The sequence below is a fragment of the Streptomyces sp. NPDC037410 genome (genome assembly GCF_055602235.1).
The window spans coordinates 56,839-112,488 of record NZ_JBVJWR010000003.1; the positions used below are offsets into that span (position 1 = coordinate 56,839).

The 55,650-nt window shown below is 71.0% G+C and carries 49 protein-coding genes and 2 pseudogenes (2 of these 51 cut by a window edge); 25 read left to right on the top strand and 26 right to left on the bottom strand.

What is annotated here, in order from left to right:
* Window positions 1–508 carry the 5' portion of an ABC transporter ATP-binding protein gene (locus ACZ7HT_RS05625; protein WP_246532743.1) on the bottom strand. 239 nt of this gene lie to the left of the window's left edge, so only the first 508 of its 747 coding nucleotides appear in the window; it begins with the start codon at window positions 506–508; its stop codon lies beyond the left edge, outside the window.
* 151 nt (window positions 509–659) lie between these two features.
* The gene (locus ACZ7HT_RS05630) at window positions 660–1,820 is read right to left on the bottom strand and encodes an MFS transporter (RefSeq protein ID WP_221518488.1); all 1,161 of its coding nucleotides are present in this window, start codon (window positions 1,818–1,820) and stop codon (window positions 660–662) included.
* A gap of 292 nt (window positions 1,821–2,112) precedes the next feature.
* Between ACZ7HT_RS05630 and ACZ7HT_RS05635 the strand changes: the two genes are divergently transcribed.
* From ACZ7HT_RS05635 to fdhF, 3 genes are read left to right on the top strand one after another with little or no spacing between them, the layout of a single operon-like run.
* Entirely contained in the window at window positions 2,113–2,370 is a 258-nt protein-coding gene (locus ACZ7HT_RS05635; RefSeq protein WP_184931966.1) for an SHOCT domain-containing protein, read from the top strand.
* A 44-nt stretch (window positions 2,371–2,414) separates the two neighbouring features.
* Complete coding sequence (locus tag ACZ7HT_RS05640) at window positions 2,415–4,100, top strand: NADH-ubiquinone oxidoreductase-F iron-sulfur binding region domain-containing protein (RefSeq protein WP_471160206.1); 1,686 nt, start codon at window positions 2,415–2,417, stop codon at window positions 4,098–4,100.
* Window positions 4,097–6,832, top strand: a complete 2,736-nt coding sequence (gene fdhF, locus ACZ7HT_RS05645) for a formate dehydrogenase subunit alpha (protein WP_471160209.1) — start codon at window positions 4,097–4,099, stop codon at window positions 6,830–6,832. Before ACZ7HT_RS05640 ends, fdhF begins: the two co-directional genes overlap by 4 nt.
* Here the strand turns inward: fdhF and ACZ7HT_RS05650 are convergent.
* The 8 genes from ACZ7HT_RS05650 to ACZ7HT_RS05685 form a co-directional block, all read right to left on the bottom strand.
* On the bottom strand, window positions 6,803–7,657 hold the full coding sequence (locus ACZ7HT_RS05650; RefSeq protein ID WP_471160212.1) for a universal stress protein: 855 nt from the start codon (window positions 7,655–7,657) through the stop codon (window positions 6,803–6,805). The two genes, fdhF and ACZ7HT_RS05650, sit on opposite strands and share 30 nt — an antisense overlap.
* Window positions 7,654–8,334: a CBS domain-containing protein gene (locus ACZ7HT_RS05655; RefSeq protein ID WP_471160214.1), complete on the bottom strand. Its 681-nt coding sequence runs from the start codon at window positions 8,332–8,334 to the stop codon at window positions 7,654–7,656. Before ACZ7HT_RS05655 ends, ACZ7HT_RS05650 begins: the two co-directional genes overlap by 4 nt.
* Window positions 8,334–8,603, bottom strand: a complete 270-nt coding sequence (locus ACZ7HT_RS05660) for a phosphopantetheine-binding protein (protein ID WP_132916194.1) — start codon at window positions 8,601–8,603, stop codon at window positions 8,334–8,336. The genes ACZ7HT_RS05655 and ACZ7HT_RS05660 overlap by 1 nt, the downstream gene beginning before the upstream one ends.
* A 71-nt stretch (window positions 8,604–8,674) precedes the next feature.
* Window positions 8,675–9,928: a 2-oxo acid dehydrogenase subunit E2 gene (locus tag ACZ7HT_RS05665; RefSeq protein ID WP_471160218.1), complete on the bottom strand. Its 1,254-nt coding sequence runs from the start codon at window positions 9,926–9,928 to the stop codon at window positions 8,675–8,677.
* Window position 9,929: 1 nt separating this feature from the next.
* Window positions 9,930–10,940: an alpha-ketoacid dehydrogenase subunit beta gene (locus tag ACZ7HT_RS05670; protein WP_471160221.1), complete on the bottom strand. Its 1,011-nt coding sequence runs from the start codon at window positions 10,938–10,940 to the stop codon at window positions 9,930–9,932.
* Complete coding sequence (gene pdhA, locus ACZ7HT_RS05675; RefSeq protein ID WP_471160223.1) at window positions 10,937–12,001, bottom strand: pyruvate dehydrogenase (acetyl-transferring) E1 component subunit alpha; 1,065 nt, start codon at window positions 11,999–12,001, stop codon at window positions 10,937–10,939. The genes ACZ7HT_RS05670 and pdhA overlap by 4 nt, the downstream gene beginning before the upstream one ends.
* The gene (gene acsA / locus ACZ7HT_RS05680; protein ID WP_471160225.1) at window positions 12,001–13,803 is read right to left on the bottom strand and encodes an acetate--CoA ligase; all 1,803 of its coding nucleotides are present in this window, start codon (window positions 13,801–13,803) and stop codon (window positions 12,001–12,003) included. Before acsA ends, pdhA begins: the two co-directional genes overlap by 1 nt.
* Window positions 13,800–14,477, bottom strand: a complete 678-nt coding sequence (locus ACZ7HT_RS05685; RefSeq protein WP_132916198.1) for a CBS domain-containing protein — start codon at window positions 14,475–14,477, stop codon at window positions 13,800–13,802. The genes acsA and ACZ7HT_RS05685 overlap by 4 nt, the downstream gene beginning before the upstream one ends.
* 248 nt (window positions 14,478–14,725) lie before the next feature.
* Here ACZ7HT_RS05685 and ACZ7HT_RS05690 point away from each other — a divergent pair.
* Window positions 14,726–14,905 (top strand): annotated as a pseudogene (locus ACZ7HT_RS05690) (DUF1918 domain-containing protein); the annotation flags it as partial.
* Between the two features lie 25 nt (window positions 14,906–14,930).
* Here ACZ7HT_RS05690 and ACZ7HT_RS05695 read toward each other — a convergent pair.
* Complete coding sequence (locus ACZ7HT_RS05695) at window positions 14,931–15,530, bottom strand: CBS domain-containing protein (RefSeq protein ID WP_184931893.1); 600 nt, start codon at window positions 15,528–15,530, stop codon at window positions 14,931–14,933.
* 388 nt (window positions 15,531–15,918) lie between these two features.
* Between ACZ7HT_RS05695 and ACZ7HT_RS05700 the strand changes: the two genes are divergently transcribed.
* The 3 genes from ACZ7HT_RS05700 (at window position 15,919) to ACZ7HT_RS05710 (ending at window position 18,356) form a co-directional block, all read left to right on the top strand.
* Window positions 15,919–16,818, top strand: coding sequence for a universal stress protein (locus ACZ7HT_RS05700; protein ID WP_184931892.1), 900 nt, complete (start codon window positions 15,919–15,921; stop codon window positions 16,816–16,818).
* A complete protein-coding gene (locus ACZ7HT_RS05705; RefSeq protein ID WP_184931891.1) occupies window positions 16,818–17,549 on the top strand; it encodes a helix-turn-helix domain-containing protein in 732 nt (243 codons plus the stop codon). Before ACZ7HT_RS05700 ends, ACZ7HT_RS05705 begins: the two co-directional genes overlap by 1 nt.
* Window positions 17,550–17,630: 81 nt before the next feature.
* Entirely contained in the window at window positions 17,631–18,356 is a 726-nt protein-coding gene (locus ACZ7HT_RS05710; protein WP_471160230.1) for a hypothetical protein, read from the top strand.
* A gap of 170 nt (window positions 18,357–18,526) precedes the next feature.
* On the opposite strand, the gene ACZ7HT_RS05715 is transcribed toward ACZ7HT_RS05710, so the two are convergent.
* Window positions 18,527–19,384: a universal stress protein gene (locus ACZ7HT_RS05715; RefSeq protein ID WP_184931890.1), complete on the bottom strand. Its 858-nt coding sequence runs from the start codon at window positions 19,382–19,384 to the stop codon at window positions 18,527–18,529.
* 325 nt (window positions 19,385–19,709) lie between these two features.
* On the opposite strand from ACZ7HT_RS05715, the pseudogene ACZ7HT_RS05720 reads away from it, so the two are divergent.
* The 8 genes and pseudogenes from ACZ7HT_RS05720 to ACZ7HT_RS05755 all read left to right on the top strand — a co-directional run.
* Window positions 19,710–20,513, top strand: a pseudogene (locus ACZ7HT_RS05720) (universal stress protein); the annotation flags it as partial.
* On the top strand, window positions 20,510–21,520 hold the full coding sequence (locus ACZ7HT_RS05725) for a universal stress protein (protein WP_471160234.1): 1,011 nt from the start codon (window positions 20,510–20,512) through the stop codon (window positions 21,518–21,520). The pseudogene ACZ7HT_RS05720 and the gene ACZ7HT_RS05725, both read left to right, overlap by 4 nt.
* Window positions 21,521–21,649: 129 nt before the next feature.
* Window positions 21,650–24,052: a phosphoenolpyruvate synthase gene (gene ppsA / locus ACZ7HT_RS05730; RefSeq protein ID WP_471160237.1), complete on the top strand. Its 2,403-nt coding sequence runs from the start codon at window positions 21,650–21,652 to the stop codon at window positions 24,050–24,052.
* A 240-nt stretch (window positions 24,053–24,292) separates the two neighbouring features.
* Window positions 24,293–24,706, top strand: coding sequence for a CBS domain-containing protein (locus ACZ7HT_RS05735; RefSeq protein ID WP_132916206.1), 414 nt, complete (start codon window positions 24,293–24,295; stop codon window positions 24,704–24,706).
* 213 nt (window positions 24,707–24,919) lie between these two features.
* The gene (locus ACZ7HT_RS05740) at window positions 24,920–25,375 is read left to right on the top strand and encodes an Hsp20/alpha crystallin family protein (RefSeq protein WP_184931886.1); all 456 of its coding nucleotides are present in this window, start codon (window positions 24,920–24,922) and stop codon (window positions 25,373–25,375) included.
* Complete coding sequence (locus tag ACZ7HT_RS05745) at window positions 25,372–25,860, top strand: flavodoxin domain-containing protein (RefSeq protein ID WP_467458094.1); 489 nt, start codon at window positions 25,372–25,374, stop codon at window positions 25,858–25,860. Before ACZ7HT_RS05740 ends, ACZ7HT_RS05745 begins: the two co-directional genes overlap by 4 nt.
* Before the next feature lie 48 nt (window positions 25,861–25,908).
* Window positions 25,909–26,502 carry an Rv1733c family protein gene (locus tag ACZ7HT_RS05750; protein ID WP_467458095.1) on the top strand — a complete coding sequence of 198 codons (594 nt, stop codon included), beginning with the start codon at window positions 25,909–25,911 and terminating at the stop codon, window positions 26,500–26,502.
* Window positions 26,495–29,194 (top strand): cation-translocating P-type ATPase, encoded by a 2,700-nt coding sequence (locus ACZ7HT_RS05755; protein ID WP_471160241.1) that lies wholly within the window; start codon window positions 26,495–26,497, stop codon window positions 29,192–29,194. Before ACZ7HT_RS05750 ends, ACZ7HT_RS05755 begins: the two co-directional genes overlap by 8 nt.
* Here the strand turns inward: ACZ7HT_RS05755 and ACZ7HT_RS05760 are convergent.
* From ACZ7HT_RS05760 to ACZ7HT_RS05780, 5 genes are all read right to left on the bottom strand, one after another.
* Entirely contained in the window at window positions 29,164–29,826 is a 663-nt protein-coding gene (locus tag ACZ7HT_RS05760) for a DUF4389 domain-containing protein (protein ID WP_184931883.1), read from the bottom strand. The two genes, ACZ7HT_RS05755 and ACZ7HT_RS05760, sit on opposite strands and share 31 nt — an antisense overlap.
* Window positions 29,823–30,437: a CBS domain-containing protein gene (locus ACZ7HT_RS05765; RefSeq protein WP_184931882.1), complete on the bottom strand. Its 615-nt coding sequence runs from the start codon at window positions 30,435–30,437 to the stop codon at window positions 29,823–29,825. Before ACZ7HT_RS05765 ends, ACZ7HT_RS05760 begins: the two co-directional genes overlap by 4 nt.
* Window positions 30,434–31,090, bottom strand: a complete 657-nt coding sequence (locus tag ACZ7HT_RS05770) for a CBS domain-containing protein (protein WP_471160246.1) — start codon at window positions 31,088–31,090, stop codon at window positions 30,434–30,436. The genes ACZ7HT_RS05765 and ACZ7HT_RS05770 overlap by 4 nt, the downstream gene beginning before the upstream one ends.
* Window positions 31,091–31,102: 12 nt before the next feature.
* Window positions 31,103–31,573, bottom strand: coding sequence for a cyclic nucleotide-binding domain-containing protein (locus tag ACZ7HT_RS05775; RefSeq protein WP_184931880.1), 471 nt, complete (start codon window positions 31,571–31,573; stop codon window positions 31,103–31,105).
* Window positions 31,574–31,664: 91 nt separating this feature from the next.
* Window positions 31,665–33,092 carry an MBL fold metallo-hydrolase RNA specificity domain-containing protein gene (locus tag ACZ7HT_RS05780; protein ID WP_471160249.1) on the bottom strand — a complete coding sequence of 476 codons (1,428 nt, stop codon included), beginning with the start codon at window positions 33,090–33,092 and terminating at the stop codon, window positions 31,665–31,667.
* 174 nt (window positions 33,093–33,266) lie between these two features.
* Between ACZ7HT_RS05780 and ACZ7HT_RS05785 the strand changes: the two genes are divergently transcribed.
* Genes ACZ7HT_RS05785 through ACZ7HT_RS05795 form a run of 3 tightly spaced genes read left to right on the top strand, consistent with a single transcriptional unit; the run spans window position 33,267 to window position 37,506 of the window.
* Window positions 33,267–34,346: an alcohol dehydrogenase catalytic domain-containing protein gene (locus ACZ7HT_RS05785; protein ID WP_467458099.1), complete on the top strand. Its 1,080-nt coding sequence runs from the start codon at window positions 33,267–33,269 to the stop codon at window positions 34,344–34,346.
* Window positions 34,346–35,119 carry an HAD family hydrolase gene (locus ACZ7HT_RS05790; RefSeq protein WP_471160252.1) on the top strand — a complete coding sequence of 258 codons (774 nt, stop codon included), beginning with the start codon at window positions 34,346–34,348 and terminating at the stop codon, window positions 35,117–35,119. Before ACZ7HT_RS05785 ends, ACZ7HT_RS05790 begins: the two co-directional genes overlap by 1 nt.
* Window positions 35,116–37,506: a glycoside hydrolase family 65 protein gene (locus ACZ7HT_RS05795; RefSeq protein WP_184931877.1), complete on the top strand. Its 2,391-nt coding sequence runs from the start codon at window positions 35,116–35,118 to the stop codon at window positions 37,504–37,506. The genes ACZ7HT_RS05790 and ACZ7HT_RS05795 overlap by 4 nt, the downstream gene beginning before the upstream one ends.
* A 53-nt stretch (window positions 37,507–37,559) precedes the next feature.
* On the opposite strand, the gene ACZ7HT_RS05800 is transcribed toward ACZ7HT_RS05795, so the two are convergent.
* Together ACZ7HT_RS05800 and ACZ7HT_RS05805 are read right to left on the bottom strand one after the other, a co-directional pair.
* On the bottom strand, window positions 37,560–38,561 hold the full coding sequence (locus tag ACZ7HT_RS05800) for an Acg family FMN-binding oxidoreductase (protein ID WP_471160255.1): 1,002 nt from the start codon (window positions 38,559–38,561) through the stop codon (window positions 37,560–37,562).
* A 22-nt stretch (window positions 38,562–38,583) separates the two neighbouring features.
* Window positions 38,584–39,207 (bottom strand): CBS domain-containing protein, encoded by a 624-nt coding sequence (locus ACZ7HT_RS05805; RefSeq protein ID WP_471160257.1) that lies wholly within the window; start codon window positions 39,205–39,207, stop codon window positions 38,584–38,586.
* A gap of 248 nt (window positions 39,208–39,455) precedes the next feature.
* Here ACZ7HT_RS05805 and ACZ7HT_RS05810 point away from each other — a divergent pair, with 248 nt between their 5' ends.
* Genes ACZ7HT_RS05810 through ACZ7HT_RS05825 form a run of 4 tightly spaced genes read left to right on the top strand, consistent with a single transcriptional unit; the run spans window position 39,456 to window position 45,629 of the window.
* Entirely contained in the window at window positions 39,456–40,358 is a 903-nt protein-coding gene (locus ACZ7HT_RS05810) for a universal stress protein (protein ID WP_471161097.1), read from the top strand.
* A complete protein-coding gene (locus ACZ7HT_RS05815) occupies window positions 40,355–41,215 on the top strand; it encodes a universal stress protein (protein WP_471160259.1) in 861 nt (286 codons plus the stop codon). The genes ACZ7HT_RS05810 and ACZ7HT_RS05815 overlap by 4 nt, the downstream gene beginning before the upstream one ends.
* A gap of 7 nt (window positions 41,216–41,222) precedes the next feature.
* A complete protein-coding gene (locus ACZ7HT_RS05820; RefSeq protein WP_184931874.1) occupies window positions 41,223–43,844 on the top strand; it encodes a cation-translocating P-type ATPase in 2,622 nt (873 codons plus the stop codon).
* Between the two features lie 24 nt (window positions 43,845–43,868).
* A complete protein-coding gene (locus ACZ7HT_RS05825; RefSeq protein ID WP_471160263.1) occupies window positions 43,869–45,629 on the top strand; it encodes a sensor histidine kinase in 1,761 nt (586 codons plus the stop codon).
* Window position 45,630: 1 nt separating this feature from the next.
* On the opposite strand, the gene ACZ7HT_RS05830 is transcribed toward ACZ7HT_RS05825, so the two are convergent.
* From ACZ7HT_RS05830 to ACZ7HT_RS05845, 4 genes are all read right to left on the bottom strand, one after another.
* The gene (locus ACZ7HT_RS05830; protein ID WP_467458103.1) at window positions 45,631–46,320 is read right to left on the bottom strand and encodes a response regulator; all 690 of its coding nucleotides are present in this window, start codon (window positions 46,318–46,320) and stop codon (window positions 45,631–45,633) included.
* A gap of 63 nt (window positions 46,321–46,383) precedes the next feature.
* A complete protein-coding gene (locus ACZ7HT_RS05835) occupies window positions 46,384–47,010 on the bottom strand; it encodes a CBS domain-containing protein (RefSeq protein WP_184931872.1) in 627 nt (208 codons plus the stop codon).
* Between the two features lie 436 nt (window positions 47,011–47,446).
* Window positions 47,447–47,983: a flavodoxin domain-containing protein gene (locus tag ACZ7HT_RS05840; protein WP_221518487.1), complete on the bottom strand. Its 537-nt coding sequence runs from the start codon at window positions 47,981–47,983 to the stop codon at window positions 47,447–47,449.
* 23 nt (window positions 47,984–48,006) lie between these two features.
* Complete coding sequence (locus ACZ7HT_RS05845; RefSeq protein ID WP_471160267.1) at window positions 48,007–48,651, bottom strand: hypothetical protein; 645 nt, start codon at window positions 48,649–48,651, stop codon at window positions 48,007–48,009.
* A 369-nt stretch (window positions 48,652–49,020) separates the two neighbouring features.
* On the opposite strand from ACZ7HT_RS05845, the gene ACZ7HT_RS05850 reads away from it, so the two are divergent.
* Window positions 49,021–49,434, top strand: a complete 414-nt coding sequence (locus ACZ7HT_RS05850; protein ID WP_184931761.1) for a hypothetical protein — start codon at window positions 49,021–49,023, stop codon at window positions 49,432–49,434.
* Between the two features lie 17 nt (window positions 49,435–49,451).
* Here ACZ7HT_RS05850 and ACZ7HT_RS05855 read toward each other — a convergent pair.
* Window positions 49,452–50,515, bottom strand: a protein-coding gene (locus ACZ7HT_RS05855) for an IS630 family transposase (RefSeq protein WP_471160270.1) whose coding sequence is annotated in 2 segments (ribosomal slippage) — window positions 49,452–50,068 and window positions 50,068–50,515 — 1,065 coding nt in all. Because the reading frame shifts where the segments join, the coding sequence is not laid out codon by codon here.
* Between the two features lie 340 nt (window positions 50,516–50,855).
* Between ACZ7HT_RS05855 and ACZ7HT_RS05860 the strand changes: the two genes are divergently transcribed.
* Window positions 50,856–51,053, top strand: a complete 198-nt coding sequence (locus ACZ7HT_RS05860) for a helix-turn-helix transcriptional regulator (RefSeq protein ID WP_246532729.1) — start codon at window positions 50,856–50,858, stop codon at window positions 51,051–51,053.
* 671 nt (window positions 51,054–51,724) lie between these two features.
* The gene (locus ACZ7HT_RS05865; protein ID WP_471160274.1) at window positions 51,725–52,438 is read left to right on the top strand and encodes a hypothetical protein; all 714 of its coding nucleotides are present in this window, start codon (window positions 51,725–51,727) and stop codon (window positions 52,436–52,438) included.
* A gap of 172 nt (window positions 52,439–52,610) precedes the next feature.
* On the opposite strand, the gene exaC is transcribed toward ACZ7HT_RS05865, so the two are convergent.
* Complete coding sequence (gene exaC / locus ACZ7HT_RS05870) at window positions 52,611–54,134, bottom strand: acetaldehyde dehydrogenase ExaC (RefSeq protein ID WP_471160277.1); 1,524 nt, start codon at window positions 54,132–54,134, stop codon at window positions 52,611–52,613.
* A 43-nt stretch (window positions 54,135–54,177) separates the two neighbouring features.
* Window positions 54,178–55,650: the 3' portion of a GAF domain-containing protein gene (locus ACZ7HT_RS05875; RefSeq protein WP_471160280.1), read on the bottom strand. 57 nt of this gene lie beyond the right edge of the window; only the last 1,473 of its 1,530 coding nucleotides appear in the window; its start codon lies beyond the right edge, outside the window — the gene reads right to left on this strand; its stop codon occupies window positions 54,178–54,180.

Consider the following 55,650-nt stretch of genomic DNA (forward strand, 5'->3'; position numbering starts at 1 on the left):
CCGGACGTCCGGCGAGGGCGCGGGCGATGGTCACCCGCTGCTGTTCACCGCCGGACATCTCGCTCGGCCGGTGCTCGACCCGGTGGCCGAGGCCCACCCGGTCGAGCATCTCCAGGGCTCTGCGGCGCGCCTCGCGCGGCCGGGTGCCCACGAGCAGCAGGGGCAGTTCGACGTTCTCCACGGCGGAGAAGACGGGGATGAGGTTGAACGCTTGGAAGACGAAGCCCATGGTGTGGGCCCGGTGCTCCGTGCGCGCGGCGTCCGACATGGCGAACAGGTCGTGACCGTCGACCTCCACCCGACCGCCGTCGATGTCGTCGAGTCCCGAGAGACAGTTCAGCAGCGTGGTCTTTCCGGAACCGGACGGACCCATGACCCCGACCATCTCGCCGTGGCGTACGAGGAGGTCCAGGTCGAGCAGGGCGGTGACCGCGACGGAGCCCGTCCGGTAGATCTTGCGTACCCCGGTGGCGACGAGGAGTGCCCGGTCGGTGTTCATGGTCTCCATCCCAACCTCCGGAGGAAGCGCTGCGCTACGGCCACCCAGGCCCGACAAGGGGCCGAAGGGCCCAATCGCCGAGGCGCCGGGAGGGCCGCTTCGAGCGGTCTGCCGACGCTGTCCATCGGCGCTGTCCGTTGGCGCGGGCAGGCATCCGCCGTCAGACGTCTGCGGCGGCTCGGGCGCGTCTACGGACAGCGGTGGCGGCCAGGCTGCCCGCGGCCGTCGCGGTGACGGCGAGGAGGACGAACCCCCACGTGTAGTCGTGGGCGACGCTGTCGACCGCTCCCATCACGAGGGGCGGGAAGAAGCCTCCGAGACCACCCGCCGCACCGACCACTCCGGTCACCGAGCCGACCCGCTCGGCCGGAACCAGACGTGCGACGAGCGCGAAGACGGCCCCGGACCCGGCTCCCAGGCCGGCGGCCATGCCGAAGAAGGCCGCCGTTCCCACCGGGACCAGGCCCGCCTCGAACGCCGCGACCAAGGCGCACGCCGAAACGACACCGTACGAAACAGTCAGTACGGGGACGGGGTGAGTACGGTCCGAGAGCCAGCCGCCCACCGGCCGCATCGCCACGGCGAGGACGACGAATCCCGCCGTCCGCAGTGCCGCGTCGGAGCGGCCGAGCTCGTAGGCCCGGGTGAGGTAGGTCGGGAGGTAGACGCTGAACGCGACGAACCCTCCGAAGGACACGGCGTACAGGAACGCCAGCTGCCAGGTGGCCGGCGTCCGCATGGCCAGCGCCGTGCGTGACACCATCGACCCCGTTGCGGTCGCGCGTCCCGGACGGTCGCGGAGCAGGAACCGGGCCACCACGGCGTACACGGCGAGGCAGCCGGCCACGAGATCGAAGGGGAAGGCGCGCCCGACGGCGTCGGCGAGCTGGACGGTGGTGAACGCCGACAGGGCCGTACCACCAGTGCCGATGCCGAAGATTCCGAGGGCGACACCCCGCCGTGCGGGTGGGTACCAGGCGTTGACAAACGGTACGCCGACGGCGAAGGCCGTACCCCCGAGCCCGAGGAGGAAGCCGCCTACGAGCACCTCGGCCAGCGAGTCGGCCAGGTGGCCCAGATACAGCACGGGCAGGATCGTCAGGGCCGCGACGAGGGGGAAGACCCGGCGTGCCCCCCACCGGTCCGTCAGCGCCCCCGCCGGGATCCGGCCGAGCGCGCCGACCACCACGGGCACGGCGACCACCAGCGACTGCTCGAACGAACTGAGGGCGAGGTCGTCCCGGAGCCGCGGGCCGAGAGGGGCCAGCAGGGCCCACGCCCAGAAGCAGAGCGCGAACCCGGTGGTGGCGAGGATCAGCATCTGCCACGGTTGCGGCGCGTCCGCAACCGGTCGGCTCCCCGTGTTCCGGACCATCGTGACCTCCCGGCAGTGATCCGCGTGGGCGGCGTGTGCCCTGCCGCTTCCCACACTCCGGCCGCCAGGATCTCGGTCCCAGGGGCCACTCGTTCCCTTCCGTGACCGTGCGGCCCCACGACATGGGCCGGTCGGCCCTGTGCGGGGAGTCCTGGGCCGGGCACGGTGGGAGTGACGGACAGGCCGCAGGCAGGAGTGTCCAGCTCCTGCCGGTCCGCCATCGGGAGTGTGAGTGGCGATGATGTTCTGGTACGGCGACGGCATGAATGGATGGGGATGGTTCGCCATGTCGGCCGGGATGGTTCTCTTCTGGGGGCTGCTCATCACCGCCGCGGTGATGCTCTTCCGCTCACTGGACCGCGCCGCGGAACGGCCTCGGGGTTTCGGCCCAGCGGCGTCGGCCGAGCAGATCCTGGGCGAGCGACTGGCGCGCGGTGAGATCGACGAGGAGGAGTACCGCCGGCGCCTGACCGCTTTGCGCAGCGGCGGACAGTGACCGGTCGGGATGCGGGCGCGGGCGCGGCCGGTCACCCTGGGACCATGGCCGGTCGGATGCCCGGGGAGCCGGGCCGACGCCCCGACGCGCTCCGTGAGCTGACCGCTCGGCACGCAGGGCTGCTGCCGGCCGCGCTGGAGCGCGCCAGAACGGGCACCCCGGAGGAGCCCGGGGCATGGGCGCCCCAGGTTGCGGAGGCAGCCGGACTCCCGGCCGCCGCGGGGCTCGGCCCCGCCACCTTCTTCGCCGATCTCGCCACCCCGCGCGGCGAGCGGCATGTGCGGGTGTGCACTGCGACGGCGTGCTTCGCCGCGCGGCGCGGGGAGCATCTGGCGGAGGTGGAGCGCGCTCTCGGCGTGGTGGCGGGCACGGTCGACGAGGCGGGTTCGACCTCGCTGCAGACCGTGCACTGTCTCGGCTACTGCTACGCGGGCCCCGCTGCTCTCGACGGCACCCTGCCTCGCACGGGCCCGGACCTGGCCGACCAACTCGGCGGGCGGACGGAACCGCGCGCGCCGGGCATCCCCGTGGCCGACACCACCGGGGCGCCCGTCCTGCTCGCCGGGATCGTGGGAGGGCAGGACGCCTGGGACGTGTGGCGCCGGGCGGTGGCCGGACTGCGGCCCGACGACGTACGGCAGGAGACCGCCGCCTCGGGACTCCGCGGGCGCGGCGGCGCCGGATTCCCGGTGGCCGACAAGTGGGCCGCGGCGGCGGGGAAGCCGGGCACGGTCGTCATCGCCAACGGGGACGAGGGCGACCCCGGCTCGTACGCCGACCGGCTGCTCATGGAGGAGGACCCCGAGCGCGCCCTCGCGGGACTCGCGCTGGCCTGCTTCGCCTGCGGCGCCGGGCGCGGGATCGTCCTGGTGCGCTCCGAGTATCCGAGGGCCATGGCCCGGCTGCGCCGGGCGGTGGAACGCGCGACGGAGGCGGGCGACCTGGCTCCTTCGGTCGGGGCGGCCGGCCCGCGGCCGTTCGTCGAGGTCGTCGAAGGAGCGGGTTCCTACGTCTCCGGTGAGGAGACCGCCCTCATCGCCCGCCTCGAAGGCGCTCGCGGCTGTGCGCGCCCCCGGCCCCCCTACCCCACGGACCACGGCCTGTGGGACAGACCGACCGTGGTCAACAACGTGGAGACGCTGGCAGCCGTGCCCTGGATCGTCGCCCACGGCGGAGCGTCCTATGCCCGACGCGGCGTACCGGACGAGACCGGCACGAAACTGGTGTGCCTGTCCGAACGCTTCGCCCGGCCCGGGGCCTACGAGGTCGAACTCGGCACTTCCGTGGGCGAGATCGTCACCCGGTTCGGCGGTGGTCTCAAGGACGGGCGTCAGCTCGTGGCCCTCCAGATCGGCGGCCCGCTCGGCGGCTTCCTCGCCGGGACCGCCCTCGACGTCCCGCTCACCACGGCCGAACTCGCCGCGCACGGCGCCGCCCTCGGCCACGGCGGCATGGTCGCCTTCGACGCAGACACCGATCCGCGCGAACTCCTCAGGCACATCTGGGAGTTCGCCGCCGGCGAGAGCTGCGGTGCCTGCTCGCCCTGCCGGATCGGCACCGGGCGAGGACGTGAACTCGCGCAGGGCACGGGCGGGCCGGGGGAGACCTACGAGCGATTGGCACGGCTGATGAGGGAGGCGAGCCTCTGTGCCTTCGGCCGACGTGTCCCCGCCGCCGTCGGCAGCCTCGCCCGCGCCTTCGGGCCGGTCCTGGAAGGATGGGACCGATGACCCGGCTCCAGATCGACGGTGTTCCGGTCGAACTGCCCGCCGGGGCCTCACTGCTCGACGCCGTGCGTGCCACCGGAACCGACCTGCCTGCCCTCTGCCACGACGACCGCCTCCGGCCGGCCGGCTCCTGTCGGACCTGCCTGGTCCGCACCGACGGCCGGACCGTCGCCGCCTGCGTCACACCCGCGACTGCGGACCTCACCGTCGACACTGCCGACGAGGGCCTGCGGAACCTGCGCCGGGACGCGGTCGCCCTGATCGCCTCGGCGCTCCCGCCGCGCGCGCTCGCCGACAGCGCGCACAGTGAACTGGCCGAGGCGTGCCGGGCCTTGGGAATCCCGGCGGACACGGCGGCGGGTGACCCCGCGCGCGGGCGGGACGAGAGCCACCCGTACGTTCATCTCGACCGGGACCTGTGCATCGCGTGCGGGCGCTGCGTACGGATGTGCTCCGACGTCCAGGGCACGTTCGCGCTCACCCTCACCGGGCGCGGTGCCGACACGGTCGTCGCCCCGGGAACCGGCGGCCCCTGGGCCGCCTCCGACTGCGTGGCCTGCGGTGGCTGCGTCGACACCTGCCCGACGGGGGCGATCACCCAGCCCGGGCCCGGTCAGGGCCTCACCTCGCGACAGACACCCACAGACCGCGTGCGCACCACCTGCGGCTACTGCGGAGTCGGCTGCACCCTCGACGTCGTCGTCCGCGAGGACCGCGTCGCCGCCGTGCTTCCCGCCGGGGACGGCCCCGTCAACCGGGGCCATGCCTGCGTCAAGGGCCGCTTCGCGTACGGATACCTCGGCTCCGCCGAGCGCCTCACCGAGCCCCTGCTCCGTGAGAACGGGGTCCTGCGGCCCGCGAGCTGGGCGGAGGCCGTGGACCGGATCGCCGACGGCCTGCGCGCGGCCGTCCGTGACGGCGGCCCCGACGCGGTCGCCGCGATCTCCTCCGCCCGTGCCACCAACGAGGAGAACTACCTCGTCCAGAAGTTCCTGCGGACCGTCATCGGCACCAACAACGTCGACAACTGCTCACGCCTCTGCCACGCCCCTTCCGCCGCGGGACTCACCGCGTCTTTCGGACGCGCCGGCGGCACCGACCCCTTCGACGACGTCGAGACCGCCGACTGCCTCCTGGTCGTCGGCGCCAACCCCGTCGAAGCCCACCCCGTCGTCGGCGCCCGCCTCCTCCAGCGGGCACTCTCAGGCGCCTCCCTGATCGTGGCCGACCCCCGCGCCGTGGGTCTCGCCCGCCATGCCGACCTGCACCTGCGTCCGCGCCCCGGTACGAACGTCGCGCTCTTCCACGGCCTGGCCCACGTCCTCGTCGACGAAGGCATGACCGACCCGGGTTTCCTCCGCGAACGCGCCACCGGACTGGACGAACTCACCGACCTGCTGGCCGACTACCCGCCCGAGCGGGTCGCCGAGATCACCGGCGTCCCCGCCGACGACATCAGGAAGGCCGCTCGGCTCTACGGCCGCGCGGAGCGGCCGGCGGTCCTGTATGGCCTCGGGGTCACCGAGCACCTGCACGGCACCGACGGCGTCCGGACCCTGGCCAACCTCCCCATCCTGCGCGGCGCCGTCGGAGGCACCGGCCGCGGGTTCGGCATCAGCCCCCTGCGCGGCCAGAACAACGTGCAAGGCGCGTCCGACATGGGCGCCCTGCCCGACCTGCTGCCGGGCTATGGCCCTGTCACCGCCCCGGAGGCCCGCGCCCGTGCCGAGGCGGTGTGGGGTCGACCGGTCCCCGAACGGCCGGGTATGCGCATTCCCGAGATGTTCGTGGCGGCCCGGGAGGGCCGGCTGCGGGCGCTGTGGGTCATAGGCGAGGACGTGTGTGCGACCGATCCCGACAGCCGACGGGTCGCGGAGGCCCTCGACGCCTGCCCGCTCGTCGTCGTCAGCGAGCTCTTCCTCAGCGAGACCGCCCGGCACGCGGACGTCGTCCTGCCCGTGGCCTCGTGGCTGGAGAAGGACGGGACCTTCGTCAACTTCGACCGCCGCTTCCAGCGCGTACGGCAGGCGGTGAACCCGCCTGGAACAGCGCGCCCCGACTTCCGGGTCGTGCACGCCGTCGCCGAGGCCCTCGGTGCCGACCTGGGGTGCCCCACCCCGGCGGCGGCTCTCGCCGAGTGCGGACGTGTGACGCCTCTCTTCGCCGGTCTCTCGCACGAGCGGATCGACCGGGAGGGGGCCGTGCCCTGGCCCTGCCCCGCACCGGACCAGCCGGGCGAACGCACCTTGTACGGCACGGAGTTCGCTACCCCCGACGGGCGCGCGCACCTGTCGGCGGCCCCCTACCTGCCGCCCGGCGAGGAGCCGGACCAGGACTATCCGCTGGTGCTCGTCACGGGGCGCCGCTGGGCCCACTACAACTCCGGAAGCATGACCCGGCGCGGCGGCAACCTTCTTCTCGACGCGTACGACCGCCTGGACCTGCATCCCGAGGACGCCGCACGCTACGGACTGCGGGACGGCACCCCTGTCACCGTCGAGAGCCGCCACGGACAGGCGCGACTCGTCGCCCGCGTCGGCACGGAACTCGCTCCGGGGCAGGTCTTCTGCGCCTTCCACTTCCCGGCCAGCGGCGTCAACTCCCTCACCTCGGAGCACGTCGACACCGTGACCTCGTGTCCGGAGTACAAGGTCACGGCGGTCCGGCTGCGGCCGGCTTCGTCCCGCGACTCGGCGGCCCCGAGGTCAGCCGTGGGGGACGAGGGCGACCGGTGACCGACTGTGGTGCAGCACCGCGTGGGCCACACTGCCGATGCGTGCACCCAGCGTCGAACCCCGGGTGCGTCTACCGACCACCACAAGAGCCGCGTCCGAGGCGGTGTGCACCAGCTCCTGGCCGGCCGAGCCGGTCGTCACTCGCCCGGTCGCCATCACGTCGGGGAACTTCGTTCGCCAGGGTTCGAGGAGATCGTCGAGCGAACGCTGGATCTCGGGGGCGACGGTGAGCCGGACGTCCGGGACCATGGCGGGGCCGAGCGTCGCGTACACAGGCAACTGCTGCGCGTAGACGACCTGCACGCGGGCGAGACGCCGTGCCGCCTCCTCGAAGGCGAATCCCAGAACGGTGTCCACGGGTTGCCGGAGGTCGACGCCGACCACGACGGTTCCTTGCGGAGGTGACGTGTCGAGGGCCCGTACGAGGACGACGGGCCGTTCGACGAGACCGGCGACCGACATCCCGACCGAGCCGATCAGGTATCCGGTCGTACCGCCCAGGGCGCGGGAGCCGAGGACGAGCAGGTCGCTCTCCTCGGCCACGGCGACCAGTCTCGCCACAGGCTCCGACGGCAACAGCCGGGTGGTCACCGACAGATCCGGATGACGTTCGCGCAGGCCGGCCGCCGTGCGGGCGAGCAGATCCTCCGCCCACGGCTCGTCGGGCTCTCGCGCCGCGAACGGGAGGAGGACATCCGGCGACGTCTCCTTCACATGCACCAGGTCCACCCCGGTGCCGCGCAGCACCGCCTCCTCCGCCGCCCACTGCGCGGCGGCGTTCGCCTGATCCGTACCGTCCAGACCGACCACGATCCCCTGCGTCATGATCGTCCACCTCCTTGTGCGGTGTCGTCGATGTCGTAGGCGAGACGGGTCGCGGAGACCGAGACCACTCCGTCGACCGTCGCGCACATGCGCACGACGGCCGGGATCATGCCGCGGAAGCGCAGCTTCCCGGTGAGGTCGACACGCCCCTCTCGCACGTCGACCGCGATCAAGGTCGGGTCGAGACGCAGAGTGGCACCGAGCACGTCCTCGACGATCTCCTGGCGGATGTCGTCGTCCTGGCGGAGGAAGATGCTCAGGAGGTCGCGGCGGCTCACGATGCCTACCAGGCGGTCCTCGTCGTCGACGACGACGAGCCGCTTGATCCCTTGGACCTCCATGAGCCGGGCCGCCTCAGCCACGGTCCAGTCGGGGCGGGCGCACACGGCGGGTGCGGACATCAGCTCCTCCGCGCGCGTTCCCTCGGCCTTCGCCCGCTCCCACGCCTCGAGACCCGGCACGCCCGGCATGTCTCCCGGGGTGGTGGCCTGGTCGGCCGTCTTCCGCATCAGATCGCCCTCCGACACGACTCCGATCACCCGGTTCTCTCCGTCCACCACCGGCAGCGCGGTGACTCGGTGCTGCGACAGCACCCGCACGATCTCCTTGAACGGCGCGTCGCCGCGGATGCTCACCACCTCACGGGTCATCAGCTTGTCGATCCTGCGGTGTCGCATCACCCGCTCCTTCCCTGCGCGGACGCACCCGCTCCGGCCACCAGGCGAGCGGCGCAGCCGTCCCAGGTGACGAGGGCCGCATAGTCGTCCTCGGTGAGTTCCCTCCCACTGAGTTCGGCGAGCGCTTCCACGAACTCAAGGAAGTCCAGCGAATCCATCTCGAAGGTGTCCCGCAGGGACACGCCGGGATCGAGTCCTGTGAAGTCGGCGCCGGGGACGACACGCTGCACGGCTTGCCGAACGAACGCCTTCGCTTGGTCGTGGTTCACAGTTCCTCCGGGTGTTGCAGGAGCCGGTCCAGGGCGGTCAGGAGACGCGCGCCGGTGGCGCCGTCGGCGGCTCAGTGATCGGCGGACAGCGTCGCCGTCAGCACGGGACGTACTCCCAGCAGGCCGTTCACGGCCACGGGCCGCTCGACGATCCTGCCCAGGCCGACGAGTGCGACTTGCGGCGGGTAGACGACGCCGAACACGGCCTCGACGCCCTGGTCGCCGAGGTTGGTGACGGTGAGGCTGGGGTCGACGGTCTCGGACGCCCGGAGTCGGCCGCCCCGTGCCCGTGCCACCAGGTCCTTGAGTGCGGCCATCACCTCGGTCACGGAGAGTGTGTCGGCGTGGGCGAGGGCGGGTGCGACGAGGCCGCCGCCCCGCAGGGAGACCGCGACGCCCAGCCGTACCTCGACCGCAGGGACGAAGCCGTCGTCGACCCAGTGCCCGTTCAACGCGGGCACTTTCCGTGCCGCCAGCGCGACGGCCTTGAACGTGAGTGCTGCGGGCACCAGCCGTGCGGAGAGCGACAGTTCGCGGTTGCGGGCGTGCATCCATTCCAAGGCCGCTGCCATGTCCACGGTCGTGGCGAGGTAGAAGTGCGGGATCTCCCGCTTGGATCGGCTCATGAGCCGGGCCGTGGCCGCCCGCGCCATGTCCGGGACGGCCGGCCGCTGCGCGCCCTCGGCGGCCGCGGCGGAACGGACGTCATCCGCACGGATGGTGCCATCCCGACCAGTGCCGGTCACATCGGCGAGGTCGACGCCAACCTCGGTGGCCAGCCGCCGGGCGAGCGGAGAAGCCTTCACACGCAGCGGAGCGGGACGCTCCTTGGCCCAGTCGTCGCCGCGCACCGGCTTCACCGGCCGTGTCGTTGGCACGGTCTTGTCGCGCGCTGGTGCCGGTTCCGCGTGCTCCACGTCCGCGCGAGTGATCCTGCCTCCCGGGCCCGAACCATGGACGACAGTGAGGTCGACGTGCAGATCCTGGGCGAGTCGGCGGACCAGGGGTGTCGATGGCGGCGGGCTTTCGGCAGGTGGACTTTCGGGCGGTCGGCTCTCAGCCGGACTGATTTCGGCCGACGGGCTTTCGGAGGTCGTGCCGATGCGTGCCAGCGGCGTGCCCACCGGCACTGTGGTGCCCTCGTCCACCAGGAGAGCCTCGACCGTGCCGCTGTGGAAGCACTCCACCTCGATCGCGGACTTGGCGGTCTCGACCACCGCGATGACGTCGCCGCGCGTCACGCGGTCACCCGGGTGCACCAGCCACTCGGAGAGCATGCCCTCGTCCATGTCGGCGCCGAGCGCGGGCATCGTGAACTCGGCCATCTCAGCTCACCGCCCGGCGGGCCGCCGCCACGATTCCTGCGGGCTGGGGGAGTGCCGCCTCCTCCAGCCGGCGGGCGTAGGGGATGGGGACCTCCGCGCTGCACACCCGCTCGACGGGTGCGTCGAGGTTGAAGAACGCCTGCTCGCAGATGCGTGACTCGATTTCGGCGGACAGACTGCCGCTGCGCCAGCCCTCGTCGACCACGACGGCCCGGTGGGTCCGCCGGACCGAGCCGACGATCGTGGCGTCGTCCAGAGGCCGCAGCGACCGCAGGTCGACGACTTCCGCGGTGATCCCCGCGCCCGCCAGTTCCTCTGCGGCTTCGAGGGCCTTGGGCACGCAACCGCCGTACGCGACGACGGTGACGTCGTCACCCGCGCGGCGGACGGCCGCACGGTCCAGGTCGACCTCGTGGACGGCCGGATCGAGCGTGCCAGCCGCGTTGTAGAGGCTGCCGTGTTCGAAGAGCAGCACCGGGTCTGGGTCGGCCAGCGCGGCGGACAGCAGATGGCGGGCGTCGTCGATCGTGGCCGGCGCTAGGACACGGAGGCCGGGAATGTGGGCGTACCAGCCCTCGAGGCTGTGGGAGTGCTGAGCGGCCAGCTGCCGTCCCGCGCCCGTCGTCATGCGGATCACCAGCGGCACGCCGAGCTGTCCGCCGGACATGTGCCGCAGGGTGGCGGCGTTGTTGAGGATCTGGTCGAGTGCCAGCAGGCTGAAGTTCACCGTCATGATCTCCACGACCGGCCTCATCCCTGCCAGTGCGGCGCCGATCCCTGCTCCGACGAACGCGGACTCCGAGAGAGGGGTGTCGCGGACACGATCGGGGCCGAACTCCTCCAGGAGGCCGAGGCTCACGCCGAAGCATCCGCCGTAGCGGCCCACGTCCTCGCCCATCAGGAAGACCCGGTCGTCCGAGGTCAACGCCTCGCGCAGGCCCTCCCGAAGGGCCTCCCTGTAGGTGGTGGTGCCGTCGTCGGGATGCGCCCGAGGTCGTGTACGCGTGCTCATGACGGAACCTCCTGATGTTGGCCGGTGACATGGAGCAGCAGGTCTTCGGCCGACTCCTCGGGGGCCTGTTCGGCCGCGCGGACAGCTCGTTCGATCGCGTCCATGACCTCGTGGTCCAGGGCCTCTTGGGCGTCCGCGTCGAGGAAACCGGCCTTGCGCATGCCTTCGGCGAGTCCCGTGACGGGGTCGTGCTTCCTCCACTCCTCGATTTCGTCCTTCGGCCGGTACCGGTCCGGGTCGTACATCGAGTGCGCGCGAAATCGATACGTCCGCATCTCCAGGAAGTGCGGTCCGCTGCCCGCCCGAATCGACTCGACCGCTCCGCGTGCCGCCTTCTCCACGGCATGTACGTCCATGCCGTCGACGGCCCAGGCCGCCATGCCGTACGACGCCGCCCTCATCGCCAGGTCCGTCTGGGCGTGTTCGCGGGCGAGTGCCGTCCCCATCGCGTACAGGTTGTTCTCGCAGACGAAGAGCACGGGCAGCCCCCAGAGCTCCGCCAGGTTGGCGGTCTCGTGGAACTCGCCCTCGGCGAAGGCTCCGTCACCGAAGAAGCAGCAGGTCACTCTGGAATCGCCGCGCATCCGGTCGGCGAGTGCCAGCCCCGCCGCGAGCGGCAGTCCGCCGCCCACGATGGCGTTGCCGCCGTAGAAGCGGCGGCCGGCGTCGAAGAGGTGCATGGAGCCGCCGCGGCCGTGGCTGCACCCGGTGGCCTTCCCGTACATCTCCGCCATCACGGCCTCGGGCGGTACCCCACGGGCCAGCGCGTGGCCGTGTTCGCGGTACGTGGAGACGACCGCATCCTGCTCGGAGAGCGTCTGGTGGACACCGACGGCGACCGCCTCCTCACCGATGTAGAGGTGGACGAAGCCGCGGATCGCTGCCGCGCTGTACAGCTCGACGCACCGCTCCTCGAAGCGTCGGATGAGCAGCATCTGCCGCAGCAGGTCCAGGTCGTGGGTTGCCGGAGGGGCGAGGGCGGGCGTCGAGGGTCCCCGAGCGCGACGGGGCCGCTTCGTCTGCGATGTCCTGGCGGACGTGCCGCCCTGTGCGGTGGCCATCACGGCTCCTTCCCTGAGGGCCTGGCCGTTCCCGCCGGTTCGGGTGTCTCCAGCGTCGACACATCGCCCTCGGGCAGGCCCAGTTCGCGGGCCCGCAGCAGGCGGCGCATCACCTTTCCGCTACGGGTGTGGGGCAGGTCCTCGACGAACTCGATCTCGCGAGGGGCGACAGCCGGCCCGAGGCGCCGACGGGCGAACGCCAGGACGTCCCGCCGCAGTTCGGGGTCGGGCGGATACTCGGGGCGCGGCAGCACGAACGCCTTGACGATCGTGCCCGCCAGCTCGTCAGGGCGGCCGATGACACCGGCCTCGGCGACGGCCGGATGCTCCATGAGGGCGTTCTCCACCTCGAACGGCCCGATGAGGTGCCCCGCGGACTTGATGACGTCGTCGGCGCGGCCCACGAACCAGTACCAGCCGTCGGCGTCGCGGCTGACCAGGTCGCCGGTCAGGTACCACCCGTCCGCGAAGCACGCCTCGTAACGGCCCGGTTCGTGGAGGTAGCCGCGGAACATCGACGGCCAGCCCGCCCGCAGGGCGAGCTCGCCCTGAGCGCCCGGCTCCTCAAGGATCTGGACGTGCCCGCCGGTGACCGACGCCCGGCCGTCCTCGCCGCACGCCAGTACTGCTGCCTCGACGCCCGGAAGCGGTCGGCCCATCGAACCTGTCCGCACCGGATCGGCCGCGAAATTGGCGATCATGATGGCGCCGGTCTCGGTCTGCCACCACGTGTCGTGGACCGGAAGCCCGAGTGCCTCCCGGCCCCAGTGCACGGCCTCGGGATTGAGCGGCTCGCCGACGCTCGCGACGAACCGGAGCGACGACAGGTCGTGGCGCGCGGCGGGTATGGGGTCGCCGCTGCGCGGTGCGGCCCGCATGAGCATGCGGAGCGCGGTGGGAGCCGTGTACCAGACGGTGACGTGCTGGTCGGCGAGGATCCCGTACCAGCGGGCGGGGGCGAAGTCTCCTTCGTCGACGACGGTCGTCACGCCGTGGGTGAGCGGGGCGATGATGCCGTACGACATGCCGGTGACCCAGCCGGGGTCGGCGGTGCACCAGAAGACGTCGCCTTCGTGCAGGTCCAGGGCGTAGGCGGCGGTCACGTGATGGGCGAGGACCGCCTCGTGCACGTGTACCGCGCCTTTGGGGGTGCCTGTCGTGCCGCTGGTGAAGTGCAGCAGCGCCGGCTCCGCCGGATCGGTCGGCTGCACCGTGTACTCGTCCGGCGCGGCGTCCGTGAGCGCGGGGAACGAGAGGGTGCCCGGAGGCGGGTCGGCCCCGGGGTCGAGGAGCAGGACGTGTCGTAGGTGCGGAAGCCGGGGCCGTACCGGGGCCACTTTGCGCTCGTACAGCTCCCAGGTCGTGACCAGAGCCCGGGCGTTGCCCAACTCCATGCGCAGTGCGACGGGTTCGGGACCGAAGGCGGTGAACAGGGGGCACAGGATTCGCCCGGCACGCAGCGTTCCGAGGACGGTGCTGTACAGCTCGAAGCGGCGGCCGAGCAGGGTGAACACCCGCTCGCCGCGTTCCAGGCCGAGCGTCTCCAGCACGTGCGCGAAGCGGGAGCTCTCGGCCGCGAGCCGGGCGAAGGTCACCGTCGCCACGGAGCCGTCGCGGCCGACGCAGCGCAGCGCAGCGCGATCGCCGTGGCCCTCACGCAGGTGCCGGTCGACCGCCTCGTATCCGATGTTGATGCCGCCGTCCGGAAGCCCGGCGAGCCGGGACCGCTCGCGTCGCCAGGAGAACGTGGCCCGGGCACTGTCGTAGTCGGGCATGACCGGCGCCACCCACAGAGCGTTCATCGCGGTGGCTCCACGTCGAGCGCGAGATTGTCGTAGGCGTACTCGATCGATTCGTGCAGGGCGACCACTCCGTCGACCGAGCGGCAGAGCCGCACGATCACGCGGACGTCGGCGCGTTCGTCGACGCGACCCGTGAGCCTGACGACTCCGTCGTCGACAGTCACACGGATGGTGTCGGGAGCGAGGCGCAGAGTGTCGGCCAGGACGTCGTGCTCGATCTCGTCACGGATCGCGGTGTCACTGCGCAGGAAGGGCCGCAGCAGGTCGCTGCGACTGATGATCCCGACGAGCCGACCGGTCTCGTCGATGACGGGAAGCCGCTTGACTCCCTTGCGGTGCATCGTCCGGGCCGTCTCGACGAGATTCCAGTTCGGCTGTGCTGTGATGGCCGGCGAGGTCATCAGCTGGGCGGCCGTCTCCGCATCGGGCATCCCTCGCTCCTGGGACAGGAGTCGGACGCCCGTCGCACGGCCCTCCAGGTCGGGGAGCTCGGCGGTGGCCCGCAGCAGGTCGGCCTCCGAGACCACGCCGAGCAGGCGTCGGTCGGGGTCGACGACCGGGACCGCGGAGACGTCGTGTTCGGCGAAGAGCCGGGCGATCTGCTTGAACGGGGTCTGGGGGGCGGCGGTGACCACGTTGTGGGTCATCACCTCGAAAACCGTACGGTGCTGCATGACGGTCCTCCTTCACGGGACGAGGCGGCCCCGGTAGATCTCACCCTGCTGCGCGGAACCGGCCCGCGGGCAGTGCCGAATGGTCCCCTTCCGGGACGGTCGGTCCCATGACGAGCGGCCGATCGGGACGCATGGTGGAAGGCGTGAGCACCGGTCCCGGGAGGGCCGTGGCCGGTCGCTCGGGCCGGGAGGCGAGGACCATGACTGCGACTGAAACACGGCAAGGCCGGGAGACGCCCCGCGCAGGGTTGTGGGCTCGCGTCGGCGACCGTCTGATCGTGGGCGGTTCCACGGTCGGGGACGAGGGACGTGACGGTGAGATCGTCGGGCTCCACCACGCGGACGGCACTCCCCCCTTCGACGTCCGCTGGTCGGACACGGGCAGGGTCACCCTGGTGTTCCCGGGCCCGGACGCGCGGGTCCAGCACTTTCCGCCGCATGACACGAAGGCCGCTACGCGGTCGTGAACTCCGCCGCCGCGTCCACCACGCCGGGCACCGCCCGGGTGAGCCGCAGGGCCAGATCCGGGGATACGGATGGTGGCAGGCGTCCGGCCAGCGTCACCACCCCGTCCGTGACCCGTACGGTGAGTGCGGCGTCGCCTTCAGCGATCAGGTGCGTGAGGAGTTCGTGCCTCACGTCCTCGGCGAGCTCGGCGTCGGAGCGTAGGTAGACCTTGAGCAGGTCGCCCCTGCTGACGACACCGACCGGGCGGCCTTCCTCGTCCACCACGGGGAGCCGCTTGAGACGCCCACGCCCCATCAGCCGCGCCGCCCCCGCCATTGTGGCGCCGCGCGGCACGGTGACGGCCGGCGCCGACATCAGACTGCCCGCCGTCACCGGACCCGCCCCGTCGCCGTCCTCTCCCGGAACCTTGCCGAGTACGTCCGCCTCGGACACCACGCCGACCACCCTCCCCTCGGCCGACAGCACGGGAACCGCGCTCACACCCCAGCGCCGCATGGACTGGACGATTTCTTTGACCGGTGCGTCGAGCCTGGCGGAGACCATCGCGTGGGTCATCACGTCGTCGACGGTGCGTGGGTGCTTCATGACCGGCCTCCGGTACTTCTGCGCCCCCGAATCCTGTTCCTGCGAGGGTGTCGCCGCTGGGCGGCGGGTGACAAGGGCCGAAAGGGGCACGGCGTGACCCGGCCGGCCCTGGCCCGGCCGGTCGACCGGTGCTTTCCTGAAAGTGAGGAGGGGCCCGCCCCAGGGACGCGGGGAAGCGGCGTTCGAGCCGTGCACCGCGCGATCAGGATCCGCGAGAAGCGGATGGGCCCCTCCTCCTGTCGTGTCACCGCGTCGCCTCTCCAAGTGGTCTGGGCGGGAAGTGGTCTGGGCGGGCCGAGTCTGGGGCCGACCGGCCCTACCCGGCTCCTCCAGCCCGGTGCGAGCGTGGCAGCAGGCCACCCCGCGACCTGGAAAGGCGGTGGGCGCGATGGAATCGCCCCTGGTGGTAGGAGTCGACGGGTCCGACCCCAGCCTCACAGCGCTGGACTGGGCAGTCGACGAAGCGGTACGGTACGGGCTTCCGCTGCGGATCGTCCATGCCTCGCTCTGGGAGCGGTACGAGGGAGTCGTGCCTACCTGGGCCACGGACCGGCCGTCGGGCCAGATCCTCGCCGAGAACATTGTCGGCATCGCGGCCGAACGCGCCCGGCGCCGCGCACCCGATCTCCCTCTCGCCACGGCTGTCCTGGCCGAGGACGCGTCCACCGCGCTGCTCAGGGAAGGGCAGGAGGGAGCGATCCTCGTCGTCGGATCCCGCGGGCGCGGCGAGTTCGCCGACCTTCTGCTCGGCTCCGTCGGCCTCATTGTGGCCGCCCGGGCTCACTGCCCGGTCGTCGTCGTAAGAGGGGATCGGCACGCCCTGGAGGCGCGCCATGGACGCGTGCTGCTCGGCGTCGGAGAGCACGACGTGGACTCGCCCGCCGTGCGTTTCGCCTTCCGTGAGGCTGCAGCCCGGGACGCGGAGCTGGACGTCGTCCGCACCTGGCGACGGCCGGCCCACGAACCGATCGACCACCCGCTGTTGAGCGGCAACCGCGCGATCCACCTTGCTGAACAGTCCTCCGAACTGCTCGACAAGGCCCTGGAGGCCGCGGTGACCGAACATCCCCGGGTGCGCCTGCGCAGGGCCATACTCGAGGGCCCCGCCCACAGGGTGCTGACCGAGCGCTCCGCCGCCGCCGACCTGCTGGTCGTCGGGGCCCGGCGCCGGGACGGGCTCGTCGGTCTGGAGCTCGGCAGGGTCGCCCACCGAGCCCTGCACCACGCCACGTGTCCGGTCGCCGTCGTACCCCAGCGGCATCCCGAGAGTACGGAAGGAGAGCCGTGATGAACACAGCCGATGACCGGCACGCCCCGCACGCCACGAGCGACCTCGGCCGCCGCGTCGCGGCCAAGCGGGCACAACTTGGCCTGTCCCGGGAGGACGTGGCAGACCGGGCCGGCACCACGCCCGGCTACATCGCCTACCTGGAGGGGCGGGTGCCCACTCCGGGGATCGAATTCCTGGTCCGCCTCGCGAACGCGCTGGAGACCACCGTCCAAGACCTCACTGGATCCACGGCAGACCTCGCGCCGGGCGGAGGCCGCGCCGGGTATCGGCCACGGATGGAGGAGATCGACGAGGCCGAGTGCTGGGAGCTGCTCGACGACCATGGCGTCGGCAGGATCGCCGTCGAAGGACGGGACGGGCTCATGGTGATCCCCGTGAACTACCAGGTCGTCGACGGGCAGATCGTCTTCATGACCGCAGCGGACTCGTCCCTCGCGCGCACCGCGGCGTCCGGTGCGGAAGTCGCCTTCGAGGAGGATCGCCTGGACGAAGCCTTCAGCCAGGGGTGGAGCGTGCTCCTCGTCGGTCCGGCACGAACGGTGTCGGACGCGACCTCAGTACGGAGGATCAGGGACGCCGTCCACTCGGAGCCGTGGGCCGGGAACGGGCGGGACACCGTGGTGACACTCTCGCCGCGCCGGGTGACCGGCCGCCGTATCCGTGTGCCGGGTGCGCCCGGCACGCCCCTGGGGCAGCCGATCAAGGGCCGTCCCGTCAGCGATCTCTGAGCGCCAGGCAGGCTCGAATCCACTGGGCCGCCGGGCGCGCCCGGCGGCCCGTAGGCATCAGACCTGGTGCACACTGCCGACATGGCTGAGGACGAGGCGCAGGTCAGCCCACCTGACTCGCTGCTGCAGTTGATCGACAATCTCGCGCGGTTCCATCGCGAGCATGAGAAGTACTACGCACAGGCGCCGTTGCGGCAGGCCGGCGACCTGCAGGCGCGGTCTCGTGCGCTGAAGGCGCTGGCCGACCGGTGGAGCGTGATCGGCGTGGGTGAGCATGCGTCGGAGATCGCGCTCGCCGGAACGGAGGACCTGAATGCTCCCGGGCTCGTTGCGGAGTCGGGGATCCTCTTCATGGAGGGGGAGGGCGAGCCGGCAGAACTGCAGAGGTTGAAGCGTGAGGTCGGGCTGCTGGCGGACGACCTGGAGCAGACGGGCGTCTGGCTGGCCGAGGCGATGGAACAGGCGTGGGAGATGGCGGGGGGCCTGGCTGCCTATCCCGCGCTGGCCGACCTGCTCGGGGAGCGGCACCGGATCATTGCCGACGACTGGCAGTCGGCGGGTCTGCAGACACTGATCGCGCGGCTGCTGCGACGCGCCCTTGACCTGCTGGCCCGCGTCGACTTCGCTCCGGCGGCGCTGCGGGCCGACCTGCGGGGCGAGCGGACGGCCCCTGCCTACCTCTATTCGGCTTCGGAACTGCTCGACCGGGCGGCGGATCTGATGGCGGAATCGGCGATCCTGGTGCACGACAACGAGCGACGCTGGCGCGTCTTCCGCGCCCGGGTGCATGCGTTGCGGTCCGCATAGACCGAGCGGTCCATCCGTGGCGTCGTCATCGCCGCCCTGGTCATCGCTGTCATTGCCGTGTAGAAGGGCTGCGACGCCGGGCAAGGCAAGGGCTGTTTCGCGGCTACCACCGCATCGACTTGCTCTGCCGACGCCGAAGCGGACGCGTGCGGCAGGAGTCGCCTCTGTCTTCACAACAAGGGGACGACGGCGACCGGAGCGGGGCTGTGGTGGATGACCGCGTGGGCGACGTGGCCGAGATGCGCGCCGAGGGGCACCTTCCGGCTCCGTCGTCCCACGATGACGAGTTGCGCGGTCTGCGACGCCTCGACCAGCTGGTAGGCAGGCGAGCCCACCACCGCCGTGGCCGCCACGTCCACACCCGCGTACCGCTTCCGCCACGGTTCCACCAGGTCCTCCAGACCCCCGAGGAGGTGGCCGCCCAGCTCCTCGCTGATCCCCGGGTCCATGACGGCCGCGTAGCCGTACGACGCGGGAAGCGTCCAGCTGTGCAGGAACCGCAGCGGCATGCCCCTGCGGGCGGCTTCATTGAAAGAGAACGCGAGCAGGGCTTCGCACGGATGGTAGATGTCGACGCCCACCACGATCCCGCCTTCGGGAGCCACTGAGGCGCCCTCCGCGCGCACAAGAACGACAGGCCGGCGCGCCGAGCCGACGACGGCAAGGGAGACCGAGCCGACGATGAAGCCCCGGACGCCACCGAGCCCACGCGATCCGAGCACGGTCAGATCCGCCTCGTTCGCGGCGGCCGTCAGTTCCTCGGCCGCCCGGCCACGCGCCCGCTTCGTGAGCATCTCGAGGCCGGGATGTTCCTTCCGCACGCGGTCCGCCTCGTCCCGCAGGAGACTCTCGGCCCGATCGGCCAAGGTTCGGGCGTACGACAGGGTCACCTCAGGGGTGTTCGGCCACTCCTCCACGTGCACCAGCCGGAGTGGCACTTCGCGGAACACGGCTGCCGTCGCCGCCCACCCCACGGCGGCGAGGCTTTCCTTCGAGCCGTCGAGACCGACGGTGACCTGGGCCGTCATGGCGTGCCTCCTCAGTCGTGACCGCTCCGTCCCAAGCGTGGCCCGGATCGGAGAGGACGTCCCGAAATTCAGGCTGGCGGTCCCGTGCCTCCCGGCAGCAGGGCCGGGCAGGTCTCGATCGGGGCCGAACGGCCCATCCCCGGGAGGCCGGCCACGGTGTCAGCGTGGGAGGTGTCGCCCCTTGGGACGTGCTCCCGAACGGAGGGCGTACGGAGGTGGAACCATGACAAGCGAGATCCCCGCTCGACCGGAGCTCGGCAACGTCGTCGTGGGAGTCGACGGGTCCCCCTCCGCGCGCACGGCCGTGCTCTAGGCCGCAGCCGAGGCGCACCGACGCGGTCGGACCCTGCACCTCGTCCACGCCGCCGACTCCGACCGTCGGGCCCTCTTCGCCAATGCCGAGACGATCCAGGCAGTACGCGAAGCGGGTCGAAATTTGCTGATCGAGACCGAGAGCACGGTCCACGAGCGCTTTCCGGACCTTGCCGTCACGAAGGAATTGAGCCGCCAGGAGCCCGTCGCCGGTCTCCGGGCGGCCGCCGGCCACAGGGGCACGATCGTGGTGGGCAATCGGGGGCTCGGCGGTTTCTCGACCCTCATGCTCGGCTCCGTGGGTCTGGGGGTGGCGGCCCGCGCCGAGACGCCCGTGATCGTCGTCCGTGGTGACGGCGACCGCCCCGAGTCGGGCTCGGTGACGGCAGCCGTGCACGGCGCCTCGGACGTCGGCTGGCTACTCGTCGCGGCTGCCGAGGCCGACGCCCGCAAAGCGGTGTTGCGACTGGTGAGCGTCTGGAACGTGCTCACCCACGTGGGCAGCGTCGCGACCATGCTGGACGACCTCGACGAGATCGCGCGGCAGCGCGCGCACGAGATCAAGGCGCTCGCCGACCGCGTACGTGACTTCTATCCCGGGCTCAACGTCAGCCATCACGTCGAGACGGGGACGAGTACGCCCGGGACCCTGGTCGAGGCGACCGCCCACACCGATCTGCTCGTGATGGGCAGAGAACACCGAGTTCTGGGCGCAGGCCCGTCCCTGGGGCGCGTCGCTCACGTCCTGCTCCACCACGCCCACGCTCCGGTGGAGATCGTCCCACCCACCTTTGCCACACGGGTTGAGGAGCTGTGAACGAGATACTGCTCGGAATCGACCCCCGGGAGCAGTCGATCCCCGCTCTCGTGTGGGCCGCCGCCGAGGCCGTACGGCGAGGACTGACGCTCCGCCTGGTCGTCGCCGTACCGCCCGCCCACAACGGGCTCCGGTACGACGCGCTCGCCCACCAGAGCGCCCTGCGCCTCCGCGCGGAGTCCGCGATCGCCAATGCGGAGGACCTCGTACGGGAACTCCACGCTGGTCTGCGGATCGCGACGGAACGCGTGAACGGTGTGCCGGCGACCGTACTCCGCGATCTGGCGGCGCACGCCGCACTCGTCGTCGTCGGCTCGCGCCGTCTCGGCAGGGCGGCCGAGGTGTTCAGCGAGAGCTCCGTGGTCGTCCCGCTCACCGCGCGCGCCGCCTGCCCCGTCGTGGTGGTCCGCGTACCCGAGCACACCGCCGTGCACCCACCGACCCTCGTCGTCGGCGTGGACGGTAGCCCGTCGTCACAGGCCGCGGTCGCCTTCGCCGCCGCGGAGGCGAGCCTCCGCGAGGCACGACTGCGCGCCGTCTGGGTCTGGCCCCCTTCCCTCCTCGCTCATGACGATGCGGACGAGGGTCTGGCCGAGCGCCGTCGGCTGCTGGCCGAGTCGGTGGCGGGGTGGGCGGAGAAGTACCCGGACGTCGCCGTCTTCCAAGAGGTCCCTCGGGGACACCCGGTCGAGCAACTCGCCCTGGCGTCCCAGGAGTCCCTCGCCCTGATCGTCGGCCGAAGAGGTCGTGGCGGGTACTCCGGCATGCGGCTGGGGTCGACGGTCCACGGCCTGCTGCACCGCGTCATGTGCCCGGTGATCACCGTCCCCTTTCCGCAGCGCGGAGAGCGGCCGGGCGACCCGGCATGGGCCGACCGGCCCCGTTTCCGTACGACCGACCGGCCCCGGCCCGTTGACCCGCTCGGCACTGGGCCGCTACGGCTTCCTCGCGGGACGGTGGGTCGAGAGGACGACCTCGGTCCGTCCGCCGGTTCCCCGGAGAGGTGAGCACCATGCAGCGCATCCGGATCAGCCCCCGGCCCCGAGAGCCCCGCAGGCCGAGCCCCCTCGATCTGCGGACACCGTCCGGCAGACCGCTCCCGTACTGAGGGGCGCCCGAGAGCCACGGAGGATGTCATGGCACCGACGCGTCGCGTCGTACCGTTCACCGAGCTGGACCGCTCGGACGTCGGCCGGGTGGGAGGCAAGAACGCCTCACTGGGAGAGATGACCAACCGGCTCGGCGCCGCCGGCATACGCGTACCACCGGGCTTCGCCACCACCGCCGAGGCGTACGAGGAACTTCTCGCGGGCCACGGACTGCGCGACTCCGTCGAGGAGCAGATCGGCCGTCTGCACCAAGGGGCCCCGCTCGACGAGGTCGGGGCGGCCATCCGTTCGTTCTTCCTTGCACAGCCACTGCCCGCGCCGCTGCGGGACGCCATCCTGACCGCGTACGAGCGGCTTGCCGAGGAGAGTGGCCGGGAGACGCCCGAAGTGGCCGTACGCAGCAGCGCGACGGCCGAGGACCTGCCCGAGGCGAGCTTCGCCGGGCAGCAGGAGACATACCTGAACGTCCGTGGGACCGATGCGCTCCTGGAGGCGTGCAGGCGCTGCTACGCGTCCCTGTTCACCGACCGAGCGATCGACTACCGCGAGCGGATGGGCTTCGACCACATGGCCGTCGCCCTCTCCGTCGGCGTCCAGCTCATGGTCCGCTCCGACCTCGCCGGGGCCGGGGTCGCCTTCACCCTCGACCCGGAGAGCGGCTTCACCGAGGTGATCGTGGTGAGCGCCGCCTGGGGTCTGGGCGAGACCGTCGTCAGCGGCCAGGTCGATCCCGACGAGTACACGGTGTTCAAGCCCAGCATGAAGGACCCCGCCCTAAACCCCGTGATCGATGTGCGGATCGGCAGCAAGCGACTCAAGACCGTGTACGCGGACACGGGAATGACCCGCACCCTCGACACCCCCGACGCCGAGCGGAACCAACGCGTCCTCGCCGATGCGGAGATCCGCGAGCTCGCCGCGTGGGCGGCGGCCGTCGAAGAGCACTACGGCTGCCCGATGGATCTCGAATGGGCCAAGGACGGCCTCACCGGCGAGCTCTGGATCGTGCAGGCGCGCCCTGAGACCGTGCAGTCTCGCCGGCGGTCCACGACCCTGCGACGCTGCCGGCTGACCGTCGTTCCCGGTGAACCTCTGGTGGAGGGCATCGCGGTGGGCGAGGCGATCGGCCAGGGTCCCGTCGTCGCCCTCGACGCCCCCGTCGACCTCGACCGCTTCCCGCAGGGCGGGGTTCTCGTCACCCGCGTCACCGACCCCGACTGGGAACCGGTCATGAAGAGGGCTTCGGCGATCGTCACCGACCATGGCGGACGCACCTCGCACGCGGCCATCGTCAGCCGCGAACTCGGCGTCCCCGCTGTCGTCGGAACCGGCAACGGCACCCAGATTCTGCAGGACGGCAGGCAGGTGACCGTCTCGTGTGCCGAGGGCGAGCGCGGACGGGTTCACGAGGGCCTGCTGGCGTACGAGGAGATCCTGACCGACCTCGCGGAGCTGCCCGCCACGCACACCCGGGTGATGCTCAACCTGGCTGACCCGTCGGCCGCGTTCCGCTGGTGGCGGCTCCCCGCCGACGGAGTGGGCCTCGCGCGCCTCGAGTTCATCGTCGCTCACCAGGTGAAGGTCCACCCGATGGCTCTGCTGCACCCGGAGCGACTCGATCCACAGGACCGACATGTGATCGACCGGCTCACGGAGGGGTACCTCGACCGCGGGCAGTACTTCGTCGAGCACCTTGCCCATGGCATCGCTCGGATCGCAGCCTCCCGCTGGCCCGCACCCGTCGTCGTACGGACCAGCGACTTCAAGACCAACGAGTACGCCAAGCTCCTCGGCGGCCGGCCCTTCGAACCCGACGAGGCCAACCCCATGATCGGCTGGCGCGGCGCGAGCCGGTACTACAGCGACGGCTACCGTGAGGGGTTCGCCCTCGAATGCCGTGCGCTGCGCCGGGTCCGTGAAGGGATGGGGCTGACGAACGTGGTCGTCATGATCCCGTTCTGCCGGACCCTCGGCGAGGCGGACCGGGTGCTCGCGGTGATGGCGGAGGGGGGACTCGTACGGGGTGAGAACGGCTTGCGCGTCTACGTCATGGCCGAAATACCGGCAAACATCATCCTCGCTCAGGACTTCGCGGAACGCTTCGACGGGTTCTCGATCGGCAGCAACGACCTCACCCAGCTCACCCTCGGCGTCGACCGCGACTCGGAGGCTCTCACCCACGTCTTCGATGAGCGTGACCCCGCCGTCGTCCGGAGTATCCAGACCCTCGCTGCCCGCGCCCATGCGGCCGGCCGCCCTGTCGGACTGTGCGGGCAGCGGCCCAGCGACGATCCGGCTTTCACCGCGATCCTGGTCGACGCGGGTCTCGACTCCATCTCCGTGGCACCGGACAGCTTCGCTGCTGTCAAACGGCACGTGGCGCGCGCGGAGGCGGCGCTCGGAGACGGCGCTGGTCGAAGGAAGGAGTGACCGTGCCCAGGAAGACACGGAACCGAGGCACCCGGGACAACGGGCCGTCGGTCGAACTCGGTCGACAGGTGGCCGCGGACACGCGGCGTGGGCGCCCCAGGAATCACCAGCCGCCCGCAGAGGGGGCGAGCGGGCGTCCCAAGCGCCCGGTGCACACCGTCAGCGTGTCGACGCTATTCCTCTGAACCGACGGTGAAGCGGCCGGATCGCGAGCAGGGGGCCTGAAAGGAGGACGCGGCCATGACGACCGCAAGGGAGATGATGCACGCCGGCGCGAGCTGCGTGCAGGAGAACGAGACCCTGATGGACGCGGCACGCCGCATGAGCGAACTCGACGTCGGCGCACTGCCCATCTGCGGGCCGGACAACCGGCTCCACGGCATCATCACCGACCGGGACATCGTGGTGAAGTGCCTCGCCAAGGGCAAGGATCCCCACCACATGACGGCCGGACTCCTCGCCCAGGGCAAGCCGGTCACGGTCGACGCGGACGCCGACAGCGAGAAGGTGCTCCGCACCATGCAGGAGCACCGCATCCGCCGCGTACCCGTGATCGACGACCACCGCCTGGTCGGCATGATCAGCGAGGCAGACCTGGCGAAGCACCTGCCGGAGGAACGGGTCGGCCAGTTCGTCGAAGAGATCTGCCGCTGACAGCACCAGAGCCGTGGTGCCATGGGCCTATCGGTCCAGGTGCGGCCCGTTCGGCCCCGTCGGACAGCCCTCTTGGACGCTGCGCCACATGACCTCACGGGCGGACGATGGGGTTACGGAGGCGGACCGGCCCCCGTAATCCGGTCCACCGCCCGTCCGCACCGACTCGGGTCCTCGGCGACCGTCCTGGGCCCCGAAACGAGGAGCAGAACAATGGCCGGAGGCAAGGTGGAACGCAGTCACAGCCTGTTCCCAGACTTCGACACCTGGTTCAACCGTGAGTTTCCGGGGCTGCCCGGATGGCGCCCCGCGACGGCTGCGCACTCCATCCCGGTAGAAGTGTCCAGCGGCGCCGGCGGGTACGTGCTGCGGGCCGAACTGCCCGGAATGGACCCCGACGATTTCACCATCACCGTCGATGACAACCTGATCACGGTGAGCGCGGAGCACAGCGAGAGCGAGGAGGACAAGGAGCACTCGGAGTTCCGCTACGGATCGTTCCGCAGGACCGTGCGTCTCCCGGCCACGATCCCGGTCGACGACGTCGAGGCGTCGTACGAGGACGGCATCCTCACCATCCGCGTTCCGATGCCCGAGGAGAAGACCGGCGCCGCACGCACCATCCCGGTGAAGCGAGGCGGTACCCCGCCCGGAGGAGCCACGTCGTGAACCCCAAGCGAGTCCTGGTCGCCTACGGCAGCAAGCACGGCGCGACCAGGGGGATCGCCGACGAGATCGGCCGGACGCTCCAGGCCGACGGCTTCGAGGCCGTCGTCCTGCCGGCCGACGTCGTCTCCGACGTCAGCGGCTACGACGGAGCCCTCTACGCCGGGCACTGGAACGGCAAGGCGCGACGGTGCGCCCGGCGCAACGCCGAGCAGCTCCGCCATCGGCCCGTCTGGCTCTTCAGCAGCGGGCCCATCGACAGCTCCGCCGAGCAGCACGACATCCCGCCGGTACCCGGCGTGGCCCGCCGGATGAAGAAACTCGGCGCCCGGGAGCACATGACCTTCGGGGGCGCTGTGACCGCCGAGACGCCCGGCCGCATCAGCCGGTCCCTGGTCCGCCACGGCAAGGGCGGAGACTTCCGCAACCCGGAACGGATCCAGGACTGGGACCACCACATCGGGACCGAACTCGGCACCACACGCTGACCGGTCTCGTCGGCCCGTCCTGGAGGCCACTCCACCCAGAGGTGCGACATGGACCACCGCAAGCGGTCGGAACCGCGACCCCCGGCGTCCGGGCTGGGACCTCGCGGGCGCGCCGCACTGATCCTCGTCCTGACGATCTCCTTGATCTGCGGCGCCGTGGCCACCGCGAGCCTTTGGAGCGCCGGCGCCAAGGCCGACCGTGAACTCGCCGCCCACCGCCACCAGGTGCAGGCAACCACCACCGGGACGGCCAAGGACCCGCCCGTCGCCACCCGGTACGGATCGACACCGCGGGCGCTCGCACCTGCGGTCTGGGAACAGCCCGAGCACGTCCGTCGGTCCGGCACCATCCACGTCCCTCCCCGCACGCCCCAGGGTCGCACGGTGACGATCTGGGTGGACGACACCGGCACCCCCGCGCGCCCCCCGGGCAGCGCCGCTGACCGCGCGCTGACCTCACTTTCGGGCGGCAGCGTTGCCACGGCCTCCGTCGGAGCGATCGGGGCCGGCGTTCTCGCCCTTGTACGACGGCGGACCGAAGCCCGCCGGCTCGCGGTCTGGGAACAGGAGTGGGAAGAGGTCGAACCCGTGTGGTCCGGTCGGCTCCGCCGGGGGAAGGCGCCGGGGACCGACGATGACTGACCGCGCCGCCACGGGCCGGGCGGCCACGCCCAGCGAGGCGCTGCCCTTCGACCCCAGCGAGCCCCTGCCCAGGCTGCGCCGGGAACTCGCCACCGGGCCGGACGGACTGTCCGCCCGCGAGGCCGCCCGCCGACTCGCCGTCCACGGGCCCAACGAGGTACGACGCAAGGCCCGCTCCTCTTTCGCGCGGGAGCTGACCGGACAGCTGGTCCACCCCCTCGCACTGCTGCTCTGGGCCGCAGCCGCACTGGCCTTCGTCGCAGACCTCGGAGTGCTCGGCTGGGCGATCCTGGCAGTCATCGCCGTCAACGCGGCCTTCGCCCTGCTGCAGGAACGCCAGGCCGAGCGCGCGGTGGAGACCCTCGCACGCTATCTGCCCGAGCACGCCCTCGCCGTACGCGACGGCCGGCCCCTCACCGTGGAGGCCCGCGACCTGGTGCCGGGCGACGTGATCCTCCTGGAAGAGGGCGACAAGGTCCCCGCCGACGCGCGCGTCACCGAAGGCGGAGTGGAAGTCGATCTGTCGATGCTCACCGGGGAGTCCGTCCCCGCCGAACGCATGGCCGCGGCAGGGCTCCTCGGCGCCCCTTTGCTGGAGGAGCCGAACCTCGTCTTCAGCGGGACGACCTGCGTCGAGGGACAGGCCCGGGCCACCGTGTTCGCCACCGGCAACCACACCGAGATCGGCCGGATCGCCGCCCTCAGCCAACGGACCCGGCGCGAGGCGAGCCCGTTGGAACGACAGGTCAAGAAGGTCGCCTGGCTCATCGCCGGTGTCGCCACCGGCATGGGGGCCGTGTTCCTCGTCCTGGGGGTGGCCGTCGGACTGCCGGTGACCGACTCCCTCATGTTCGCCATCGGACTCCTCGTCGCCAACGTCCCCGAGGGACTGCTTCCGACCATCACGCTGGCCCTCGCGGTCGGCGTCCGCGCGCTGGCCCGCGAAGGCGCGCTGGTGAAACGACTCAGCGCGGTGGAGACGCTCGGCTCCACAAACGTCATCTGCACCGACAAGACCGGCACGCTGACCCGCAACCGCATGCGTCTGAGAGCTCTCTGGACCGCGGGCCACGGAGCGGACCCCGGCCCCTGGGCGCAGGAGCTGGTGCGGGCGAGCGCGCTGTGCACCACCGTCACCCGCGAGGAGGAGGGCGAGCTGCACGGTGATCCGACGGAGGCCGCCCTCGTCACCGGGGCCGCCGACCACGGGGCCCCTGTGGATCTCTCCCGGCGCGACGCGGAACGGCGCGGACTGTTCCGCTTCGATCCGCGACTGCGGCTGATGTCGGTCGTACAGGACGACGAGGCGACGGGTCGCCTGCGGATCGTTGCCAAGGGAGCGCCTGAAGCGATCCTGGCCCGCGTCCTTCCCGGTTCCGCCACGGAGGCGGCCCGCTCGGCGGCCGAGGAGCTGGCCAAGGGCGGCATGCGGGTCCTCGCCGTCGCCGCACGCGACCTGCCGTCGGGAGCGGAGCCGCCGTCGCACCGCCAGTACGCCGAATCGGGACTGACACTGCTCGGTCTGGTCGGGCTGTACGACCCACCGCGCCCCGAGGTGGCGGAAGCCGTCCGCCGCTGCCACGAGGCCGGGATGCGCGTGCACATCGTGACGGGGGACAGCGGAGCCACCGCCGCGGCGGTCGCCCGGGAGGTGGGCATCGGAGTGCCCAGCCTGCAGGTGGTCGCGGCTTCCGAGTCGCTGCGCGACGACGAGCTCGACCGACTCCTCGTGGAAGGCGACGCTGAGATCGTCTTCGCCCGCTCCTCGCCCGAGACGAAACTCAAGGTGGCGGACACCCTGCGGGCCCACGGCCGGATCGTCGCCATGACGGGTGACGGGGTCAACGACGCCCCCGCGCTGCACCGCGCTCACATCGGGGTGGCCATGGGACGCTCCGGCACCGACGTGGCCCGCGAGGCTGCCACCATGGTCCTCACCGACGACGACTTCGCCACCATCGTGACCGCCGTCGAATCCGGGCGCCGCGTCTACGACAACGTCCGCAAGTTCATCGTCTACATCTTCGCCCACGCCACCCCGGAGATCGTGCCCTTCCTCGTCTTCGCGCTCTCCGCCGGCGCCGTCCCGCTTCCCCTCACCGTCCTGCAGATCCTCGCCATCGACCTCGGCACCGAGACCCTGCCCGCCCTCGCCCTCGGCCGGGAACGCTCCGAGCCCGGCATCATGCAGCGGCCGCCCCGACCACGGCACCAGGGCGTGATCTCCCGCGACATGCTCGTCCGCAGCTGGGGCTACCTGGGCCTGGTGTCGGCCGCCCTCGTCATGGCCGGCTTCTTCTACGTGCTCTGGCGCGCGGGCTGGCAGCCGGGCGATCCCACGGGTACGGGCAGCCCCCTGCACCACGCCTACGTGACAGCCACCACGGCCACCTTCGCCGGCATCGTCACCTGCCAGGTCGGTACGGCCTTCGCGGCCCGCACCGACCACGCGGCACTCCGCGACATCGGGGTGTTCTCGAATCCGCTGCTGCTCGCAGGTATCGCCTTCGAACTCGCGTTCACCGCCGCCCTCGTCTACGCGCCCCCGCTCCAGCACCTCTTCGGCACGGCCGCCCTACCCCTGGACGTCGTTCTGCTCATCGCGACGTTCCCGGTCCTGGTGTGGGGCACGGACGAGCTGCGGCGCGCCAGGCGGCGCCGTCAGCGCGCGGCACCCACGACCGGCTCGTAACCACCCTGGTCGAGACGGAACGGCGGATAGGCGTCCGTCATGAGGCTCGCGTAGGCGGCGACGCGCAGGACCCAGCGGTTCAGGCCGACGATCAGGGCGAACAGGTCGCGCGGATACCGGTCGGTGAAGGCCACGGCGAAGCCTGCGATAAGCGTGAGCAGCGTGATCAGGCCGCCGCTCCACCAGTGGACCTCCATCCCGCCGGTGAAGAAGGCGATCACCAGGTAGTGGGGGATGGCGAGCAGCCACCACTTGACCAGCACCTGCGAGCGGGAGAGCCGCTCCGGATAGACGATGTCGAGCCGAGCGGGGTAGCCGGGCTCGGGGCCCAGGCTGAAGGGCGGGTAGCGGTCGGTGCCGAGGGCGCCGTACGAGTAGTACGACACTCGCCATGACCAGCGGAGCACACCGAGGTTGAAGTCGAACAGGCCCCGCGGGAAGCGCTCTGTGAAGAGGATGGCGAAGAACGCGATCACCGTCACGACGAGGAAGGCGATCCAGAGGAAGAACAGCACGATCCAGTGGGGGATCACCAGGATCCATTTGACCAGCCACAGCCAACGGGACAGCCGGCTGTCGAGTTCGGCCGTCACCACCACAGGAGCATGCGGGGTGGTGCTCGGGGTGTTCATGATCGTCCCTCCTTCGGCAGGTCGTCGTCTTCGTACGTGAGCCGATCGATGACCCCCACGACACCGTCGACGCTGTTGCAGAGCCTGAGAATCACCGGCACGAGGCTTCGGCGCCGTACCGTGCCGCTGAGCGTGACCCGGCCGTCCACCACCTCGACCGACAGGGCGGACGGGCTCAGCCCCAAGGTGTGGGTGACCACGTCCTCGACGATCTCCTCCTGGATCGCCCGGTCCCTGCGCAGGAACAGCTGGACGAGGTCGCTGCGGCTGAGGATGCCCACGAGCTGCCCTTCGTCGTCGACCACGGGCAGGCGCTTCACCCCCGCCCGGTCCATCACGCGGGCGGCCCGCACCACGCTCCACTCAGGTCGGGCGACGATGGCGGGGCTCGACATGAGCGCGCCCGCGGTGTCGAGCCGGGCCCCGGCGGCACGGCGGCGTACCAGGTCCGCCTCCGAGACAACGCCCAGAGGCCGGTTCGACTCGTCCACCACGCACACCGCGGTGATGTCGAACTCGTCCAGGAGTCGTGCGATCTCCTTGAACGTCGTGCCCGGTACGACGCTGACCGCCGTGGGTGTCATCAGATTCGCAACGCTGCGGTGCCTCATCGCCTGTCACCCTCTGCTGTGAGTTCGCACCGTACGTCCACGATGCCTTCGACGGCGCGGGCCAGGCGGGCTGCGAGCGGGATGAGCGCGCTGTCGCGGACCTCGCCGGACAGTGTCACGACTCCGGCGTCGACACGGACCTCGACCCGACGATGAGAGAGGGGGAACAGGTGCTCGACGACGTCCTGGCGCACTTCGGTGGCGAGGTCCTCGTCCGGGCGGAGGAAGACCTTGAGGAGGTCGGACCGGCTCACGATCCCCTGGGTGACGCCGCTCGCGTCGACGACCGGTAGCCGTTTCACGCGATGGGCAGCCATGAGGCGGGCGGCCTGGGGCAGGGACGCACCGAGAGCGACGGTGACAGCGGGCGAGGTCATCAGGTCCTCGGCCCGGTGAGACCCCGCCTTGGCCGTGGCGTCGAGGCGCCGCATCTGTTCCACGAGACCCAGGCGGTGGTCGTGGAGCTCCTCCTTGAGGAGCAGGTCGGCCTCGGAGACCACCCCGACGACGCGGCCCTCGCCCTCGACGACCGGCACGGCGGTCACCTTCCACCGCTCCATGGCGGCGACGATCTCCTTGAACTCCGCACCGGGCTGGACGGCGACCACCTTCTTGGTCATCACGTCGGCGACGGCGAACGGCTGGGTGGCCATGACTCTGTCTCCTCATCGGGCGTAGGCCAGGGGTTCCGCGCCGATACGCGGCATGAGGTCGTCCAGCAGGCGGTCGCGGGCGGACAGGAGCCGACGCGCCATCGCCGCGGCGACGCACGCGAAGACCGCCTCGCCGACGGCCGCGTCCTCCGTGCACAGCTCCCTGACGGCCTGGGCGTCGAACTCGAGGGCGTGGACCTCGGTCGTCGCCGTGGCGCCGAGGTGCCAGATGTGCGGGGGCATGATCCAGGAGCAGCCGAGGAGCGCGCCGGACGCGAGGGTGTCCACGACGGCGTTGCGGCGCCCGGGGACGTGCATGTCGAGCTCGACCCGGCCGGTCTCGATGATCCAGAAGCGGTCTGCGTGCTGCCGCTCGCGGAAGATACGCGTCCCGGCGGGGAATTGCACCGTGCGAGCGTGCTCCAGTAGCCGGTCACGCGCCTCGGGAGCGAGTTCGTTCAGCAGCGTCCTCGTGGTGGTCATGAGGTCCTCCAGCCCTTTCCCACAGGCTCGCCTGGGTCGGGTGCCGTCCGGGAGGGCCGCGCAGGTCCCACCCGGGGCCAAAGGGCCCCCGTCAGCGGACCAGGACGGCCTCCCCGGAGCGGGGCACGACGGCCGTCCAGCCCAGTTCGTGGTCGATGCGGTCGCGCAGCGCCTCGGAAGCGGCCGGTTCGCCGTGGACGAGGTAGGTGGTGTGCGGGGGAGGGGCGGCGCGCAGCCAGTCGATGATCTGTCCGGCGTCGGCGTGCGCCGAGAAATGGGGTACGTCGGCAACCTCGGCCCGTACGGGCACGTACTCGCCGAACATCTTGAGCGTCCGGGCACCGTCCACGAGGTCCCGCGCCCGGGTGCCGGCCGCGGCGAAGCCGACCACGACGACCGCGTTGCGCGGGTCCGGGAGCAGCCGGTGCAGGTGGTGCAGGACGCGGCCGCCAGTCGCCATGCCGGCCGAGGAGACGATGACGGCCGGCCCGTGGACCTCGTTGATCTCTATGGACTCCTGGACGGTACGCGCGGCGAGGAACGGCTCCGGGCTCAGCGCGGCACCCCCCTCGGCGAGGATCTCCGGCCGCAACTCGGGGGAACGCTCGCGTACCGCGTCCCGGTAGACGTCGAGTGCGGCGAGGGCCATGGGGCTGTCCACGTACACGGGCACCGACCGGGGCAAGACGCCCGTCTCACGCAGCAGGGTCAGTTCGTGGAGGACGACCTCGGTACGGTCGATCGCGAAGGCGGGGATGACAACGGTGCCGTTCCTGGCGGTGGTCCGCGCGATCACGGCGGCGAACTCCGACCGGGCGGACTCCTGGTCGTGGCGACGGTCGCCGTACGTGGACTCCATCAGCAATACGTCGGCGCCGGAGAACGGCTCGGGCGGCAGCAGCAGTGGGTGTCCGGGCCGCCCCAGGTCTCCGGAGACGGCCAGGGTGTGGCCGTCCTCCAGCGTCAGGTGGGCCCATGCGGATCCCAGGATGTGCCCGCCGTGGTGAAGCGTCAGCCGGGTGCCGGACATGATCTCCACGTCCTCGCCGACCGGGACCGGGTCGAAGAACGCCAGCGTCTTCTCGACGTCGGAGTCGTCGTACAGCGGCTTGGCCGGGCGGTGCTTGGACCAGCCGTGCTCGTCGGCGTGCCGGGCCGCCTCCATCTGGAGGCGGGCGCTGTCACGCAGCACGATCCCGGCGAGCCGGGCCGTGTGGGCGCTGGTGAGGATCGGTCCCCGGAAGCCCTGCCGGACCAGACGCGGCAGATAACCGCAGTGGTCCAGGTGGGCATGGGTGACGACCACGGCGTCGACGTCCGCGGCGTCACGGGCGAACCGTTCCCAGTTGCGGCGCCGCAAGGTCGCGAAACCCTGGAAGAGACCGCAGTCGAGGAGGATCCGCGCATGGTCGCTCTCGACCAGGAACTTGCTTCCGGTAACCGTCCCCACACCGCCCAGGAAACTGAGCAGTGCGGGCCGCAGAGCGGTGGGAGCGGCGTTCGGGGCTGCCTCGGACATGGCCAGCCCTCCTTCGGAGTGGACCAGCCTCCACCTTCGCATCCGGACCGGCCCGGTCCGGAGGTCCGAGCGGGCCCTTTTCGGGGGCCGACCGGCTCATGTGCCGGCGAAGGGCTCCGCGGAGCCTGGTAGGCGAGGACCGCAGCGACGCGCGACAGGAAGCAGGTGGGCGCCATGAAGGCACTCGTCTTCCAGGGGCCGGGCCGGATCGCCTGGCAGGACGCACCCGATCCAGGCATCGAGGACCCCGCCGATGCGATCGTCCGGGTCGACGTCGTCACCATCTGCGGCACGGACCTGCACATCCTCAAGGGGGACGTGCAGGAGGTGACGCCCGGCCGGGTCCTCGGACACGAGGCGGTGGGCACCGTGGTCGAGACCGGCGGCGACGTCCGCACGGTACGGCCCGGTGACCGCGTTTTGATCTCCTGCATCTCCGCCTGCGGCAGGTGCCGCTTCTGCCGTGAGAGCCGCTACGGACAGTGCCGTGGCGGAGGTGGCTGGATCCTCGGCCACACCATCGACGGGACACAGGCCGAATACGTCCGTGTGCCCTTCGCCGATCTGTCCGTCCATCCGCTGCCGGACTCGATCGACGGCTCCGACGCCGTCCTCCTCGCCGACATCTTCCCCACGTCCTACGAGGTCGGGGTCCTGAACGGTGCCGTGCACCCCGCCGACACGGTGGTCGTCGTCGGAGCGGGCCCCATCGGTCTCGCCGCCATCGCCACCGCCGGCTTCTACAGTCCGGGCCGGATCGTCGCCGTCGACCTGGCCGAGTCGCGGCTGGCCGCCGCCCGTGCCCTTGGCGCGGACGCCATCGTGAACGCGGGAGAGGATCCCGAACAGCTGGTCGCGGATCTGACCGAGGGCCTCGGTGCCGATGTCGTGATGGAGGCCGTCGGTGTCCCGGAGGCGTTCGAGATGTGCACGCGGATGGTCCGGCCCGGTGGCCGGGTCGCCAACATCGGTGTGCACGGCAAGCCAGCGGCCCTCCACCTCGAAGACCTGTGGATCAGGGACGTCACCATCACCACCGGGCTGGTGGACACCTCGTCCACGCCCATGCTGCTGCGCATGATGGCCGCAGGGCGGCTGCCGTCGGCGGAGCTGATCACCCACCGGTTCGAGCTGGGGGAGATGGAGGAGGCGTACGAGGTTTTCGGCCGCGCGGCCGAGACCGGCGCCATCAAGGTCGCGCTGGGCGGCCCGCGACACACGGTCGTGAGCCTCCCCGACGCGCCGGCGGCCTGATGAACGGCCCAGGCCCGGGTTCCGGGCCGCCGAACGGTGTCGTCCTCGACACCGACGGCGTTCTGCTCGACTCCGCCGTCGTGCACGCGGCGGCGTGGAAAGTCGCGTTCGACGCCTGCCTCGACCGACTGGCGCCCGGCATCGAGACACAGCCGCCCTTCGACGCGGATGCCGAGTACCGTCGGCTCGTCGACGGCAGGTCCCGGTACGACGGTGCCGCGGCCTTCCTCACCGCCCGTGGTCTCCACCTCCCGGCGGGAGAGCCGCACGACGCGCCGGGCTGCGGCACGGTCTGGGGCGTCGCGGCACACAAGGAGCAGGCGTTCGTCGATCTGCTTCGTACGGAAGGCGTCACGGCTTTCGCCGACGCCCGGCCTGCTCTCGCGGCCCTGCACACGGCGGGAGTCCCGTGCGCCGCGGTGTCCGCCTCCAAACACGCCCGGGCACTGATCCGTGCCGCGGGGCTCGCCGGTCTCCTCGCGGTGATCGTGGACGGCGAGGGCGCCGCCCGGCTCGGCCTTGCCGGCAAGCCGGATCCCGCGCTCTTCCTGCGAGCGGCGGTCCTCCTCGGAAGCCGCCCGCGGGAGACCGCGGTCGTCGAGGACGCGCTCGCTGGAGTCGAGGCAGCTCGTCGTGGCGGCTTCGGGCTCGTCGTCGGAGTCGACCGCACCCCGCTGCGGCGCACTGCCCACCTCCTGCGAGAGCAGGGGGCCGACCTGGTGGTTCCCGACCTCACGACGCTGGTCCGGAGCGTGTGGGGTGAGCGCGGATGACCACCGGTTGGACGTGGGGCTACGACCGTTACGACCCGGAACGCGAGCCGCTCGTGGAAGCACTCTGCTCCCTCGGCAACGGCCGGTTCGCCACTCGGGGCTCCGCTCCCGAGTGCACCGCCGGAGGCCCGCACTACCCGGGCACTTATCTGGCTGGCTGCTACGACCGGGTCGCCTCGGTCGTCGCGGGGGAGCGGGTCGAGAACGAGGACCTCGTCAATCTTCCGAACTGGACGCTTCTGCGCTATCGCTGCCTGCCGGACGACGGTCCGGCCGGCGACTGGCTGACCCCCGACGCCGGGGAGCTGCGTCATTTCGATGTCCGTCTCGACCTGCGCGCGGGTGTGCTCACCCGGCGTCTGTTCTTCGAGGACGCCCGGGGGCGGGGCCTGCGCGTCAGCCATGTCCGCGTCGTGCACATGGGGGACTCCGGGTTGGCGGCGCAGAGCACCTTGTTCCGGGCCTACGGCTGGAGCGGTTCCGTCGAGGTGCAGTCCGTTCTCGATGGCGCGGTCACGAACGCCGGAGTGGAGCGTTATCGGCACCTTGAAGGGCGTCACCTCATAGATCACCGGGCCGGATTCCAGCCCGAGGGTGTCGCCTGGCTCTCCTGCCGTACCGTCGACCCCGGCATGAGAGTCGCTATGGCCGTGCGCACGGTCACCCATCCCGTACGGCGCGCTCGGGAGGCGGCCACGCCGGCTGGCACCGTGCAGACGTATCAGCTGCCCATCGCCTCCCGCCGCTCGGCCATGGTCGTCAAGACCCTGGCACTGCACACCTCGACGGACCGGCCCGCCGCCGACCCGCTCTCGACAGCCGTCGACGCGATCGCTCGTGCTCCGGCCTTCCCCCGGCTGGTATCGACCCACAAGGCCGCGTGGCAGCGTGTCTGGGAGCAGGGCGAGTTGCACGTGCCCGGTGAGGCGGGCCGTATCCTGCGGCTGCACGTGTTCCACCTGCTGCAGACGCTCTCCCCGAACACGGCGGGCCTCGACGTGGGCGTGCCCGCGCGAGGGCTGCACGGAGAGGCGTACCGGGGGCACGTCTTCTGGGACGAGCTCTTCGTCCTGCCCTACCTCGACCTGCACTTCCCCGAGGTGGCCCGGGCGCTGCTCATGTACCGGCACCGTCGATTGCCGGCCGCCCGCTCGGCCGCCCGCCTCGCTGGTCAGCAGGGGGCGATGTATCCATGGCAGAGCGCGAGTTCGGGCCGGGAGGAGACCCAGACTCTGCACCTCAACCCGCGTTCGGGACGCTGGCTGGTCGACCACTCACGGCTCCAACGCCATGTGGGCTCCGCCGTCGCGTACAACGTCTGGCGGTACGCGCAGGCCACCGGAGACCGCGGATTCCTCCACTCCGCCGGGGCCGAGATCCTCCTCGAGGTCGCCCGCTACTGGGCCGGGGCCGCCAGGTTCGACCCCGAGCTCGGTCGCTACCGCATCCGGGGCGTCGTAGGCCCGGACGAGTTCCACGACACCTATCCCGATGCCACGACTGCGGGCATCGACGACAACGCCTATACCAATGCGACCGCCGCCTGGGTGCTCGCCCGTGGCCTCGACCTGCTCGGCGAACTGCCCGAGACCCGTCGCTCGGAACTCTCGGAGCAACTGCCTTTGGACGACGGGGAACTGGCTCGCTGGGAGGACGTCTCCCGCCGGCTGTACGTGCCGTTCCACCAGGGTGTAGTGAGTCAGTTCGACGGCTTTGGGGAGCTGGCGGAGCTCGACTGGGAGGCGTACCGGGCAAGGTACGGCGACATTCGCCGCCTCGACCGGATCCTGGAGGCCGAGGGCGACACGGTCAATCGTTACCAGGCGTCGAAGCAGGCGGACACCCTCATGCTCGGCTACCTCTTCCGGTCCGAGGAGCTGTACGGCCTGTTCGGCCGGCTCGGGTACGCGCTGGACGACGAGGTGTGGCGTGCGACCGTCTCGTACTACCTGCGGCGCACCAGCCACGGCTCCACGCTCAGCAGCCTCGTCCACGGTTGGGTGCTGGCCCGGCAGATGGGCGCTGATGCCTGGCGATACTGCGAGGAGGCCCTGCTCGCCGACGCGGCCGACGTTCAGGGCGGCACGACCGGCGAGGGCATCCATCTCGGCGCGATGGCCGGCACGGTCGACCTCGTCGAACGCGGGATCACGGGCCTCGAAACGGGACCGGAGGGGCTTCGGGTCGCTCCGGTGCCGCTGGCGGAGATCCCCCGGTTCACCTTCACCCTGTGCGTCGGCCGTCATCGAGGGGTGCGCCTGCGGATACTTCCCGGTCGGCTTGCCATCCGGGTACCCGCCTCGCCCGAGGGTCCGCTCGCAGTCGTCCTCCCCGGCGACCGGAGGGTCACCGTCGCACCCGGACAGGAGCGTTGGTTCCGTCTGTGAGAAGTGAGCGTTGGTTCCGTCTGTGAGAAGTGGCTCTGTCCGTGAGAAGCGGTTCAGTCGAAGGTGAGCACCTCGGAGACCGGACGGCGTGGCGTGGCCCGACCGTGGGGCCCGTAGCCCAGGCGGAACACCATATGGACGAAGCCGATCGTCGAGCCGGGATCGCGGGCGTCGGCACGGAGCTCCGGCCACTCCAGCGGCTGGGACATGAGGGAGGTGGAGAGGCCGTCGAGGGTGGCCTGCAGCAGAACCCTTTGCATGGCCTGGCCGGCTTTCAGCCATTCCTCCCGGGTGTCGCCGACCGTACCGAGCAGTGCGATCTGCGGCCTCTTCTCGAAGCGTGCCGAGACCCGGCCGGGCACCCGGCCGGGCACCCGGCGGGGAGCGCCGAAGTCCCTGACGGGGGAGGTCACGTCGTACTGCCTCGGGCCGAAGGCGTACGCCGGGATGCCTTCGGTGCCGGGTCCTTCCCCGGCAGCACCTGTGCGCGTCCAGGCGGCGATCTCCGCGCGCACTGCCTCGTCCGCCGCCTCGAACAGCTCGGAGACGTGGACGAGATCCATGACGGTGTCGGTGTGCCAGGCCCCGGGGACGACGAGCCGACAGCCCTCCAGCAGAGCTGCGCCCCGCAGCCCGTCGATCACCTCGGAGGGGATCTGCTCCTCGGTGAAGGGGAAGCGACTGGTGTGCCGACGCGACACCGCGGCATGCAGTACGACCAGTTCGCTGTCGGCGTCGTCGGGACTGTCGAAGCGCACGTCGGCGAGATGCCACGGGTCATCGGGAGAGGGGAGTAGCCGGACCACGGGACGCAGGCCCCGGTGCGCGGCGGCGACGCGCAGGTTGAACAGGGCGGCGCCGCAGCCGAGGTGGAGGGCGCGGTGGTCCGGGTCCTCGCGCGGCAGGGCGCGCAGCGGATCCCCGTGCAGTTCGATGACTCCGGTGCCGGTCTTGTGGACGAACTTCCAGGGCTGTGCGTTGTGCATCGAGGGAGCCGTGACGGCGTCTTCGATCAGCGACGTCACGAGTGGTCGGGTCAGGGCGGTGGTGGACACGGTTCGTCCTGTCTGCGGTGACTCACCAAGAGATGTCGTGGGGAGTCCGGGTGGGGTGGGTGAGAGGTGTGTCGTCTTCGTGGAAGGAGAGCCGGTCCACGACGGCGACGACGCCGTCCACGCGCTCGGCGAGTCCGACGAGCACCAGGGCCTGACTCCGCCGCCGGAGGCGGCCGCCCAGCGTCACCACGCCGTCGAGGACGTGCACGTCCACCGCGTCCGCGGGCAGCTCCATGACATCCGAGAGGACGTCCTCACGGATGCGGCGCCGTATCTCCGCATCCGGGCGGAGGTAGACACAGAGCAGATCGCGGCGGGTCACGATGCCCACCAGTCGTTCTTCTTCGTCGACGACGGGAAGGCGCTCGACTCCGCGGCGCACCATCAGCCGTGCCGCGTCCGCAACCGTCTCCTCGGCGTGAACGGTGACGGCCGGCGTGGTCATCAGGTCCCGCGCAGTCAGCTCGTGGCGGGCCAGGAGGTCGCTCTCGGAGACGACTCCGACGACATGGTCGTCGTCGTCCACGACGGGGACCCCGCTGATGTCGTGCTCGGCGAGCATCTTGGCCACTTCCCTGAACGACGTCGCAGGGACGGCGGAGAGCACGTTGTCGGTCATCAGACCGCCGACCTTCATCTGCTTCATCACCGCGCCTCCCGTTCGAGGGTCCGGACGGTGCTTCCTACGCCACCACCCTCCGACGCGCGCGCGGGGCCCGCGAGGGCCGAACGGTCCACCCTCAGGACCGAACGGGCTCGTCATTGCAGCGGTCGCGCCCCGCCCGGCCGAGGGCGGGGACTATTGGTCCCGTCATTGCCCCCAGCGGCCCTCCAGCCTCCCGAGCCCAGTTGCCAGAGTGGAAGGAGGTCTCTCGGCCCCTGGGAGGAGAAGCCATGAACGGAACCACAGCCCGTTCCGGCCTCGGCAGGGTCGTCGTCGGTGTGGACGGATCACCGTCCGCAGACGCGGCGGTGATGTGGGCGGCAGCGGAGTCGGCGCTGTGGGGCAGCACTCTCTGTCTTGTTCACGCGGTGGACACGGACACACCGGTCCCGTTCCTGTCCGAGGCGGAGATCGCCAGGAGCCGGCAAGCAGGGCGTGAGCTGCTCGACCGTACCGCAGAGGCGATCACGGAGCGCCACCCCAAGCTGGCCGTCGTCAAGGAACTCACTGATGGCGCAGCCCCCGGCAGCCTGCGCCGAGCCGCGGCCCTGACCGGCACGATCGTCGTCGGACACCGGGGTCTCGGCGGATTCTCTTCGCTGTTGCTCGGATCGGTCGGTCTTGAGGTCGCGGCTGAAGCCACCACGCCCGTGGTCGTGGTGCGCCGGGCCGCAGAGCCCGTCGAGGCCGGAGCGGTTCTTGCGGCGGTCCGGAACGAGGCCGACGTGGGCTGTGGCCGTGCGGCGGCCGGCGAAGCCCTGCTGCGAAAGGTGCCTCTGCGGCTCCTGCATATCTGGAATGTGGGGCTGTCGGTCGGCTCACGTGCCGCGCTGCGCAACGGTGGCAACGGGAGCGCCCGCGATCACGTACACGTACTGTCCTCGGTCTCGGACCAGCTCCGGGAGGAGTTCCCGAATCTGACCGTGCAGGCCGACGGCCAGAAGAGCCACAGCGTTCCCGGAGCTCTCGTCGACGCGTCGCACCACGCCGACCTTCTGGTCGTCGGCGGTCGACGATCGCCCGGCTACCTCGGACCGACGCTCGGCCGGATCACGCTGACCCTGCTGCAGCACGCCCACTGCCCCGTGGAGCTCATCCCTCGGCAAGGACCCGGACATGGGAGCACGTCATGACCAGCACCACGGATCGCGGCAGCATCGTCGTCGGTATCGACCCGATCAAGAACTGGCACATGGCCCTTGCCTGGGCCGCGGACGAGGCTCACCGGCGAGAACGGGGACTGCGCCTGGTGGTCGCAGTAGCACCGCACCACGACACCCAACACGTCGACGACACCCCCCGTCACCTTGCACAGCGGCAGGTGGGAACAGAAGCTCTGCATACAGCGCTCGCCTGGGCGAAAGCCCGGCAGCCGGGTGTCGAGGCTGCTTCCTCCCTTCTCGACGGGTTCCCAGCAGAGGTCCTGGCCGGACTGTCACACGACGCAGGCATGATCGTGCTGGGATCCCGGCACCTCAGCCGCACCGAGGAGTACCTGAGCGCCGGTTCCCTGGTCGTCCCGGTCACCGCGAAAGCGGACTGCCCAGTGGTCGTCGTAGGCGACGCCGAACACGTCACGCAGGAGATGCCCTACCTCGTGGTCGGCGTCGACGGCAGCGAGTCCTCCCGAGCAGCCCTGGCCTGGGCCTTTGAGGAAGCCGACCTCCGGCGCTGCGCACTGCGTGCCATCGCCGTCTGGCAGCCCCCCGTCTTCTCCCTGCACAGCTCCGACACGCTGTTCCACGCCGAGCGGCGGCTGCTCTCGGAAACCACCGCGGGCTGGGCGGAGAAGTATCCCGACGTCCGGCTCACCCACGAGGTTCCCATCGGCTCCCCCGTAGAGACGCTCGCGAACGCCGCCGAGCACGCCCTTGCCGTCGTCATCGGCCGTCGAGGCCGCGGCGGATACACCGGGATGCGCGTCGGCTCCGTCGCCCACGGGCTGCTGCACCGGGCCCACTGCCCGGTGATCACCGTCCCTGCCAGGTGAGCGCGCCATGACGGCGTCGGCTCCGCACCGGGCCCCTGCGCCGGTACGGGAGACAACGGGACTCACCCAGGAGGAAGCCGCCCGACGGCTCGCCGACACAGGTCCCAACGAGGTGGCCGCGAGAAAGCCCGTACCGCTCCACAAGCGGGTTCTGGCCCAACTGACGGACCCGCTGATCATGGTGCTCCTCGGGGCCGTCGTGCTGACCCTCGCGATCGGTGACCATCCTGACGCGATCGTCATCGGGCTGGTCGTACTCGTGAACACGACCGTCGGGGTGGCGCAGGAGATCCGTGCCGACAACGCTGTCGCCGCACTCTCTGCCCTCACCGCCCCGCACGCGCGCGTGCGGCGCGACGGCGCCGTCTGCGACCTCCCGGCGGCGGCGGTCGTCCCTGGTGACGTCCTCCTGGTCGGTGAGGGCGACATCGTCGCCGCCGACGCCGAGCTCCCCGAGGCATCCGCGGTACTCGTGGACGAGTCCATGCTCACCGGGGAGTCCGTGCCCGTCGACAAGGACGCCGGTGCGACGCTGAGCGCGGGCACGGTCGTCGTGCGTGGTCGGGGCGTGGCCGTGGTCACGGCGACCGGTGCCGGCAGCGCACTCGGCCGCATCGCGGCTCTTCTCGACGAACGTCGCGAGCCGACCCCGCTGCAGCGTCGCCTGGCCGCCCTCGGGCGCGTCCTCGCGGCCGTGACGCTCGCCCTGTGCGTCCTGGTCTTCGCCCTCGGTCTGGTGCGGGGGCTCCCGCTCGGCACGATGGCGGTCACCGCCATCAGTCTGGCCGTGGCGGCGGTCCCCGAGTCCCTTCCTGCCGTCGTCACCCTGGCACTCGCACTCGGGGCCCGGCGCATGGTCGCCCGGCACGCCCTCGTGCGGCGGCTTCCCGCGGTGGAGACGCTCGGCTCCGTATCCGTCCTCGCCACCGACAAGACCGGCACCCTGACCGAGGGCCGCATGGTCGTCCAGCACGTCTGGACACCGCGGGTGAGCGCCGAGCTCTCGGGCGTGGGGTACGAACCTGTGGGCGAGGTCCTGGTCGCCGGGCGGCCCGCGGAAGCGGACGAGCTCGAACCCCTGACGGAGCTCCTGACCGTGACCGCCCTGTGCAACGACGCCACGCTGCGCCCGCCCGCCCCCGCAGCGCCCGACGGCCGCTGGACGGCCCTGGGCGACCCCATGGAAGCCGCCCTGCTGACGGCCGCGGCCAAGGCGGGCTGCCCGGATTCCGCAGAACTGGCGATGACCCGTCCCCGGCTCGGAGAAGCACCCTTCGACAGCCTGCGCAGACGCATGACCACGCTGCACGCGACCGGGGAGGGCCGGGTGCTGGTCTGTCTGAAGGGCGCTCCCGAGGCTGTCCTCGACCCGGCTGTTCTGCGCGACGCTCCGGAGGCGCTCACGGCGGCCCGCCAGGAGGCCGCAAGCCTGGCTGCCCAGGGCTATCGCGTGCTTGCTGTGGCATCGGGCGTGCGGAACGACATCCCGAGCCCGGTCACCGAGGCGGAGTCGGGGCTCGCGCTTCTCGGCCTCGTCGCGCTCAGCGACCCGCCCAAGCCGCATGCCGCAGCGACCCTCGCTTCCTGCCGGGCCGCTGGCATCACCCCGGTCCTTATCACCGGGGACCATCCGGCGACGGCTCGGTCGGTGGCGTCCCACGTCGCCCTTCTGGGCGACGGCGGGGAGACGGAAGCCCACGTCGTCACGGGGGCGGACGTGGCGGCCGGTCGCGTTGCCGACCTCACCTCGGTGCGGGTCTTCGCGCGCACGGACCCCCAGCAGAAGCTGGACATCGTGGAGGCGTGGCGAGCCAGGGGAGCCGTGACCGCCATGACTGGCGACGGGGTCAACGACGGACCCGCGCTGCACCGGGCCGACATCGGCGTCGCCATGGGCGCACGCGGAACGGAGGTCGCGCGGCAGGCCGCCGACCTCGTCCTCACCGACGACGAGCTCTCGACGGTCGTGGCGGCCGTCGACGAGGGCCGGCGCGTCTACGACAACATCCGCCGCTTCCTCGTCTACGGGATGTCCGGCGGCGCGGCCGAGATCCTCGTCATGCTGATCGGCCCCCTGCTCGGGCTCCCTCTGCCCCTGCGAGCGGGCCAGATCCTGTGGATCAACCTCCTGACGCACGGCCTCACCGGCGTCGCCATGGGCGCGGAACCAGCCTCCCCGGGAGCGATGCGACGACCGCCACGCCCGCCGGACCAGCACATCCTCGGCGGAGGCGCCTGGCAACGCCTGCTCGTCCTGGCCGCTGTCGTCACAGCAGCCTCCCTCGGCGCGGGACTCGGTGCTCAGGCGCTGGACCTGGCTTGGCAGAGCGTTCTCTTCCTCGCCCTCCTGGCCGCGCAGCTAGGCGTTGTCCTGGGACTCCGCGCCCGGCTGTTCACCCGCAAGAACCCATTCCTTCCCCTGTCCGTCCTCGCCTCCGCCCTGCTGGCCGGGGCAGCGCTCTACGTGCCCTTCCTGAGCTCGGTCCTGGAGACCGAACCGCTCGGCTGGGCGGGCATCGGGATCGCCGTGGCTGGTGCCCCCGCGGGGTTCCTTGCCGCGCGAATCGTCCGCAACGCCTTCCGTGGGACACACCCGGCTGGAGCGTCGGGGACACGGGAACTACCGTGAAGAAGTGCCCGTCGGACGAGGACCATGCGCTCGACGTGGCCGGAGGTGATGATGGAGCACGAGCGGCCGGTGCCGGCGGACAGCAAACTCCCACGGCTGAGACTCGACGAGCTGCTCGACGAGCTCCAGGCGCGCATCGACGAGGTGAGGGGCACCAGGGACCTTCTCAACGGGCTCCTCGAAGCCGTCATGTCCGTAGGCAGGGAACTCGACCTGCCTCAGGTTCTGAGGGGCATCGTGGAGGCGGCCGTCACCCTCGTGGACGCCGAATACGGCGCTCTGGGCGTCATCGGGGACGACAGGAAGCTCTCGGAGTTCCTCCCCGTCGGTATCGGGGACGACCTGCGGGCGCAGATCGGCGACCTGCCCTCCGGGCACGGACTGCTCGGCGAGCTGATCCGCAACCCCGAACCGCTGCGGCTTCCCGAGTTGTCCGAGCATCCCGCCTCGTACGGGTTCCCGCCCCACCACCCGCCGATGCATACCTTCCTCGGCGTGCCCATCCGGGTCCGCGACGAGGTTTTCGGAAACCTCTACCTCACCGAGAAGCGGGGCGGGGTCGAGTTCGACGCCGAGGACGAGGCCGTCGTGACCACTTTGTCCGTCGCGGCCGGCATCGCCATCGAGAACGCCCGCCTGTACGAGGAAGGCCGCCTCCGGCAGCGGTGGCTTGCCGCGAGCTCCGACCTGACCAGCGCCCTCCTGTCCGGTGTGGAGGAGACCGAGGTCCTCGACGGGATGCTGGAGCAGGCCGTCGACATCGCGGGTGCCGACGTGGGGGTCTTCTACCTGGTGGGGGACGACGGCGAGCTGCGGGGCTCGCTCGCCCGCGGCGAGGGAGCCCACGTGCACGCAGGTGTCGTCCTGCCGAGCAGCGAGGGAACTCTGGCCGCCGCCCTCACACAGAAGGACGGCCTGGTCACGGTGGCGGACGTGGAGAACGAACCGCGCATCACTGTCCAGCCCGAACGGTGGAAGGGGTTCGGACCGGCGGTAGCCGTCACGGTCGGCACCAAGGAGCGACTCAACGGGGTGCTGATCCTCGCGCGGCGCCATGGGCGGTCTCCGTTCACAGGGGCGGAGATCATTGCTCTCCCCGGATTCGCGGGGCAGGCGGCACTCGCGCTCGAGCTGGCCGACCACCGCCGTGACGCCGAGCAGGTGAGCCTCCTGGAGGACCGCGACCGGATCGCCCGTGACCTGCACGATCTGGCGATTCAGCGCCTGTTTGCCACGGGGATGACGCTGCAGAGCGCCCGGCGGTTCGTAGAGCACCCGGAGGCCGTGGACCGGCTGGGACGGGCGATCGACGATCTGGACGCCACCATCAAGATCATCCGGTCGACCATCTTCGGGCTCCGTGAGCACAACACCCCCGGAACCGCCCCGAAGCTGAGGAGCCGGGTGGCCAAGGCGGTGGACGAGGCCGCGACCACACTCGGATTTGCCCCCGCCCTGCGCATGGAGGGCCTCCTCGACACGGACGTTCCCTCTGAGGCGGCCGAACAGGTGATCGGGGTCATCGGTGAAGCCCTCACCAACGTGGCCCGGCACGCGCGGGCTCGCCGGGCCGAGGTGTCGGTCGTTGCCGACGAGGGCGTGCTGGCGGTGACGGTGAGCGACGACGGCGTGGGCATACCGCAGGGCGGCAGGCGCAGTGGGCTGCGGAACCTGGCCGAACGGGCCGAGCGGCTGGGCGGCACCCTGTCAGTCCGCGCGCGGGCGGAGCGCGACAGCGGCACGGTGCTCGAGTGGCGGATCCCGCTGCCGACCGAGCGCGATTGAGCTACGCCTCCTCGGTGGCGTCGTGCTCGTGGGCCTGCGCGGCGATGACGGCGGCCTGTACCCGGCGTTCCACGCCCAGCTTCCCGAGCAGCCGTGAGATGTGGTTCTTGACGGTCTTCTCAGACAGGTAGAGCTGCTTGGCGATCTGCCGATTGGTCAGCCCCTCGCCGATCAGTTCGAGTACGGACCGCTCTCGCTCGGACAACACCGCGAGCCGCTCGTCCTCCGGCGGCTTCGCCGCCTCGGGGTCCCGCAGCGAGTGCATCAGCCGCGCGGTGGTGGCCGGGTCCAGCATCGACTGCCCGGTGGCCACGGTCCGTACCGCCGACACGAGGTCTGACCCCTTGATCTGCTTGAGGACGTATCCGGCCGCACCGGCCATGATCGCGTCGAGCAGCGCGTCCTCATCGTCGAACGAGGTCAGCATCAGACAGGCCAGCTCGGGCATCCGAGAGCGCAGCTCCCGACAGACGGAGATCCCGTCGCCGTCCGGCAGCCTCACGTCGAGGACCGCCACGTCCGGCCGCAGCGCCGGCCCCCGGGCCAGCGCCTGCTCCGCCGTCGACGCCTCACCGACCACTTCAAGGTCGGGTTCGTCGTTGATCAGGTCGCGCAGTCCCCGGCGGACGACCTCGTGATCGTCGACGAGGAAGACCCGCGTCGGTGCATCGGCTGTCGTCAGATCGTTCATGGCGATCCCTGCGGTCGGTGGGTTCGTACCCGCCCCCACAAGGATTGTCCGTCATAGAGCGGCTCAAGGGGCACCGAGATCCATGCGGACGTCGACGACGCCCTCCACGGCCCGCACGGCGCGGGCGACCAGCGGCACCATCGACCGGTCGGCGAGCGGCCCGCGGACCGTGGCGACACCGTCCGCGACCGTCACATCCAGTCCCACGGTGGCGGCCGGCTCGCCGAGGACGGAGCGGCGGATGTCCTGCTCGATCTCGGCGTCCGTACGGAGGAATACCTTCAGCAGATCGCTCCGGCTGACCACGCCCTCCAGCATGCCGACGTCGTTGACCACGGGCAGGCGCTTCACCCTGCGCGTCGCCATGATTCGTGCCGCCTCGGCGAGCGTCGCGTCGGGATGGACGGTCACGGCCGGGCTGGACATGAGTTCCCCGGCCCGTACGGCTCCGGCCTTGGACGCCGCGGCGAACTCGTCCGGGCGGGGCTCGTCCGTGCGGAACTCCTCCTTCGGCAGCAGATCGGCCTCCGATACGACCCCGATCACCCGTCCCTCCCCCTCCAGAACGGGCAGGGCGCTCACCTTCCACTGGTCCATGAGCGCGACGATCTCCTTGTACGGCGCGTCACGCCCGATGGCGATGGCGGTGTGGGTCATGACGTCGCTGACGGTGTAGCGCGAGGCGGGCATCACGTTCTCCCAGAGGGGTGAAGATCTACGGGCCGCTTCCGTGCGTGGCAGTGGAGATCCAGCAGCCGCACACGGACGGAGAGGAGACGGTGGGCGAGCACTGCCGGCGGTACGGCTCGAACAGCCACGAACAGCCGAACAGTTCGCCGGTGCTGACGGGGTCGGCGACGTGCGGGTCGCTTGCCGCTCACCGGGGCCTCCGCATCGGTGTCTCCTCCAGTCTGGCCGCGTTCCGTGAAGGACAGGAGGGCCGGATGGCCCCCTTGGGGCCCTCTTCGGCCCGTGCGAGGCGAGGCGAGACGAGCCCGCCTCGTCCCCCGCGGTGCGGACGAGCGGCGAACCAGGATGTGCGCGGCCCTGATCTTCGCCCACCGGCCACGGTCGCCTGTGGGCCTTGGTACTCCCACGCTTGCCAGTGGCGTTCCAGGTGGATCAGTCAAGCGACCTGGAGGGCCGCACCCCACGCCCTTGCGCGATCCCGTTCGCCTGCGCGGAGCGGCCCTTCGGTGTCCTCGATGATGAATCCCTCCGGTTCCGCGACGAGTTCGTAGCCATGGCCGCGCAGCCGACGCGCGATGCCGCTGGCGGCGGCCCCGGCCAGCCGCATGTCCGCCCGAGTGTCGAAGGCCGCGGCGGCATGGGTGCCGGTGTGGGCCTTAGGGAGCGTGTCGTGGAACCAGTCGCGGACCCCAGGGCCCTCGGCGCCCTCCTCGGGAGTGAAGGGACGCTCCCCCTTCTCAGCTTCTTGCCTCTCGGCCTTCAGCCCCATCTTCCGGCTCATCCCGGTGGTCATGCCCCGTATATGGGTCGGCCCGCCGACGACCAGCAGGTCGGTGGGGCCGATGCGCTCCGGGACGGCGTCGACCACTGCCACGCACTCGACCTCGGCGTCCGGGTGTGCTTCCTTCACGCCCTCTCCGATCGCGTCAGCGATCTCGCGCGTGTTGCCGAACAGACTCTCGTACACGATCACAGCACGCATCACGACTCATCTCCTCAAGTGCTTCCTTCTCCGCTTTCCGCTGCCGCTTCGATCGCTCGCAGCGCTCCGCGCAGCACGATGCCGACGCCCGGGGAAACCAGCGTCCAGTAGCGGCCGAACCGAGCGGTGGAAGCCGGGTCGGTGCAAGCGGTACGCGCTTCATAGGTCAGGAGGGACCGGCGTGCCCCGTAGGGATGGACGACGAAGGCGGCGGCCATCTTGGCCCAGCCGGGCTCCTCGAAGCCCGCGTAGTCACCAGGTTCGACACGGCGCCACTCGATGGTGGGCTTCCACACCTTGCCGACCGCCCCGAAGACGATTTCGCGCCCCGCGCGCTCCCCGAGGGCAACCCAGGGTTGGACCTCCAGGCCCCCCTGATCACCGGTTGCGGCGGTGTCGAACAGGTCGGACACCCGCATCGAAGGTGGCGTGGCCACGGGCCGACGGCGCACTCGGTCCGGCACTCCACGCGCCCACGTGCCCACGTCGAACAGCGGCGAGTGAATGGACAGGATGTCCAGATCACGGGCCGCGCGGTACACGACGTCCGGCGCGGCGGCGATCACGGCGCACTCCAGGCGGGAGAACCGGAACTCGGGCAGAGCCGCGTCGAGCAGGAGAGGCTCGGCTGTTGCGGTAACGCTCGGCTGGGTATCCATGGAGACCTCCCCGGATCCGACACCACCAGTCTGGCCCACAGGACAGTCGCGCGCCGGGGTCGAACGGTCCGACGAGGCACCGCTGCCGAGGTGATCACGGGAAGGTCGGCGTCGCGGGGTCACGGCGCGACGCTGCTGGCAATCGGTGGTCTGCTTCTGTCGCACGAGGCTTGATCCTTTGGATACTCAACTTGATTGGGTGATGTCGGGTGGCGTGCGCCATCGGTCACCTGCGCCGGTGACCGCCGACCCACATGGGCCGGCCCTCGGTGTGCATACTGTGACCGGCAGAGGGCCGTCGTCCAACCGAACGGCGATGGGTGGGGCCGATAGGCACCGGGCCGGGCCGGACGATCAGGGAGACCAGTGATGGATGTCGAGGAATGCTGGCGCCGCTATGGGCTGCGTCCCGTCGACGCGGACCTCGACGAGATCCGTACACTCCTCCGGGAGCACACGGCGCGTGAGCGACGCTCCCAGGGCGAGGGCGACACCGAGCTGATGAGGCTCTGCTGCTTCTATCTGTTCAACAGCGGCGACGTCGACGACGTGCTCCTGATCTGGAGTGCGAAGCAAGCCAGCTTCGACGCAGCGTGCTCGATCGACATCGAATTCCTACTCGGGCACGGGCTCGACGCGACGAAGGCCCACCTCTCGGCCAACTGTGCACCTGCTGCGGCAGCGGCTCTGGATCGACTGCGCGAGCTCGAGGCAGACGGTGAATTCGAGGGCTTCTCAGTGGAGGAGCGCTCCGCCTCCTACGACCGGTACTACGGCGACTGACGAATCCGCAGCGCCGGTCAGTCGTCCGTGATGAGGCCGGTGCCCGCAAGGCAGCTGTCGACGAGATCCGGGCGGTACTGGATCTGCTTGAGCCTGCGCTTCACGGCCCTGGTGATCTGGCCCAGGTCGGCTGCGGCGAGGTTGCCGATGTCGCGTTTGACCAGCGACCAAATGCCCTCCTGCGGGTTCAGGTCTGGCGCGTAGGTGGGGAGTTGGAACACGGTGAGCCAGGCGGCATTCGCGGCGATGAACTCCCGCATCCCGGCGGTCAGGTGGAGGCGGACGTTGTCCCAGACCAGCACGATCGGTCCGCCGAGCTGGATGCGGGCACGCACCAAGAGGTCGCGGAGGTCCCGCCAGCCGAAGCCCTTCGGCTCGCCCTTGCGCCCTCGGTACTCGCGGATGGCGTAGATCAGCCGGGACCGCTCGCCCGGCTTGTAGCAGGTCATACCCGCCATCGACACCCGTCCGGAGCCTCGGCCGCGAACCCGGACGACCGGGGTTCGGCCGATCCGTCCCCAGGTGCGAGAGCGCGGCGGCGTCATCGACTGGCCGGCTTCATCCTCGAAGACGATCCAGCCGTTGCACGCCGCCGCACAGCTCTTACCCGTGGCCAGACCTCTTTCTTCCACAGGTCAACCGCCGCATCGTCGCGCTCGATCGCCCGGCGGGTGGGCTGCTGCCATGACCAGCCGTGCCGCTTCAGTAGCCGCCACGTGCCTTCCACCGTGTAGGAAACGTGGAACAGTCGACCGATCAGCGTCTTGACTCGCGCCATCGTCCACCGCTGATCGGCCCAGCCGTGGAGCAGTGGTCCACGCTCCAACTCCCGCTCCAGCCGCGCGATCTGAACGGAGCTGAGCCTGGGACGTCCGGGCGATCCCTTCGACAGGATCCCGGCCTCGCCTCGCTCGCGCCAAGCCCGGCGCCACCGCTCCACCGACCGCTCGCTCACTCGCAGCGCGGCAGCGATTTCCCGGTTCTTCTCCGCGCCCTCGAAGCGTTCCACGGCCTGCAGCCGGATCCGCTCCCGCGCGGCTCTCTCGGCGTCGGTCAGCCCGCCGCCCTGCGCGTACCTCACAGCCCCACAGCTACCTCAGCCGACAGGCCGACGTCAGGCAAACATCCCCGACATCACCCAATCAAGTTCAGTAAGGAACGGTCACTGTCGACTGTGCGTCTGCGCCTGCGCGGCTGGCCTATTTGGTGATCCAAGGTGTTGCGAGCTCATGGGCGCGGGGCGCGCAACATAGCCCACGATCGCCGGTTGGCCAAACCGGCGATCCTCGCGACCATTGATGTTCGTCCGCATCGGCCGTGCTTGGTAGTGGAGCTGGCGGACGCACTGTCCCGGGACTACGCAGTGCTTCCTTGTAATTTGCGCCTGTGTAGCCCTTCCTGTCCCCGACTGAAAGGAAGAAATGGCTCGTCCCCCTGCGCTGAAGCTCGCTGAGGTCCTGGCGGAGATCCGCATGAGTACCTCGGCGTTCTACCGTCTGCGTGCCCGCAACCAGGCTCCTCGAATGATCAAGCTGCCGAACGGCGAACTCCGCTGCCGTCGTGCCGACCTCGACGCCTGGTGGCAGGCGTGCGAAAGGGATACGCCTGAATGGCGATGAGTTACAAGGTCCGCTTCTGGGACCATCCGGGAGCGGCCGAAGCGTCGCAAGCCGTTCGAGGTCCGATGGACGGTCAACGGCCGCGAGCGGTCGGAGTCCTTTATTACCAAGGGGCTGGCCGAGAGCCGGCGAGCGAAGCTCATGACGGCCGCGCGTGACGGTGAGGCGTTCGACGAGCAGACTGGTCTGCCGGCTTCCGAGATCCGCGCCATTAGGCAGCGGACAACCTGGTACGACCTGGCTCATGCCTACATCGATGAGCGATGGGATCGAACGCCTGGCAACACCCGTCGTACCCTCGCTGATGCACTTGCCACCATTACGCCCGCGCTGGTGAGGCGCGAAGCGCGTTACTCGGAGCCGAGGGTTCTGCGGCGCGCGCTGTATTCATGGGCGTTCAACAAGCGAGCCTGGGAGAGTGAGCCGTCCGCCGAATGGCAGCATGCCCTCGACTGGATGAAGCGGCACTCACTGCCCGTCAGTGAGCTGATGGAACCAGACGTCGTGCGCAGGGCGTTGGACGCGCTCGGCCGGAAGATCGACGGAGAGTCCGCCGCGGCGAAGACGCCCTGCGGAAGCGATCGGCCTTCAGCGAGGTCCTCGGAACTGCCGTCGACAAGGGATACTTCACGGAGAATCCGCTCGCAAGGGTCAAGTGGCAGGCTCCTGGGGTGAGCGAGGAAGTGGACCCGGCCTGCGTGCCGAACCCGACCCAGGTTGCTCGCCTGCTGACCGCTGTTGGCGAACAACAGGGTCGCGGCCCGCACCTTGAGGCGTTCTTCGGCTGCATGTACTACGCGGCCATGCGTCCGGCGGAGGTCATCCACCTGCAGATCTCACAGTGCCATCTGCCGAAGAGCGGCTGGGGCATGCTCAACCTGAGCGGAGGTGTCGTCACGGCCGGCAAGGAGTGGACGGACGATGGTGAGGTCCACGAAGTGCACTCCTTGAAGCGGCGAGCCGTCAAGGCCACACGTCCCGTGCCGATACCGCCGTCGTTCGTGCGCACACTGCGAAATCACGTCGATCGCTTCGGCGTTGCGCCCGATGGCCGAGTGTTTCGCAATGCGGCCGGCGGCTACGTTGATGCAGCGGCCTACGGCAAGACGTGGGAGCGGGCCCGTAAGAAGGCCCTGGCTCCCAGCGAGCAGCCTACGCTGCTCGCCAAGAGGCCCTATGACCTCCGGCACGCCGGGATCTCGTTCTGGCTGCACTCCGGCGTGGATCCTGCCGAATGCGCGCGCCGGGCCGGCCAGAGCATCCAAGTGCTCTTCCAGTACTACGCCAAGTTCCTGGACGGTCTGCAGGAGCATTCCAACCGGCTCATCGAGGAGTCGATGCAGGAGTGGAGCCGGCGCAGCAAGGACAGCAGCCCCAAGGGCTGAGCCGCAATCTGGCCCGTGTATGGCCCGGAACTGCCGGTCAGGACTGGGATACCGGTGGGATGAACTGGAAGAAGGGGGGTATTTCGACACCTCCCCCATGGGAGGGGCCGTGCACTCCAAGAAGGCGCCTGACCCGGGGAAAACCCCAGGTCAGGCGCCTTCTTTCGTGCAGCTAGAAGAAGCCGAGCTTCTTCGGCGAGTAGCTCACCAGCAGATTCTTCGTCTGCTGGTAGTGGTCCAGCATCATCTTGTGGGTCTCTCGGCCGATGCCCGACTGCTTATAGCCTCCAAAAGCAGAATGGGCCGGGTAGGCGTGGTAGCAGTTCGTCCAGACGCGGCCCGCCTGGATCGCGCGGCCCGCGCGGTAGGCGGTGTTCGTGTCGCGGGTCCAGACGCCGGCGCCGAGGCCGTAGAGGGTGTCGTTGGCCGTGCGGATCGCGTCGTCGAAGTCGGTGAAGGAGGTCACCGCCACCACCGGGCCGAAGATCTCCTCCTGGAAGATCCGCATGCGGTTGTCGCCCTCGAAGACGGTCGGCTGGACGTAGTAGCCGCCCGCCAACTCGCCGCCGTGCTCGATGATCTGGCCGCCCGTCAGGATCTTCGCGCCCTCCTTCTGGCCGATCTCCAGGTAGGAGAGGATCTTGCGGAGCTGGTCGGCGGAGGCCTGGGCGCCGATCATCGTCTCCGTGTCCAGGGGGTGGCCCGGGACGATCTTCTCCGTGCGGGCGACCGCCGCTTCCATGAAGTCGGCGTAGTGGCCCCGCTGGACGAGGGCCCGCGAGGGGCAGGTGCAGACCTCGCCCTGGTTGAGGGCGAACATCGTGAAACCTTCGAGCGCCTTGTCGCGGAAGTCGTCGTCCGCCGCCCACACGTCGTCGAAGAAGATGTTGGGGGACTTGCCGCCGAGTTCGAGGGTGACCGGCTTCAGGTTCTGCGAGGCGTACTCCATGATGAGGCGGCCCGTTGTCGTCTCGCCGGTGAAGGCGATCTTCGCGACCCGCGGGCTGGACGCCAGCGGCTTGCCGGCCTCCTCGCCGAAGCCGTTGACGACGTTCAGGACACCCGGCGGCAGCAGGTCCGCCACCAGGCTCAGCCAGAAGTGCACCGAGGCCGGGGTCTGTTCGGCCGGCTTGAGGATCACCGCGTTGCCCGCGGCCAGCGCCGGGGCCAGCTTCCAGACCGCCATGAGGATCGGGAAGTTCCACGGGATGATCTGCGCGACGACGCCCAGCGGCTCGTGGAAGTGGTACGCCACGGTGTCGTCGTCGATCTCGCTCAGCGCGCCCTCCTGGGCCCGCAGCGCCCCCGCGAAGTAGCGGAAGTGGTCGATCGCGAGCGGGATGTCCGCGGCGAGCGTCTCCCGGACCGGCTTGCCGTTGTCCCACGTCTCGGCGACCGCGAGCGCCTCCAGGTTGCTCTCCATGCGGTCCGCGATCTTCAGCAGGACGGCCGCCCGCTCCGCCGGCGCCGTCCGCCCCCACGCCGGGGCCGCCGCGTGCGCCGCGTCGAGGGCGCGCTCCACGTCCTCGGCGGTGCCGCGCGCGACCTCCGTGAAGGGCCGGCCGTCGACCGGGCTGGGGTTCTCGAAGTAGCGCCCGCCCGCCGGGGCGACGTACTCGCCGCCGATCCAGTGGTCGTAGCGGGCCTGGTACGACATGAGCGCGCCCTCGGTACCGGGTGCGGCGTAACGGGTCATGGGCATGGCCTCCCTCGACGCGCCGGCCGTCCCTGGCCGGCGCTCACGCCCGAGTGTGGTGACCCGAACGTTGCAAGCCCGTTGCACCGGCGGACAGTTCCGCCTCCAGGGAGTCGAGCCTCGCCCGTACGGGAGGAAGCTGGGCCGCCGGAACCGCCGCGCACAGCGCCCGCCACACCACCACGTCGTCCTCGCCCCACGCGCTGTACGCCCAGTCGGAGAGCAGCCCGGGATCGGCCCGGTCCACCAGCGCCGCCCGCAGCCGGCCCGCCAGCCGCTCCCGCAGCCGTACCACCCCGGGGGCGGTCGACGCCGGGAGCAGCGGGCCCGCGTAGTCCCCGGCCGCCGCCGCCACGGCCCCCGAGGCGAGCTTCCGGTCGACCGCCGCGAAGTCCGCGTCCACCGCCCCCGCGAGCCGGTACGGCCGCGACCGCAGCGCGTCGGGGCCGAGCAGCGCACGCAGCCGGGACAGCTCCGCCCGCAGCGTCACCGGGGTGACCGACTCGTCCTCGTACAGGAGCGTGAGCAGCTCGTCGCCGCCCACCCCCTCCGGCCGGTGCGCGAGGACCACCAGGATCTCGCTGTGCCGGCGGCTCAGCCGCAGCCGCCGCCCGCCCACCGAGAGCACCGCCTCGTCCCGGCCGAGCGCCGACAGCCGGATCCGCCCCGGGTCCGGGGCCGGCCCGAGCAGGGCCAGCTGGGACTCGGCCGCGCGCGCCACCGCCTGCACGAAGCCGAGACTGTGCGGGTGCGCGAGCCGCTCCCCACCCGTGATGTCGACCGCGCCGAGCACCCGCCCGCTGTACGGGTCGTGCACGGGGGCCGCGGCACAGGTCCACGCCCGCACCGGACGCCGGAAGTGCTCGGCGGCGACGACCTGCACCGGCCGGTCCACGGCCAGGGCGGTGCCCGGCGCGTTCGTCCCGGCGGCCGCCTCCGACCAGCGGGCCCCGGCCACGAAGTTCATCCCCCGGGCCTTGCGCAGGGTCCCCGGATGCCCCTCGACCCACAGCATCCGCCCGGCCGCGTCGCAGACCGCGAGGAGGTGCTCCCCGTCCGTCGCGTACGCCCCCATCAGCTCCCGGATCACCGGCATCGCCGCGGACAGCGGGTGCGCCTCCCGGTACGCGCCGAGCTCGTCCTCGTCCAGCTCCACCCGCGCCGCCCCGTCGGGGCTCACGCGCGCGCGTACGGACCGGCGCCAGGACGCCGCCACCAGTGGGCGCGCCTCCCGGAAGGGCCGGTCGGCGTCCGTACTCCTGTCGTCGGCACCCGTGGTGGGTCGGTCGGCGTCCGTACCGCCGCCGTCGACGTCCCTGCCCCCGTCGTTGACGGCTCTGCTCCCGCCGTCGACGACCCTGCTCCCGTCGTCGACGACCGTGGAGTGCCGGTCGACGGCCGTGGCCCGGCGCGTTGCCCTGCTCCGGTCGGTGCCCCCGCGCCGCCGTCCGGCCTCCTCGTCCCGTTCCGTCCGTGGCTCCGCGGCCACCCACGCATCGCTCAACTCGGCCTCCTC

What these genes read in the sequence shown, in the direction of transcription:
- ACZ7HT_RS05755 (WP_471160241.1), top strand. Translation starts at nt 26,495, where the DNA reads ATGACTGACCGCGCCGCCACGGGCCGGGCGGCCACGCCCAGCGAGGCG.
- ACZ7HT_RS05785 (WP_467458099.1), top strand. Translation starts at nt 33,267, where the DNA reads ATGAAGGCACTCGTCTTCCAGGGGCCGGGCCGGATCGCCTGGCAGGAC.
- ppsA (WP_471160237.1), top strand. Translation starts at nt 21,650, where the DNA reads ATGGCACCGACGCGTCGCGTCGTACCGTTCACCGAGCTGGACCGCTCG.
- ACZ7HT_RS05655 (WP_471160214.1), bottom strand. Translation starts at nt 8,334, where the DNA reads ATGCGACACCGCAGGATCGACAAGCTGATGACCCGTGAGGTGGTGAGC.
- exaC (WP_471160277.1), bottom strand. Translation starts at nt 54,134, where the DNA reads ATGACCCGTTACGCCGCACCCGGTACCGAGGGCGCGCTCATGTCGTAC.
- ACZ7HT_RS05780 (WP_471160249.1), bottom strand. Translation starts at nt 33,092, where the DNA reads ATGTCCGAGGCAGCCCCGAACGCCGCTCCCACCGCTCTGCGGCCCGCA.
- ACZ7HT_RS05630 (WP_221518488.1), bottom strand. Translation starts at nt 1,820, where the DNA reads ATGCTGATCCTCGCCACCACCGGGTTCGCGCTCTGCTTCTGGGCGTGG.
- ACZ7HT_RS05835 (WP_184931872.1), bottom strand. Translation starts at nt 47,010, where the DNA reads ATGCCCGCCTCGCGCTACACCGTCAGCGACGTCATGACCCACACCGCC.
- ACZ7HT_RS05635 (WP_184931966.1), top strand. Translation starts at nt 2,113, where the DNA reads ATGATGTTCTGGTACGGCGACGGCATGAATGGATGGGGATGGTTCGCC.
- ACZ7HT_RS05650 (WP_471160212.1), bottom strand. Translation starts at nt 7,657, where the DNA reads ATGACGCAGGGGATCGTGGTCGGTCTGGACGGTACGGATCAGGCGAAC.
- ACZ7HT_RS05765 (WP_184931882.1), bottom strand. Translation starts at nt 30,437, where the DNA reads ATGAGGCACCGCAGCGTTGCGAATCTGATGACACCCACGGCGGTCAGC.
- ACZ7HT_RS05820 (WP_184931874.1), top strand. Translation starts at nt 41,223, where the DNA reads ATGACGGCGTCGGCTCCGCACCGGGCCCCTGCGCCGGTACGGGAGACA.
- ACZ7HT_RS05670 (WP_471160221.1), bottom strand. Translation starts at nt 10,940, where the DNA reads ATGAGCACGCGTACACGACCTCGGGCGCATCCCGACGACGGCACCACC.
- ACZ7HT_RS05700 (WP_184931892.1), top strand. Translation starts at nt 15,919, where the DNA reads ATGGAATCGCCCCTGGTGGTAGGAGTCGACGGGTCCGACCCCAGCCTC.
- ACZ7HT_RS05830 (WP_467458103.1), bottom strand. Translation starts at nt 46,320, where the DNA reads ATGAACGATCTGACGACAGCCGATGCACCGACGCGGGTCTTCCTCGTC.
- ACZ7HT_RS05715 (WP_184931890.1), bottom strand. Translation starts at nt 19,384, where the DNA reads ATGACGGCCCAGGTCACCGTCGGTCTCGACGGCTCGAAGGAAAGCCTC.
- ACZ7HT_RS05705 (WP_184931891.1), top strand. Translation starts at nt 16,818, where the DNA reads ATGAACACAGCCGATGACCGGCACGCCCCGCACGCCACGAGCGACCTC.
- ACZ7HT_RS05760 (WP_184931883.1), bottom strand. Translation starts at nt 29,826, where the DNA reads ATGAACACCCCGAGCACCACCCCGCATGCTCCTGTGGTGGTGACGGCC.
- acsA (WP_471160225.1), bottom strand. Translation starts at nt 13,803, where the DNA reads ATGAACGCTCTGTGGGTGGCGCCGGTCATGCCCGACTACGACAGTGCC.
- ACZ7HT_RS05825 (WP_471160263.1), top strand. Translation starts at nt 43,869, where the DNA reads ATGCGCTCGACGTGGCCGGAGGTGATGATGGAGCACGAGCGGCCGGTG.
- ACZ7HT_RS05685 (WP_132916198.1), bottom strand. Translation starts at nt 14,477, where the DNA reads ATGCAGCACCGTACGGTTTTCGAGGTGATGACCCACAACGTGGTCACC.
- ACZ7HT_RS05775 (WP_184931880.1), bottom strand. Translation starts at nt 31,573, where the DNA reads ATGACCACCACGAGGACGCTGCTGAACGAACTCGCTCCCGAGGCGCGT.
- fdhF (WP_471160209.1), top strand. Translation starts at nt 4,097, where the DNA reads ATGACCCGGCTCCAGATCGACGGTGTTCCGGTCGAACTGCCCGCCGGG.
- ACZ7HT_RS05815 (WP_471160259.1), top strand. Translation starts at nt 40,355, where the DNA reads ATGACCAGCACCACGGATCGCGGCAGCATCGTCGTCGGTATCGACCCG.
- ACZ7HT_RS05770 (WP_471160246.1), bottom strand. Translation starts at nt 31,090, where the DNA reads ATGGCCACCCAGCCGTTCGCCGTCGCCGACGTGATGACCAAGAAGGTG.
- ACZ7HT_RS05750 (WP_467458095.1), top strand. Translation starts at nt 25,909, where the DNA reads ATGGACCACCGCAAGCGGTCGGAACCGCGACCCCCGGCGTCCGGGCTG.
- ACZ7HT_RS05740 (WP_184931886.1), top strand. Translation starts at nt 24,920, where the DNA reads ATGGCCGGAGGCAAGGTGGAACGCAGTCACAGCCTGTTCCCAGACTTC.
- ACZ7HT_RS05845 (WP_471160267.1), bottom strand. Translation starts at nt 48,651, where the DNA reads ATGGATACCCAGCCGAGCGTTACCGCAACAGCCGAGCCTCTCCTGCTC.
- ACZ7HT_RS05665 (WP_471160218.1), bottom strand. Translation starts at nt 9,928, where the DNA reads ATGGCCGAGTTCACGATGCCCGCGCTCGGCGCCGACATGGACGAGGGC.
- ACZ7HT_RS05860 (WP_246532729.1), top strand. Translation starts at nt 50,856, where the DNA reads ATGGCTCGTCCCCCTGCGCTGAAGCTCGCTGAGGTCCTGGCGGAGATC.
- ACZ7HT_RS05795 (WP_184931877.1), top strand. Translation starts at nt 35,116, where the DNA reads ATGACCACCGGTTGGACGTGGGGCTACGACCGTTACGACCCGGAACGC.
- ACZ7HT_RS05790 (WP_471160252.1), top strand. Translation starts at nt 34,346, where the DNA reads ATGAACGGCCCAGGCCCGGGTTCCGGGCCGCCGAACGGTGTCGTCCTC.
- ACZ7HT_RS05810 (WP_471161097.1), top strand. Translation starts at nt 39,456, where the DNA reads ATGAACGGAACCACAGCCCGTTCCGGCCTCGGCAGGGTCGTCGTCGGT.
- pdhA (WP_471160223.1), bottom strand. Translation starts at nt 12,001, where the DNA reads ATGGCCACCGCACAGGGCGGCACGTCCGCCAGGACATCGCAGACGAAG.
- ACZ7HT_RS05710 (WP_471160230.1), top strand. Translation starts at nt 17,631, where the DNA reads ATGGCTGAGGACGAGGCGCAGGTCAGCCCACCTGACTCGCTGCTGCAG.
- ACZ7HT_RS05805 (WP_471160257.1), bottom strand. Translation starts at nt 39,207, where the DNA reads ATGAAGCAGATGAAGGTCGGCGGTCTGATGACCGACAACGTGCTCTCC.
- ACZ7HT_RS05640 (WP_471160206.1), top strand. Translation starts at nt 2,415, where the DNA reads ATGGCCGGTCGGATGCCCGGGGAGCCGGGCCGACGCCCCGACGCGCTC.
- ACZ7HT_RS05695 (WP_184931893.1), bottom strand. Translation starts at nt 15,530, where the DNA reads ATGAAGCACCCACGCACCGTCGACGACGTGATGACCCACGCGATGGTC.
- ACZ7HT_RS05735 (WP_132916206.1), top strand. Translation starts at nt 24,293, where the DNA reads ATGACGACCGCAAGGGAGATGATGCACGCCGGCGCGAGCTGCGTGCAG.
- ACZ7HT_RS05850 (WP_184931761.1), top strand. Translation starts at nt 49,021, where the DNA reads ATGGATGTCGAGGAATGCTGGCGCCGCTATGGGCTGCGTCCCGTCGAC.